The 57671-nt window shown below is 69.1% G+C and carries 48 protein-coding genes, 2 tRNA genes and 1 riboswitch (2 of these 51 cut by a window edge); of the genes, 19 read left to right on the forward strand and 31 right to left on the reverse strand.

The window, feature by feature from the left end:
- A protein-coding gene (locus tag ACWDNU_RS04540) for an RHS repeat-associated core domain-containing protein (RefSeq protein WP_449667753.1) crosses the window boundary here: on the forward strand, nucleotides 1-966 show its 3' portion. The gene continues 4242 nt to the left of window position 1, outside the view; 966 of the gene's 5208 nt are visible here — the last part of the coding sequence; its start codon lies off the left edge, out of view; the stop codon is at nucleotides 964-966.
- Between the two features lie 102 nt (nucleotides 967-1068).
- On the opposite strand, the gene recG is transcribed toward ACWDNU_RS04540, so the two are convergent.
- A complete protein-coding gene (gene recG, locus ACWDNU_RS04545; RefSeq protein WP_370939606.1) occupies nucleotides 1069-3222 on the reverse strand; it encodes an ATP-dependent DNA helicase RecG in 2154 nt (717 codons plus the stop codon).
- A 2-nt stretch (nucleotides 3223-3224) separates the two neighbouring features.
- The gene (locus ACWDNU_RS04550; protein WP_449667754.1) at nucleotides 3225-4811 is read right to left on the reverse strand and encodes a DAK2 domain-containing protein; all 1587 of its coding nucleotides are present in this window, start codon (nucleotides 4809-4811) and stop codon (nucleotides 3225-3227) included.
- Between the two features lie 134 nt (nucleotides 4812-4945).
- On the opposite strand from ACWDNU_RS04550, the gene rpmB reads away from it, so the two are divergent.
- Nucleotides 4946-5137, forward strand: coding sequence for a 50S ribosomal protein L28 (gene rpmB / locus ACWDNU_RS04555; protein WP_009074135.1), 192 nt, complete (start codon nucleotides 4946-4948; stop codon nucleotides 5135-5137).
- Nucleotides 5138-5189: 52 nt separating this feature from the next.
- Here the strand turns inward: rpmB and ACWDNU_RS04560 are convergent, their stop codons facing one another.
- The 5 genes from ACWDNU_RS04560 to ACWDNU_RS04580 all read right to left on the reverse strand — a co-directional run bounded on the left by ACWDNU_RS04560 (nucleotide 5190) and on the right by ACWDNU_RS04580 (nucleotide 8778).
- Entirely contained in the window at nucleotides 5190-5978 is a 789-nt protein-coding gene (locus ACWDNU_RS04560) for an alpha/beta fold hydrolase (protein ID WP_370939608.1), read from the reverse strand.
- Nucleotides 5979-6052: 74 nt separating this feature from the next.
- On the reverse strand, nucleotides 6053-6730 hold the full coding sequence (locus ACWDNU_RS04565; RefSeq protein WP_370939609.1) for a uracil-DNA glycosylase: 678 nt from the start codon (nucleotides 6728-6730) through the stop codon (nucleotides 6053-6055).
- A gap of 31 nt (nucleotides 6731-6761) precedes the next feature.
- A complete protein-coding gene (locus ACWDNU_RS04570) occupies nucleotides 6762-7292 on the reverse strand; it encodes a gamma carbonic anhydrase family protein (protein ID WP_370939611.1) in 531 nt (176 codons plus the stop codon).
- A gap of 17 nt (nucleotides 7293-7309) precedes the next feature.
- Nucleotides 7310-7798, reverse strand: coding sequence for a GNAT family N-acetyltransferase (locus ACWDNU_RS04575; RefSeq protein ID WP_370939612.1), 489 nt, complete (start codon nucleotides 7796-7798; stop codon nucleotides 7310-7312).
- A gap of 20 nt (nucleotides 7799-7818) precedes the next feature.
- Nucleotides 7819-8778, reverse strand: a complete 960-nt coding sequence (locus ACWDNU_RS04580; protein WP_449667755.1) for a thiamine-phosphate kinase — start codon at nucleotides 8776-8778, stop codon at nucleotides 7819-7821.
- A gap of 137 nt (nucleotides 8779-8915) precedes the next feature.
- Here ACWDNU_RS04580 and ACWDNU_RS04585 point away from each other — a divergent pair, with 137 nt between their 5' ends.
- Entirely contained in the window at nucleotides 8916-9149 is a 234-nt protein-coding gene (locus ACWDNU_RS04585) for an Lrp/AsnC ligand binding domain-containing protein (protein WP_009074118.1), read from the forward strand.
- Nucleotides 9150-9168: 19 nt separating this feature from the next.
- Nucleotides 9169-9708, forward strand: a complete 540-nt coding sequence (locus tag ACWDNU_RS04590) for a DUF3515 domain-containing protein (protein WP_449667756.1) — start codon at nucleotides 9169-9171, stop codon at nucleotides 9706-9708.
- On the opposite strand, the gene ACWDNU_RS04595 is transcribed toward ACWDNU_RS04590, so the two are convergent.
- The 4 genes from ACWDNU_RS04595 to pdxR form a co-directional block, all read right to left on the reverse strand.
- The gene (locus ACWDNU_RS04595; RefSeq protein WP_449667757.1) at nucleotides 9689-11029 is read right to left on the reverse strand and encodes an MFS transporter; all 1341 of its coding nucleotides are present in this window, start codon (nucleotides 11027-11029) and stop codon (nucleotides 9689-9691) included. The two genes, ACWDNU_RS04590 and ACWDNU_RS04595, sit on opposite strands and share 20 nt — an antisense overlap.
- Before the next feature lie 231 nt (nucleotides 11030-11260).
- Entirely contained in the window at nucleotides 11261-12358 is a 1098-nt protein-coding gene (locus ACWDNU_RS04600) for a D-alanine--D-alanine ligase family protein (RefSeq protein WP_449667758.1), read from the reverse strand.
- 6 nt (nucleotides 12359-12364) lie between these two features.
- Nucleotides 12365-13894, reverse strand: a complete 1530-nt coding sequence (locus ACWDNU_RS04605) for a serine hydrolase domain-containing protein (RefSeq protein ID WP_449667759.1) — start codon at nucleotides 13892-13894, stop codon at nucleotides 12365-12367.
- A gap of 106 nt (nucleotides 13895-14000) precedes the next feature.
- A complete protein-coding gene (pdxR, locus tag ACWDNU_RS04610) occupies nucleotides 14001-15371 on the reverse strand; it encodes a MocR-like pyridoxine biosynthesis transcription factor PdxR (protein WP_449667760.1) in 1371 nt (456 codons plus the stop codon).
- An 89-nt stretch (nucleotides 15372-15460) separates the two neighbouring features.
- Between pdxR and ACWDNU_RS04615 the strand changes: the two genes are divergently transcribed.
- On the forward strand, nucleotides 15461-16135 hold the full coding sequence (locus tag ACWDNU_RS04615; RefSeq protein ID WP_370939619.1) for a pyridoxamine 5'-phosphate oxidase family protein: 675 nt from the start codon (nucleotides 15461-15463) through the stop codon (nucleotides 16133-16135).
- Here ACWDNU_RS04615 and ACWDNU_RS04620 read toward each other — a convergent pair.
- Both ACWDNU_RS04620 and ACWDNU_RS04625 read right to left on the reverse strand, forming a co-directional pair.
- A complete protein-coding gene (locus tag ACWDNU_RS04620) occupies nucleotides 16107-17558 on the reverse strand; it encodes a sensor histidine kinase (protein WP_449667761.1) in 1452 nt (483 codons plus the stop codon). The two genes, ACWDNU_RS04615 and ACWDNU_RS04620, sit on opposite strands and share 29 nt — an antisense overlap.
- A complete protein-coding gene (locus ACWDNU_RS04625) occupies nucleotides 17555-18256 on the reverse strand; it encodes a response regulator transcription factor (RefSeq protein ID WP_370939621.1) in 702 nt (233 codons plus the stop codon). Before ACWDNU_RS04625 ends, ACWDNU_RS04620 begins: the two co-directional genes overlap by 4 nt.
- 163 nt (nucleotides 18257-18419) lie before the next feature.
- Here ACWDNU_RS04625 and ACWDNU_RS04630 point away from each other — a divergent pair, with 163 nt between their 5' ends.
- Genes ACWDNU_RS04630 through ACWDNU_RS04640 form a run of 3 tightly spaced genes read left to right on the forward strand, consistent with a single transcriptional unit; the run spans nucleotide 18420 to nucleotide 20608 of the window.
- Nucleotides 18420-18794 carry a VOC family protein gene (locus ACWDNU_RS04630; RefSeq protein WP_370939622.1) on the forward strand — a complete coding sequence of 125 codons (375 nt, stop codon included), beginning with the start codon at nucleotides 18420-18422 and terminating at the stop codon, nucleotides 18792-18794.
- On the forward strand, nucleotides 18791-19612 hold the full coding sequence (locus ACWDNU_RS04635; protein WP_449667762.1) for a class I SAM-dependent methyltransferase: 822 nt from the start codon (nucleotides 18791-18793) through the stop codon (nucleotides 19610-19612). Before ACWDNU_RS04630 ends, ACWDNU_RS04635 begins: the two co-directional genes overlap by 4 nt.
- 9 nt (nucleotides 19613-19621) lie before the next feature.
- Entirely contained in the window at nucleotides 19622-20608 is a 987-nt protein-coding gene (locus ACWDNU_RS04640; RefSeq protein ID WP_449667763.1) for an asparaginase, read from the forward strand.
- Here the strand turns inward: ACWDNU_RS04640 and ACWDNU_RS04645 are convergent, their stop codons facing one another.
- The 3 genes from ACWDNU_RS04645 to ACWDNU_RS04655 form a co-directional block, all read right to left on the reverse strand.
- Entirely contained in the window at nucleotides 20609-21088 is a 480-nt protein-coding gene (locus ACWDNU_RS04645) for a cysteine dioxygenase (protein ID WP_449667764.1), read from the reverse strand. It lies immediately after the preceding gene.
- Nucleotides 21089-21318: 230 nt separating this feature from the next.
- Nucleotides 21319-22344 (reverse strand): NAD(P)H-dependent glycerol-3-phosphate dehydrogenase, encoded by a 1026-nt coding sequence (locus ACWDNU_RS04650; protein ID WP_370939626.1) that lies wholly within the window; start codon nucleotides 22342-22344, stop codon nucleotides 21319-21321.
- The gene (locus ACWDNU_RS04655) at nucleotides 22344-23081 is read right to left on the reverse strand and encodes a lysophospholipid acyltransferase family protein (RefSeq protein WP_449667765.1); all 738 of its coding nucleotides are present in this window, start codon (nucleotides 23079-23081) and stop codon (nucleotides 22344-22346) included. Before ACWDNU_RS04655 ends, ACWDNU_RS04650 begins: the two co-directional genes overlap by 1 nt.
- A gap of 116 nt (nucleotides 23082-23197) precedes the next feature.
- On the opposite strand from ACWDNU_RS04655, the gene cofC reads away from it, so the two are divergent.
- From cofC to ACWDNU_RS04670, 3 genes are read left to right on the forward strand one after another with little or no spacing between them, the layout of a single operon-like run.
- Nucleotides 23198-23830 carry a 2-phospho-L-lactate guanylyltransferase gene (cofC, locus tag ACWDNU_RS04660; protein ID WP_449667766.1) on the forward strand — a complete coding sequence of 211 codons (633 nt, stop codon included), beginning with the start codon at nucleotides 23198-23200 and terminating at the stop codon, nucleotides 23828-23830.
- Nucleotides 23831-23885: 55 nt separating this feature from the next.
- On the forward strand, nucleotides 23886-26312 hold the full coding sequence (locus ACWDNU_RS04665) for an RNA degradosome polyphosphate kinase (RefSeq protein ID WP_370939629.1): 2427 nt from the start codon (nucleotides 23886-23888) through the stop codon (nucleotides 26310-26312).
- Nucleotides 26309-27256, forward strand: a complete 948-nt coding sequence (locus tag ACWDNU_RS04670; RefSeq protein WP_370939630.1) for an NUDIX hydrolase — start codon at nucleotides 26309-26311, stop codon at nucleotides 27254-27256. Before ACWDNU_RS04665 ends, ACWDNU_RS04670 begins: the two co-directional genes overlap by 4 nt.
- An 836-nt stretch (nucleotides 27257-28092) precedes the next feature.
- Here the strand turns inward: ACWDNU_RS04670 and ACWDNU_RS04675 are convergent.
- The 3 genes from ACWDNU_RS04675 to leuC form a co-directional block, all read right to left on the reverse strand.
- Nucleotides 28093-28737 carry an HU family DNA-binding protein gene (locus ACWDNU_RS04675; protein WP_370939631.1) on the reverse strand — a complete coding sequence of 215 codons (645 nt, stop codon included), beginning with the start codon at nucleotides 28735-28737 and terminating at the stop codon, nucleotides 28093-28095.
- Nucleotides 28738-28980: 243 nt separating this feature from the next.
- Nucleotides 28981-29583, reverse strand: a complete 603-nt coding sequence (gene leuD, locus ACWDNU_RS04680; RefSeq protein WP_370939632.1) for a 3-isopropylmalate dehydratase small subunit — start codon at nucleotides 29581-29583, stop codon at nucleotides 28981-28983.
- A gap of 23 nt (nucleotides 29584-29606) precedes the next feature.
- Entirely contained in the window at nucleotides 29607-31031 is a 1425-nt protein-coding gene (gene leuC, locus ACWDNU_RS04685; protein ID WP_370939633.1) for a 3-isopropylmalate dehydratase large subunit, read from the reverse strand.
- 145 nt (nucleotides 31032-31176) lie between these two features.
- On the opposite strand from leuC, the gene ACWDNU_RS04690 reads away from it, so the two are divergent.
- The 6 genes from ACWDNU_RS04690 (at nucleotide 31177) to ACWDNU_RS04715 (ending at nucleotide 38157) form a co-directional block, all read left to right on the forward strand.
- Nucleotides 31177-31878 (forward strand): IclR family transcriptional regulator, encoded by a 702-nt coding sequence (locus ACWDNU_RS04690; RefSeq protein ID WP_009074079.1) that lies wholly within the window; start codon nucleotides 31177-31179, stop codon nucleotides 31876-31878.
- 1191 nt (nucleotides 31879-33069) lie between these two features.
- Entirely contained in the window at nucleotides 33070-33693 is a 624-nt protein-coding gene (locus ACWDNU_RS04695; RefSeq protein ID WP_116206583.1) for an HU family DNA-binding protein, read from the forward strand.
- 770 nt (nucleotides 33694-34463) lie between these two features.
- Entirely contained in the window at nucleotides 34464-35690 is a 1227-nt protein-coding gene (locus ACWDNU_RS04700; RefSeq protein WP_449667767.1) for a quaternary amine ABC transporter ATP-binding protein, read from the forward strand.
- Nucleotides 35683-36567, forward strand: coding sequence for an ABC transporter permease (locus tag ACWDNU_RS04705; RefSeq protein WP_354739274.1), 885 nt, complete (start codon nucleotides 35683-35685; stop codon nucleotides 36565-36567). The genes ACWDNU_RS04700 and ACWDNU_RS04705 overlap by 8 nt, the downstream gene beginning before the upstream one ends.
- A gap of 33 nt (nucleotides 36568-36600) precedes the next feature.
- Nucleotides 36601-37509: a glycine betaine ABC transporter substrate-binding protein gene (locus ACWDNU_RS04710; protein WP_370939635.1), complete on the forward strand. Its 909-nt coding sequence runs from the start codon at nucleotides 36601-36603 to the stop codon at nucleotides 37507-37509.
- Between the two features lie 156 nt (nucleotides 37510-37665).
- Nucleotides 37666-38157 (forward strand): MarR family winged helix-turn-helix transcriptional regulator, encoded by a 492-nt coding sequence (locus ACWDNU_RS04715; protein ID WP_370939636.1) that lies wholly within the window; start codon nucleotides 37666-37668, stop codon nucleotides 38155-38157.
- Here ACWDNU_RS04715 and ACWDNU_RS04720 read toward each other — a convergent pair.
- Nucleotides 38154-38636 (reverse strand): TetR family transcriptional regulator, encoded by a 483-nt coding sequence (locus ACWDNU_RS04720; protein ID WP_449667768.1) that lies wholly within the window; start codon nucleotides 38634-38636, stop codon nucleotides 38154-38156. The genes ACWDNU_RS04715 and ACWDNU_RS04720 overlap by 4 nt on opposite strands.
- Before the next feature lie 76 nt (nucleotides 38637-38712).
- Here ACWDNU_RS04720 and ACWDNU_RS04725 point away from each other — a divergent pair, with 76 nt between their 5' ends.
- Entirely contained in the window at nucleotides 38713-39762 is a 1050-nt protein-coding gene (locus ACWDNU_RS04725; RefSeq protein ID WP_449667769.1) for an FAD-dependent monooxygenase, read from the forward strand.
- 761 nt (nucleotides 39763-40523) lie between these two features.
- Here ACWDNU_RS04725 and ACWDNU_RS04730 read toward each other — a convergent pair.
- The 3 genes from ACWDNU_RS04730 to ACWDNU_RS04740 all read right to left on the reverse strand — a co-directional run bounded on the left by ACWDNU_RS04730 (nucleotide 40524) and on the right by ACWDNU_RS04740 (nucleotide 41644).
- Nucleotides 40524-40596 (reverse strand) — tRNA-Glu (locus ACWDNU_RS04730).
- A 90-nt stretch (nucleotides 40597-40686) separates the two neighbouring features.
- Nucleotides 40687-40758 (reverse strand) — tRNA-Gln (locus tag ACWDNU_RS04735).
- A gap of 49 nt (nucleotides 40759-40807) precedes the next feature.
- A complete protein-coding gene (locus ACWDNU_RS04740; protein ID WP_449667770.1) occupies nucleotides 40808-41644 on the reverse strand; it encodes an HAD family hydrolase in 837 nt (278 codons plus the stop codon).
- Between the two features lie 837 nt (nucleotides 41645-42481).
- Between ACWDNU_RS04740 and ACWDNU_RS04745 the strand changes: the two genes are divergently transcribed.
- The gene (locus ACWDNU_RS04745; protein ID WP_449667771.1) at nucleotides 42482-43720 is read left to right on the forward strand and encodes an FAD-dependent oxidoreductase; all 1239 of its coding nucleotides are present in this window, start codon (nucleotides 42482-42484) and stop codon (nucleotides 43718-43720) included.
- 1019 nt (nucleotides 43721-44739) lie between these two features.
- On the opposite strand, the gene ACWDNU_RS04750 is transcribed toward ACWDNU_RS04745, so the two are convergent.
- From ACWDNU_RS04750 to serA, 8 genes are all read right to left on the reverse strand, one after another.
- A complete protein-coding gene (locus ACWDNU_RS04750; protein WP_449667772.1) occupies nucleotides 44740-45510 on the reverse strand; it encodes a fumarylacetoacetate hydrolase family protein in 771 nt (256 codons plus the stop codon).
- Between the two features lie 278 nt (nucleotides 45511-45788).
- Nucleotides 45789-47459 (reverse strand): citramalate synthase, encoded by a 1671-nt coding sequence (gene cimA, locus ACWDNU_RS04755; RefSeq protein WP_449667773.1) that lies wholly within the window; start codon nucleotides 47457-47459, stop codon nucleotides 45789-45791.
- A 210-nt stretch (nucleotides 47460-47669) separates the two neighbouring features.
- Nucleotides 47670-48674, reverse strand: coding sequence for an ABC transporter substrate-binding protein (locus tag ACWDNU_RS04760; protein WP_370939643.1), 1005 nt, complete (start codon nucleotides 48672-48674; stop codon nucleotides 47670-47672).
- On the reverse strand, nucleotides 48667-49455 hold the full coding sequence (locus ACWDNU_RS04765) for an ABC transporter ATP-binding protein (RefSeq protein ID WP_449667774.1): 789 nt from the start codon (nucleotides 49453-49455) through the stop codon (nucleotides 48667-48669). The genes ACWDNU_RS04760 and ACWDNU_RS04765 overlap by 8 nt, the downstream gene beginning before the upstream one ends.
- Nucleotides 49456-50475 (reverse strand): FecCD family ABC transporter permease, encoded by a 1020-nt coding sequence (locus tag ACWDNU_RS04770; protein WP_449667775.1) that lies wholly within the window; start codon nucleotides 50473-50475, stop codon nucleotides 49456-49458.
- 678 nt (nucleotides 50476-51153) lie between these two features.
- A riboswitch (cobalamin riboswitch) is annotated at nucleotides 51154-51282 on the reverse strand.
- An 8-nt stretch (nucleotides 51283-51290) separates the two neighbouring features.
- Nucleotides 51291-52331, reverse strand: coding sequence for a 3-isopropylmalate dehydrogenase (locus tag ACWDNU_RS04775; protein ID WP_037811756.1), 1041 nt, complete (start codon nucleotides 52329-52331; stop codon nucleotides 51291-51293).
- Nucleotides 52332-52593: 262 nt separating this feature from the next.
- Nucleotides 52594-55926 carry a S8 family peptidase gene (locus tag ACWDNU_RS04780; protein WP_449667776.1) on the reverse strand — a complete coding sequence of 1111 codons (3333 nt, stop codon included), beginning with the start codon at nucleotides 55924-55926 and terminating at the stop codon, nucleotides 52594-52596.
- A gap of 253 nt (nucleotides 55927-56179) precedes the next feature.
- Nucleotides 56180-57671, reverse strand: partial view of a phosphoglycerate dehydrogenase gene (gene serA, locus ACWDNU_RS04785; RefSeq protein WP_449667777.1) — the 3' portion only. Its footprint extends 107 nt past the window's final position; only the last 1492 of its 1599 coding nucleotides appear in the window; its start codon lies beyond the right edge, outside the window; the stop codon is at nucleotides 56180-56182.

Here is a 57671-nt window from a genome sequence, read left to right on the forward strand (position 1 = left end):
CGGATGCGTTCCCCCGGCGGACGGGTCTACCAGGAGGGGCCGCCCACCATCGCGGCGGGCGCGCGCAGGCGCGAGCACTACGGCTACAAGAACCTGTCGCACCAGCACTCCAAGATGCGGCCGCTGTTCGAGCGGAACGCGGTTTCGCCGCCGCCGAAGTTCCGCAAGCGCGGCGACGACACGAAGTGGTACATGGACCCGAAGCGGCGCTACCGGACGCACGACTACCTGGGCAATCCCACCGGCATCGTCCGGGGCCACAGCAATGTCGTGATGGGCCACAACCCGTCCGCCGGAACCCACTTCAACCAGACGGGCATCCACCAGACGCCCGACCAGAACTTCGCGCACAACTCCGACGTCCGGATCTTCAAGCACCTCGAACCGAAGAAAGCCTCCGCCGCGAGCGGATCCCAGGAACCCAGGTTCGACGCCCCGACCCCGAAGCGCGGCAACCGGGTCTACTGGGACCCGAACCACCCCGGCTACGTCGGCAACCCGGACGCCGACTGGAACCTGGTGAAACCCAAGCCGAGCAGGCCCTCCGGCGGATACGGCGGCGGGTCCAGCTCCGGCGGCGGGTACAGCGGCAGCTACGGCAGCGGCGGGCATAGCAGCGGCGGGTATAGCAGCCACGGCGGCGGTTACAGCGGTGGGTACAGCAGCCACGGCGGCGGGTACGGCTCCGGCGGCTACAGCAGTCACAGCGGCGGGTACGGCTCCGGCGGGTACAGCAGCCACAGCGGCGGATACAGCGGCAGCTACGGCGGCGGTTCGAGCAGCCACGGCGGAGGGTACAGCGGCGGGTACAGCGGCGGCGGCAGCCACGGCGGCGGATACAGCGGTAGTTACGGCAGCGGCGGATACAGCGGTGGGTACAGCGGCGGCGGCAGTTACGGCGGCGGACGCAGCGGCAGCGGCAGGAACCACGGCTACGACTCCGACGACGACATCTACGACGCCTGACGCCGCAAAACTCCCAGCGGCCACTCAGCAAGAAAGGCGTGGCCCGGAAAATCCCCGGGCCACGCCTCCCGCCAAAGCCACCCCAGCCGACCGACGCGTGGCTCAGCTCTTCTCGAGGTACTCCGCGCGTTCCAGGTCCACCACGTCGGCCACCATCTGCGCCAGCCCCGGCAGCGAGGCCAGCTCCGGATCGGCCGTCACGATCTCCTGAGCCTGCTCCCGCGCCTCGGTGATCACGTCCTCGTCGCGCAGCAGCGACAACAGCTTCAGCCCAGACCGCTTGCCCGACTGAGCCGCACCGAGAATGTCGCCCTCACGGCGCAGCTCCAAGTCCAACCGGGACAGTTCGAAACCGTCCGTTGTGGACTCGACGGCGGCCAGCCGTTCGCGGGTGGAAGTCCCGTCCAGGGTTTCCGTGACCAGCAAGCACAATCCGGGCACGCTTCCCCGCCCGACACGGCCGCGCAGCTGGTGCAGCTGGCTCACGCCGAAGCGGTCGGCGTCGAGGATGACCATCGCCGTCGCGTTGGGGACGTTGACGCCGACCTCGACCACGGTCGTCGCGACCAGGACCTCGACCTTCCCCGCGCCGAACGCCTGCATGACGGCGTCCTTCTCGTCCGTCGGCATCCGGCCGTGCAGGGCGGCGATCTTCAAGCCCTTCAACGCGCCGTTGGCGAGATCCGGCGCGACGTCCAGCACCGCGAGCGGCGGCCGTTTGTCGCTCTTGTCCGATGGCGGCTCGTCGCCGATCCGCGGGCACACGACGTACGCCTGATGTCCCTTGCCGACTTCCTCGCTGACCCGCTGCCACACCCGGTCGAACCACGCGGGCTTCTCCGCGACCGGCACGACCGTCGTCTTGATCGGCGACCGGCCGACCGGCATTTCGCGCAGCGCCGAGATTTCCAGGTCGCCGTAGACGGTCATGGCGACCGTGCGCGGGATCGGCGTCGCGGTCATGACCAGCACGTGCGGGCTCGTCGAATCGGCGCCGCGCGAGCGCAACGCGTCCCGTTGCTCGACACCGAAGCGGTGCTGTTCGTCCACGACCACGAGCCCGAGGTCGGCGAACTGCACCGTGTCCTGGATCAGCGCGTGCGTGCCGACGACGATGCCCGCCTCGCCGCTTACTGTCTCCAGCAACGCTTTCTTGCGTTCCTTCGCGCCCATCGACCCGGTGAGCAGCGTGATCCGGGTGGCGTTCTCGGCCGCGCCAAGTTCGCCCGCCATGCCGATGTCGCCGAGCATTTCGCGCAGCGAACGCGCGTGCTGCGCGGCCAAAACCTCGGTGGGAGCGAGCATCGCCGCCTGCCGTCCGGAATCGACGGCCTGCAGCATCGCCCGCAGCGCGACCACCGTCTTGCCGGAACCGACTTCGCCCTGCAGCAGCCGGTTCATCGGGTGCTCGGACGCCATGTCGGCGGCGATCTCGTCCCCGATCGCACGCTGGCCCGCGGTGAGATCGAAGGGCAGCCGCTTGTCGAACGCGTCGAGAAGGCCGCCGTCGATGTGCGGGCTCGCCTTCGCCGGACGTGACACCGCGGAATGCCGTCGCTGCGCGAAAATCAGCTGCACGGCCATCGCTTCGTCCCACTTGAGCCGGTGCCGCGACGACTCCAAGTGCGCCCAGTCCTCCGGCCGGTGGATGCCGCGCAGCGCCCGCTCCAGCCCGGGCAGCCCGTGCCGCTTGAGCAGTTCGTCGGGCATCGGGTCCTCGCCGACCTCCAGCACGTCCAGCACCTGCCGCACGCATTTGGCGATCGACCAGGTCGGCATGCCTTGCGCCGCCGGGTAAACCGGGATGATCTCGGCGAGGAAGTTGTCGACCGCCTCGGCCTCGCGTTCGGCGTCGAGCAGCTCGTACTCCGGGTTGGCCAGCTGCAGCGTGTCCCGGAACGCGGTGACCTTGCCCGCGAACAGCCCGGTCTTGCCCGGCGCCAGGTCCTTCTCGCGCCACGCCTGGTTGAAGAACGCGCACGCGAGCCGCCGCTTGCCGTCGGTGATCACCATGTCGAGGATGGTGCCGTTGCGGGATTTCATCCGGCGCTTGCTGATCTTCTCGATCCGCGCCAGCACGGTCGCGTGCTCGCCGAGCTCCAGCCCGGCGATGTCGGTCAGCTCGCCGCGTTCGGCGTAGCGGCGCGGATAGTGGCGCAGCAGATCGGAAACCGTCTCGATGTCCAGAGCGGTCGAGAGCGCTTTCGCCGTTTTCGCGCCCAGCAGCAGCGGGAGCTTGTCGCGAAGCCCGGCCATGATTATTCGACCCCCATCAGCAGCACAGCGTCGCTTTGACCGCCGGCGTAACTCGTCAACTCCACCTCAGGGTGCTCCAGCCGCAGTTGCTCGGCGAGCTCCGCGGCCACCCTCGGCGGTGCGTCCGCCCCGCTCAGGACGGTGACCAGCTCGCCGCCGAGCGCCAGCATCCGGTTGAGCACGCTGACCGCGGCCGCGACGAGATTCGTCGCCGACGCCGGGGCGGGTTCGATCAGCACCACCTCGTCGTCGACCAGACCGATCACGTCGCCGGACTGGGCCCGGCCCACCCAGGTTAGCGACTCTTCGCGGGCGATCCGCAGCTCGCCACGCCTGGTCGCGCCCGCCGCCTCGGCCATCGCGACGACGTCGTCGTTCACCCGGCGCTCACCGTCGTGCACCGCGAGCGCCGCCAGCACCTGCACCGGCGACGAGCACGGGATCACCACGACGTCGCGTTCGCCCGCCATCGGATGCCCGGCGGCGGTGTCGGCGGCCGCGGTGAGGTCCGGCCCGCCCGGCAGCACGCTCAGGTGCTGTCCGGCGGCCTCGTTGAAGAGCCCGATCATGTCCTCGACGCTGGGCAGCTCGCCGTCCGGCACTGCCAGCACGGCGACGCCCTCGGCCCGCAGCAGCTCGGCGAGCCCGCCGCCGCGCACCACCGCGACCACCGACCGGTCGATCCCGCCGCCCGGTTCGATCGGCGTCGGCGTGTTCAGCGGCTCGACCCGGATCTTCCGCGGCCTGCCCAGCTGCAGCCCGGCTTCGATGGCCGCGCCGATGTCCGCGCAATGGACGTGCACCGCGTGGCTGCCCGAACCGTCGCCGGCCACCGTGACACTGTCGCCGAACCCGCTCAGTTCCTTCCGCAACGCCGGCAGCCGGGCCTCGTCGACCTCGTCCAGCAAGTACATGACCTCCCACGCGTACGGCACCTGCTCCGGCAGCGAAGCGACCGCCCGCAGGTCGTGCCCGGGTTCCTCGGTTTCGCCGGTGATCACGCCCGCCAGCGCGTCGAGCACGGCGACCAGCCCGCGACCCCCAGCGTCCACGACTCCTGCCTTGGCCAGCGCGGGAAGCTGCTTGGGCGTCTCCTCCAGCGCCGCCGCGGCCACGGTGACCACCTCGCGCGCGACCTCGGGCAGCGTCCGCGTCGTCCCTCGGACGGAGGCGGCCACGGCGTGCAGGACAGTCAGCATCGTCCCGGCGACCGGCCTGCTGACCGCGCCCGTGGCGACCTGGTCCGCATGCCCGAGCGCGGCGGCGAGACCGGCGCCGTCGAGGTCTCCGCCGTCCGCCGCCCAGTCGGCGATCCCGCGTACGACCTGGGACAGGATCACGCCCGAGTTGCCCCGCGCGTGCGCCACGGCCCCGCGCGCCAGGACAGCCAGTGCCTCAGCGGCGTCGGCCGGTTCCGCGCTGGTGAGCGCCTCGTGCGCGCCGGTCATCGTGTACAGCAGGTTGGAGCCGGTATCGGAGTCCGCGACCGGGTAGACGTTGATGCCGTCGATGGCCGTGCGCAGCCTGTCCAAGCTGCGCACAGAAGCCGCCGCCCAGCCCGACACCGCCGCCGCGTCCAGCACCCGCACCCCGTAACCTCCTAGCCGGTCCCCGCGAGGGTAACGACCCCGCGGCAAGGGCCCCGAGACCACTCGTTACTATGGTCGAGTTGCCTGGCAAGTTCAGGCGCGCATTCTTTGTCCCATATCCAGAGGAGTTCGACGTGGCTGCCGTGTGCGACGTCTGTGGCAAGGGACCCGGCTTCGGCAAGTCGGTCTCGCACTCCCACCGGCGTACCAACCGCCGGTGGAACCCGAACATCCAGGTTGTGCACGCGAAGGTCGGCGTGTCCCAGCGCAAGCGCCTGAACGCCTGCACCTCGTGCATCAAGGCCGGCAAGGTCGTGCGAGGCTGATTTCAGCAGCTTTGGGAAAGGGGCGAGTGCTTCGGCACTCGCCCCTTTTTCGTCACCTCAGGAAGTCCGCCAGAACCTTCCGCAGGGACTCCGGCGCGTTCAGTACTCCGTGATCCTGCCCCGGGATCTCCTCGTACCGCCCGTGCGCGACGGCAGCCGCGACAGCCTTGGCGGACGACGTCATCCACGCCTCCCCCGCGCCGCCCGACAGCGACAGCACCGGCACCGTGATCGCGGCCAGCCGATCGGTCGGCAGGTGGTTGCCGCGGCCGCAGACGGTCAGGTCGTAGGGCAGCGTGTGCGCCAGGCCGACGAACCAGCCCCACACCGGCGCGGACTTCATCGAGTCCACGATCTCCGCAGGAGTCCCGGTGCCCTCGACCAGGAACAGCTCGACCGCGCCGTCCCGGTCACCGTCCGCGAGCGCGGCACTCACCCGGTCGACCAGGTCTTCGGCGGGGCGCGGGCGGTCGTCGCCGATGAACGGCGGTTCGTACACCGCGACCTTCGTGATCGGCAGGCCGCGCGCCGCCGCTTCCAGGGCCAGGATCGCGCCGGACGAGTGGCCGAACACCGCGGCCGACCCGCCGACGGCCTCGATCAGCACCTCGAGGTCGTCGATCTCGCGCTCGACCGCGTAGACCGGGGCGTCGCCGCTGTCGCCGCGGCCTCTCCGGTCGTAGGCGATCGCGGTGAATCCCGCGTCGGCGAGCACCGCCGCCAGTGCGGCGACGGTCGTCCGGTCGTTCACCGCGCCGCCGACCAGCAGCACCGGCGAACCCGAGCCGTAGGTGTCGAAGGCGATCGGGGTGCCGTCGGCGGACGTGACGGTGGCGGTCATGGCGTTCCTCCAGGAGTTTCAGTCGCTGCTTACCCTGGTGGTCGGAACCGGACGCCGGAACTGGACACGCCGCGTCAGGGAAGTTTCCAGTCGAGCGGTTGCGCGCCCTGCTGGGTCAGCAGCTGGTTCGCCCGGCTGAACGGACGCGACCCGAAGAAGCCGTTGCGCGCCGAGAGCGGGCTCGGGTGCGCCGATTCGATGCAGGGCACGTCGCCGAGCATCGGCCGCAGGTTCCGCGCGTTGCGGCCCCACAGGATCGCCACCAGCGGTCCGCCGCGCGCGGCGAGCGCCTTGATCGCCTGCTCGGTGACCTGCTCCCAGCCCTTGCCCTGGTGCGAGTTGGACTTGTGCGGCTGCACGGTGAGCGACCGGTTCAGCAGCAGCACGCCCTGCTCCGCCCACGGGGTCAGGTCGCCGTTCGAGGGCGTCGGATGGCCCAGGTCCTCGCAGTACTCCTGGTAGATGTTGATCAGGCTCTTCGGGATCGGCCGCACGTCCGGGGCCACCGAGAAGCTCAGGCCGACCGCGTGCCCTGGCGTCGGGTACGGGTCCTGTCCGACGATCAGCACCCGGACGTCGTCGAACGGCTGCTTGAACGCGCGCAGCACGTGCTCGCCCGCGGGAAGATAGGTGCGGCCCGCGGCGATCTCGGCGCGGAGGAATTCCCCCATCGCGGCTACCTGCGGGGCCACTGGTTCAAGGGCCTTCGCCCAGCCGGCTTCGACGATTTCGTCCAGCGGTCGTCCAGTCACGGCCCGCGAGCCTAGCGGCACGTGCCCGAGGTCACTGTGGCGGGTCCAGCCTGCGCAACTCGGCGCGGAACCGGGCTCCGCGCCGGACATAGGAATCCACCACCGAAGCGATCTGGTCTTCGGAAAACGACTTGTTCGGCCGCGTTTTCGCCGGAACTCCCAGCGCGATCTCGCCGGTGCCGACCGTCGAATCGTAGGACAGCACCGCGCCCGCGCCGACCATCCCGCCGTCCTCGATCACGCTTCCGTTCAGCACCACCGAACCCGACGCGATCAGGCAGCCGGTGCCGATCTTCGCGCCCTCGATGTGCACCGCGTGCCCGACCGCCGACGACGGGCCGATGATCGTCGGATGCCGCGCGGTGCAGTGGATGACGCAGCCGTCCTGCACGTTCGACCGTTCGCCGATCTCGATGTACCCGTGGTCGCCGCGCAGCACCGTCTGCGGCCAGACCGACGCGCGCGGTCCGATCCGGACATCGCCGATCACCGTGGCGTCGGGATGGACATAGGCGTCCGGGTGGATGGTCGGGACCAGGTCGCCGAGCGCGTAGATGGCCAAAGCCGCCTCCGAATCGTTCAGTGTTCTCGGTCGCGGTCGAGATCCTTGCCGTAATACCGGCTTTCGGGCATATCGCCGTAATAACCGAAAGCCGGGATCTCGACGTAACCCGACGAACGGTAGAGGGCGATCGCCTCCGGCTGCTCGGTGCCCGTCTCCAGCACGACGCGGCGGCGTCCGGCGGCGACGGCGGTGCGTTCCAGTTCGGCGAGCATCTCGCGGGCGAACCCGCGGCCCCGCGCGGATTCGACCACGTACATCCGCTTGATCTCGACGTCGCCGGGCCGGAACGTCGGCGCGGGACCGTCGTGCGCGCGCCACGCGCCGGACGCCACCGGCGAGTTGTCCAGGTACCCGACCAGAAACAGGCCCCGCGGCGGCGCGAACTCCGCGGGGTCCATCGGGGTCTCGTCCTCGGAGCCGTAGCGGCGCACGTACTCCAGCTGCACCTCGGCCATCAGCTTGGCGGCGTCGGGATGGTCGAAGGCGACGACACGGATGTCCACGCGATCAGCCTAATGAAGGATCACTGCTGCCAGTGCTCCCAGCCGCCCTGCTGGTCGAACTCCTTGCCGTCCACCGTGACCCCGGAGCCGGGCATGGTGACCACGCCGATCTTGCGCCAGCCGTCGGGAAGGTCGTCGAACGGCGGGAACGTCGCGACCAGCGCGTGGTCCTCGCCGCCGGTCAGCACCCACTGCAGCGGGTCCGCGCCCAGCGCGCTGCCGACTTCCTGCAGCCGCGTCGACACCTCGAGCAACGCGGTCTGCACGTCGAGCCCCACTTCGGAGGCCGCGGCCAGATGCGCGAGATCGGCGAGCAGGCCGTCGGAGACGTCCATCATCGCCGTCGCGCCGGCGAGCGCGGCCTGCGGACCGGCCGCGTACGGCGGTTCCGGGCAGCGCTGCGCGTTCACCACGCCGACCGGCGACCGGAATCCGCGCCGCAGCACCGCGAGCCCGGCCGCGGCCCAGCCAAGCCGTCCGCACACCGCGAGCACGTCGCCGGGGCGCGCGCCGGAGCGGGTCACCGGTTCGCGGTCTTCGAGGTCGCCCAATGCGGTGACGCTGATCACGAGCTGGTCCGCGCTCACGAGATCGCCGCCGGACACCCCGATGCCCGCCGTCTTCGCCTCGGCCCACATCCCGTCCATGATCTCGGTCACGACTTGCGCCGGGGTGTCGGCCGGGCACGCGAGCCCGACGACCACCGACGTCGGTTTCGCGCCCATCGCCGCGACGTCGGACAGGTTCACCGCGACCGCCTTGCGCCCGACCTGCTCCGGGCTCGACCAGTCGAGCCGGAAATGCACGCCGTGCACCAGCACGTCGGTCGTCACGACCACGCGGCCGTCCGGCGCGGCGAGAACCGCCGCGTCGTCGCCGGGGCCCAGCAATGTCGACGCGGGCTGCTCGCGTCCTTCGGTGACCCGCCGGATCAGGCCGAACTCGCCTGTCGCGGCCACCGAGTGCTCGTCCGGTGACACCGGTCACCTCCTGTTTCCCTCGCCTGTGTCGGATCGGCCACCGACTATCGGATCCCCTAGGTTTTTCCCAGGGCTGGCGCTACGTTTCCTACACCGTTCCTACCTCGACTAGCTCGCCATCGACGAAAGGGCACGCCGTGGTCCACGCATACATCCTCATCCAGACCGAGGTCGGCAAGGCGGCCGCGGTGGCTGCGGAGATCGCCGGGGTCCCGGGCGTGACCAGCTCCGAGGACGTCACCGGCCCGTACGACGTGATCGTGCGCGCCGCCGCGGACACAGTGGACCAGCTCGGCCAGCTCGTCGTCGCCCGCGTGCAGAACGTGGAAGGGATCACGCGCACGCTGACCTGCCCGGTCGTCCACCTCTGACGCGTGGTCCACTGATGCGGTGGCAGACACCGACACCGGGGCTCCGCCGAAGGTCGTCCTCGTCACCGCGTCGTTGCTCGTGGCCGCTTTGGCGGTCGCGGTCGCGGTCGTCGCGCTGACGAAGAGCTCTTCCGGACAGCCCGACCCGAACCAGCCGCTCGCCCTCGTTTCCGTTCCCGCGCCGCAGGCCGGGTCGCCGGACTGCGCGAAGCTGATCGCCGGGGTCCCGGCCACGCTCACGTCGAACGGCAAGGAACTGTCGCCGCGCACGCTCGCCGAGCCCGCGCCGAAGGCCACCGTCGCGTGGGGCGAACCGGATCCGGTCGTGCTGCGCTGCGGCCTCGAACGCCCGCCGGACCTCACCCAGACTTCGCCGCTGCGCGTGGTCAACAAGGTGCAGTGGCTGCAGGTCGAGCAGGGCGACTCGGCCACCTGGTACGCGGTCGACCGGCCGGTCTACCTGGCGCTGACCGTACCGAAGAGCGCGGGAACGGGTCCGCTGCAGACCATTTCGGACGCCATCGCGGCGAAGCTGCCGGTCAAGCCCTTGAAGTTCTAGCCGCGATCGTTTCCAGCGATTCGCCGGTGGTACGCGGCCCGAGCACCGCGACGTCGATCATCAGCAGCACCATCGCGCCCGCGACCACGGCGAACATCGTCGTCGCGCCCGCCGAATGCAGGATCGGCAGCAGCACGAACGGCATCGCGGCCGTCGCGAGCCGGGACAGCGCGTAGGCCGAACCGGCGGCGGTTCCGCGCAGCGACGTCGGGAACAGTTCGCCCTGGTAGGTGTGGAAGGCGTTGGAGAAGACGTTGCTGACGGCGGTGTAGCAGAAGCCGAACACCGCGATCAGCACGCCGGAGGTCGCGTAGCCGAAGGCCAGCCCGAATACCGCCATCGCCGCCGCGCTCGCGACGATCAGCCACTTGCGTTCCAGCCGTTCGATGATCGGGATGGACAGCGCGGAGCCGATCGGATAGCCGAGGAAGGTGAGCGCGGCGAAGGTCAGCGAGCTGACGAGGCCGAAGCCCTTGGCCGCCAGCACAATCGGCACCAGTGAGCCGAAACCGTAGTAGCCGAACGACTGCAGCAGCTGGAACACGTACAGCATCGCCGTGCGCCGGAACCACGGCGGACGCAGCAATGCCGACGCACGCACCGGTTCGGGCGCGGGCGGTTCCGGCTCCGGTTCGGGCAACGGCTGTGGCGCGCTCGCTTCGAGCCTGCGCACGATCTCGTCCGCTTCGCCGATTCTGCCTTGTGCAGCAAGCCAACGCGGTGATTCCGGCAGGGTGAACCGCAGTGCCCACACGATCGCCGCACCCAGCGCGCCGATGATGAACAGCCAGCGCCAGCCGTCGATGCCAAGCGGCGCGTGGCCGACGAGCGCGCGGGCAAGAAATCCGGCAGCGGGGACACCGCAGAAACCGATCGTGTAAGCCCAGGCTGTCGCACGACCGCGGGCGCGAGCGGGCAGCAGGTCGGCGAGGTAAGCGTCGGCGACCGGCAGTTCCGCGCCGATGCCGATCCCGGCGATGAAACGGCAGACCACCAGCATCCACACGTCGGTGCTGAACGCGCCGAGCAGCGTGAACACCGAGTACAGACCCAGGGTAAGCAGGAAAGCGCGCCGTCTGCCGAGCCGGTCGGCGAGCCGGCCGAGGAACACCGCGCCCACGAACGCGCCGACGAACGCCGACGCCAGGACGTACTTCAGCGTCGTCGGGGTGACGCCGAATTCCTTGGTGAGGACGGTGCTGATGGTGGCGGCGAGGAACAGGTCGTAGAGGTCGAAGAAGGTGGCGATGCCGACCACTGCCACGAAGTACCGGTGCCGCCGGGTGACCGGAAGCCGGTCGAGGCGGGAGGCGATCTGCAACGCGCTGTTTTCCTTACGATGGGGACCTGCGGGGCTTGTCGAGGAGCATCGTAAGCACACGCGAGCGGCGCACGCGCGGCTGAGAAGCAGAGCGGTGCTGTGCCGACGCGGCGAGCAGGTTCGTTTCCGGGCAGACGGTGCCGCGCATTCCGGCCAGCCATTCATCGGCCTGCCAGCCACGCATGGGCCGGGGCCGCGAGCGCTGGCCGGGCGAAGCCGCGGATCCGATCGTCAGCGCAGGCCGGTGCCCCGGGCGAGCGCGGTGTCGATCAGCGTCGACAGCAGCGTCGGGTAATCCACCCCGGTCACCTCCCACATCTTCGGGTAGGCGGACTTCGTGGTGAAGCCGGGCATCGTGTTGACCTCGTTGATCACCAGGTCGCCCTCCTCGGTCACGAAGAAGTCGACGCGGGCCAGGCCCTGGCAGTCGAGCGCGCGGAACGCCTCGACGGCCATCGCGCGCAGCCGGTCGGTGAGCGCGTCGTCCAGTTTGGCCGGGATGTCCAGCTCGGCGTCCTCGCCGAGGTACTTGGTTTCGAAGTCGTACCAGGCGTCCTCGCCCTCGGCGAGCACCCGGATCTCGGCCGGCAGCGACGCCTCGACGCGGCCGTCCGGGAATTCCAGCACGCCGCATTCGACCTCGCGCCCGCGCACCGCCGCCTCGACGAGCACCTTCGGGTCGGTGCGCCGGGCCAGTTCGATCGCGGCGTCCAGGTCGGCCCAGTCGGCGACGCGGGAGATGCCGACCGACGAACCGGCGCGCGAGGGCTTCACGAACACCGGCAGGCCAAGGCGTTCGCGGTCCTGTTCGGCCAAAGTGGACTGTCCGCGGCGCAGCGCGGCGTAGGTGCCGACCGGCAGCCCTTCCGCGGCGAGCAGCTTCTTCGCGTATTCCTTGTCCATCGCCGCCGCGCTGGAGAGCACGCCGGGGCCGACGTACGGGAGGTCGGCGAGTTCGAGCAGGCCCTGGATGGTGCCGTCCTCGCCGAAGGCGCCGTGCAGCACCGGGAAGACGACGTCGACAGTACCGAGCACCTCGGTGGCCTGGCCTGGGTCGACCGTGCGCAGCTCGCGGCTGGTCGGATCGCCGGCGAGCACGAACGCGCGGCCGGAGGAGACCGTCGGCAGCTCGCGGCCCTGGATGCTGAGCTGCTTCGGGTCGCCGGTGCCGAGCACCCAGCCGCCGCTGCGCGTAACGCCGACCGGGAGCACCTCGAAGCGGTCCGGATCCAGGTTCGAGATCACACTGCCCGCGGACAGGCACGAGATGGTGTGCTCGCTGCTGCGGCCACCGAACACGACCGCGACCCGGATCTTTTCAGCGCTCATAGCCGGTCACCGTACCGGGTGAGCATGGCCAACAGCGCGCGCCGGGGGTGTCTGCGCTGGTCGCGAGGGTCGAGCCGCTGGTCGGCGACGCGACGAGGCCAGCACGAACCACGCCGCCCCGCGGACCACCAGGAACGCCATCCCGGCCAGCACCAGGACGGTGAAGTCCGGCAACGTCTGGAACGCCACGTCCACCGGCAACCAGCCGCCGTAGCTGAGCATGCCGACCCCGACGAACACCGCCGCGTACAGCGCGGCCGCCGCCACCAGATGTCCGATCAACGGGCGCACTGCGACTCGACCGAAACCCTTGTCCTGCAACAGGTCCGGCAGCTTCCGGGCGCGACGGATCTGTCGGCGGGTCGCCAAAACCATCGCGAGCAGCACTAGGAGAGCGACGCCGTCGATGATCCCGTAAGTCAGCAGGAAGCCGTTGCCGGTTTCCGGGGCCGGTGCGCCCGCGAGCATCGCGAGGGTGTGGTGGAACGGCGCGCCGTTGTCCAGCAGGACCGGGTTGCGCGAGGTCAGCACCACCAGGCCGACGTGGCGGTCCGGCAGGTACCCCAGGTTGGCGTGGTAACGCGTCAGGTCGCCGTCGTGCTGGACGACCGGCTGGCCGTCGAGGATGCCGGTTCCCCAGCCGAATCCGTAGTGGTCGATGCCGTCGATCGCGTGGTCTTCACCGGTCGGGACCGCCGCGCTGTGCATCAGCCGCAGGCTTTCAGCGGACAGCGGCCGGGCGCCGCGGTAGGCGCCGGTCATCTGGAAGGTCAGGTAGCGGCTGAGGTCCTCGGCGGTGGAAACCAGGTAGCCGTCCGGCCGGGCGCCGGGGAAATCCGGTGTTTCGATCGGCACGTTCAGCCCGAACAGCACCGACGAGCCCTCGATCAGGCCCTCGCGGCGGGCGTCGGCGAGGTTGGTGAAGGTGCGGGTCATACCGAGCGGGGCGAGGATGTGCGCCTTGAGGTAATCGGCGTAGCTCTGGCCGGAGACCTGCTCGATCATCAGGCCGAGCGTCGCGTAGTTCTTGTTGCAGTAGTGGAAAACCGTGCCGGGGCGGGACACCGGGACGACGTCGGCGAGTGCGCGGACACGCTGCTCCAGTGTGGTTTCCGGCTCGTAGAGGTCGACAGTCCCCGCTTCGGTCGGCAGGCCGCTGGTCTGGTTCAGCAGCTGCCGCACGGTGACCGGGTCGTTCGATCCGGCGGTGCGGAACCACGGCAGGTAGGCGGTGATCGGGGTGTCCAGGCCGACTTTGCCCGCTTCGACGAGCTGCATGACCGCCAGGGCGGTGAACGATTTGCTCAGCGAGCCAAGGAGAAACGGCGACTGCGGCGTCACGTCCGAGCCGACCGCGCCGGTCGTCACCGTGCCGTCCGCGGCAACCAGCGCGTAGGACGACGGCGGGCCTCCGGCCAGTTCTTCGCGCAAGTGCGCCACCGCAGTGTCTTGTGGCTGCGCCGACGCTGGTGCGGCGAACACCGCCAACGTCACGGCCGCGATCGCTGCCGCCGCCCACCGAATCCGCCGAGTCATCCCGCGCTCCTCCGTGCTCCGAACTGATCGGCAAAAGCCTCGCGGAGCAGCGGATCCGGCACCATGAAGCTGACCGGCGGACCGAAGGTAGGGCTGGCCCCCGTGCTCAGCGGAGAAGATCGACCAGCGTCGGCACCGCCGCCATCAACGCCTCCCGCGAGCAGCCCGCGTATCCCAGCGCGATGCCGTGCGTCGTCGGCGTCCCGGCGAAATGCCGCGCCAACCCGTCGAGCCGGATCGAATGCTTTTCCGCCGCGGCGATCAACTGCGCCTCCGCCTCGGCGCTTTCCGCCGGCACCACCAGATGCGCACCGGCGTCGTCGCCGACGAACGGGATCCCGGCGTTCGACAGCGCGGCCACCAAAACCGTCCGGCGTTCAGCCATTTCCCGGCGTAGCTTCCGCAGGTGCCGTCCCAAATCGCCGGTGCGGGCCAGTTCGACCAGCACCCGTTGCCCCGCTGGCGACGGACGGGTGCCGGTGAGATCTCGGTACGCCAGCACGGAATCCGCGACCGCGGCGGGTGCGACGAGCCAGCCCGCACCGAGCGTCGGAGTGAGGATTTTGCTGGTGGTCCCGAGGTGCACGACGACGTCCGGAGCGAGCGCGGCCAGCATCGGCAGCGGGGCGACGTCGAAGCGCAGCTCGCCGTCGTAGTCGTCCTCGATGACCAGCATGCCTTCCGCACGAGCGCGTTCCACGAGCTGCACGCGCCGGGCCGCGCTCATCCGGCTGCCCATCGGGTACTGGTGCGCGGGCGAACAGTAAACCGCGCGCGCCCCGGCGGGAATCGCGTCCGGGCGCAGGCCTTCCTCATCCACCGGCACGCCCACGACGGTGAGCCCGGCCTGCCGGAACGCTTGCACCGCACGCTGATAACCCGGTTCCTCGAAAGCAACGACCGCACCTCGGCGCAACACCGCTGCGGCAAGCTCCACGACAGCCGCGGTGGTACCGCCGGTCGCCAGCACCGAGCCCGCCGCCAGACCACGGTGGCGCAACAGATGCTCCGACACAGTTGCGCGGTACTCGGGTAGCCCGGCTCGATGCGCGCGAGTGAGCGGCTCCGGGTCGGCGGCTGCCCGCCACGCCCGCCGCCACGCCGCGCGATCGAGCCCGCCAGCCCACGGCGCGCCCGGCGTGAGGTCGAGCACCGGGGTCGACTCCGGCTCGGCGAGCAGCGAACCGGGCACCGTTACGGACGCGGCGGCGCGGGTCGGCGGAGTCGTCACGTACGTGCCAGAGCCGTGCCGTCCGGCGATCCAGCCCTCCGCGTGGAGCTGCTCGTACGCGGCGGAAGTGACCGTGCGCGAGACACCGAGCCGCTCGGCCAGCGCGCGCGTGGACGGCAGCCGGTCGCCGCCGCGGAGATGCCCGCCGGCGGCGGCTTCGCGCAGCGCGTCGGCCAGCTGCACGGCCAGCGGGGTGGCCGCGTCGCGGTCGAGACTCACCGGCAGGGCGGTGTCGGCGTAGGACACGGCGGACCTCCGATACAGCGAAGTGGACTTCTCAAGTGTAGAAGAAGTGGACATTCAACGTAGCCACTTGCCCGCCGCACACTGAACGCATGAGCAGCCTTTCGCCCACCGAACGCACCACGCTCGGCCGCAAACGCCACCGCGCCGCCAGCGAACGCGCCGCGCTGCACGCCGTGCTCGACGAGGCGCTGATCTGCCACCTCGGCGTGGTCCGCGACGGCGTCCCGCTCGTGCTGCCCACCGGATACGGCCGCGACGGCGACACCCTGTACTTGCATGGTTCCACGGGCGCGGCCAGTCTGCGAGCCGCCACCGGGGAAACCGACGTCTGCGTGACCGTCACCCTGCTCGACGGCATCGTCTACTGCCGCTCGGTGAACAACCACTCGGTCAACTACCGCAGCGCGGTGATCCTCGGCAAGGCCCGCCTGGTGACCGACCCGGACGAGAAAATGCGCGGCCTGCACGTGCTCACCGACCACCTCTCCCCCGGTTCGTGGGAGCACGCGCGGCCGGTGAACAAGAAAGAGTTCGCAGCGGTTTCGGTCATCGCGCTCGATCTGGCTGAAGCGTCGGTGAAGCTCCGCGCCGAAGGACCCGACGACGAGCCCGAGGACGTCACCGCGAACGCTGCTTGGGCCGGGGTGCTGCCGGTGCGCACGGTGTTCGGCGAACCCGAACCCTCCGCTGATCTGCCGTCGGGCTGGACCGTGCCCGAACACGTCGCCGCACGCGTCACGAAGACAACGGCAACCGCACGGTAAACACCGTCCGGCCAGGGCGGCTCTCCAGCGAAACCGTCCCGCCGTGCTCCACCACCAGCGAATGCACCACCGACAACCCCAGCCCGGTCCCGCCAGCGGCCCGGGTGCGGGAGTTGTCGACGCGATAGAACCGGTCGAAGATCCGCTGCTGATCCTCCGGCGAAATCCCCGGCCCGGCATCGGTGACGGTGGCGACCGCCATTCCGTCCGCCACCGTCACCGCCAGCTCCACCGGAGTTCCCTCCGCCGTATGCACAGCCGCGTTCGCCAGCAGGTTGTCCAAGACTTGCCGCACTCGCGCCGGATCCGCGTGCAGCACCACGGGTTCCTCCGGAATCGACACCGTCAGCGGATACCCCGGACGACCGGCCCGGAACGCGTCCGCGGCCGCCGCGGCGACCTCGGTGAGATCCATTCGCCGCGGACGCACCGGCGGTTCGACATCGCGCGCGTCAAGACGGGCGAGCAGCAGCAAATCGTCCACCAGCACGCTCATCCGCGCGGTCTCGGCCCGGATCTTCTCCAGATGCGCCTCGCGTTCCTCCGGCTCATTCGCCGCGGCGTAACGGAAAAGGTCGGCATAGCCGCGGATCGACGTCAACGGCGTCCGCAATTCATGCGAAGCATCAGCGACAAACCGGCGCAGTCGATCGTTCGCCTCGGTGCGCGCCGCCAGCGACGACTCGATGTGGCTCAGCATCAAGTTGAACGCCGTCCGCAACTCTTCGACCTCCGCACCGCCGCCAGTGCCGGACGCGCGCACCGGCAAGTCCGCGGTCGCGGTGAGGTCGTGCGAAGCGATGTCGTGCGCGGTACCGGCCATGTCCGACAACGGCCGCAATCCGCGTCGCAGCACCACTCGCCCGGCGACGACGAGAATCGCCAGCGCGATCAGGAACGCGATCACTTCGATCAACATCAACTGCTGCACGGTGTTGTCGAGGTCGGCCTGCGGCGCGGCACTCAGCAGCACGGTGCCGGTCCCGTTCTGCGAAGTCTCCACCGGACACGCCCGGACGCGGTAAGAACCCTGGCCCGGCAAGGCAATCGTGCGGAACTGGTCGCCGCCGGTCGCTTCTTCGGCGACCTGTGCCAGCGGCCGGACGTCGTTCGGCAGCGTGCTGCCCGGCTGCGGGACGGCATGCCCGTCCCGGACGTCGAAAACCGCCGAATACCAGGAGTAGACGACTTCCGGATTGTCCTTCGACTCGCGCAGATGCGGCACCTGCGCGACCTGGCTGGTCTTGAGCTGCTCGTCGAGCCGCCGGTTGAGGTAGTCGTGCATCAGCTCGACGGTCAGCGCGCCGACGATCGCGAACACCACCAGCGACAGCGCGCCCAGCCCGAACGCCAGCCGCGTGCCCAGTCTCGAGGCGCGCCAAGCCCGGTACCACCGGCGAGCCCAGCGCCCGATCCGGTTCACCGCTCCGCCTGTCGCACGGAGTACCCGACGCCGCGCACGGTGTGGATCAGCGGTTCGGCCTCGGTGTCGAGCTTGCGCCGCAACCGGGAGATCGCGAGTTCGACCACATTGGACCGTCCGCCGAAGTCGTACTCCCACACGTGGTCGAGAATCTGCGCCTTCGTGAGCACCGCCGGCGAGCGCCGCATCAAGTAGCGCAGCAGTTCGTACTCGGTCGGGGTCAGTTCGGCTAGCTGACCACCGCGGCGGACCTCGTGCGTCTCCTCGTCCAACGTGAGGTCGCCTACCTGCAGCACAACCGTGCGCGTGTCCGGCTTTTCGGACGTCCGCCGCAGCACCGCGCGCAGCCGCGCCATCAGCTCCTCGACGGAGAACGGTTTGACGAGGTAGTCGTCACCCCCACGGGTGAGGCCGGCGATGCGGTCGGCGGTCGCGTCCTTCGCCGTCAGGAACACCACCGGGACCTCGTCGTGCTTCTCGCGCAGCTTGTCGAGCACGGTGAACCCGTCGAAATCCGGCAGCATGAGGTCGAGCACGACGATGTCGGGAGCGAACTCCGCGGCGCGCGCGAGCGCGTCGGCGCCGCACCCGGCTGTCACGGCCTGCCAACCCTCGTAACGGGCGACGGTCGCGACCAGGTCGGCGATGTGCGGCTCGTCGTCCACGACGAGCAGCCGCACCGGGTTCGGGTTCTCCACTCTGCCATCCTCCGCGACGTCCGCGCGGGCGCGCGAGCCGAACCCCCAGCTGACAGCCACTCGACAGGTTCGCCGCCGCGGCGAAGATCCGGAAACCTCTCGCGCGCATCGGGCATTCCGGGCAGACTCCGAACCGGCATCCGCCCCGAGCTCAAGGAATTCGATGACTTCTTACGTGGACAACATCACCGTCGACTGCGCCGACCCGTGGGAGCTGGCCCAGTTCTGGACCCAGGTGACCGGCCGCCCGGTCGGCGAGGACGACAAACCGGGCGAGGAGGAGATCGGCGTCACGCTCGACTCCGGCGTCACCCTGCTGTTCATCGCTGTTCCGGAACCCAAGACGATCAAGAACCGGCTGCACGTCTGTCTCAAGCCGGACAACGGGACCCGCGACGAAGAGGTCGAGCGGCTGCTCGAAATCGGCGCGACGCTGCACTCCGACCATCGCCGCGAGGACGGCAGCGGCTGGGTCGTCCTGCAGGACCCGGAAGGCAACGAGTTCTGCGTGCAGCGCAGCGTGGCGGAGACGGCGTGACGGATTCGTTCGAGATCAACCGCGCCAACTGGGACGACCGGGCGCCGATCCACGCGCGCTCGGCGTACTACGAGTTCGACAAGTTCAAGGCCGATCCCGCGCACCTGAGCCAGATCGTGCGCTTCGACCAGCCGCGCCTCGGCGACGTTTCCGGGCTGCGCACCGTGCACCTGCAATGCCACATCGGCACGGACACGCTGTCGCTGCACCGGCTCGGCGCCAAGGTCTCTGGTCTGGACCTTTCCCCGGCGTCGCTCGCCGAGGCGCGCAAGCTCGCCGACGCCACCGGCGCGGACATCGACTACCACGAGGCGAACGTCTACGACGCGGTGAAAGTGTTCGGCGAGAACGCGTTCGACCTGGTGTACACCGGGATCGGCGCGCTCTGCTGGCTGCCGAAGATCGCGCCGTGGGCGGAGGTCGTCGCGCGCTTGCTGCGGCCGGGCGGACGGCTGTTCCTGCGAGAAGGCCACCCGATGCTGTGGACGCTCGACGAGGAATCCGAACGCGCGTGGCCGAAGTACGACTACTTCGAGCACGACGAACCGCTCGTCTTCAGCGACGACACCACGTACGTCGACACCGACGAACCGGTGAACACGACGACCACGCACAGCTGGAACCATTCGCTCGGCGAGATCGTCACCGCGCTGCTCGACCAGGGTCTGATCCTGACCGGGCTGACCGAGCACGACACCGCGGCGTGGAACGCGCTGCCGAACGAAATGGAAGAGGCCGGCGGCGGCGAATGGCGGCTGCGCGACAACCCGCGCCGGATCGCCGCGAGCTACACCCTGCAGGCGCGAAAGCCCGCATAGAGTGCGGGCATGACTCGCATCGCCGTCGCCGCGCTGGGCGGCACCATCTCGATGGCTCCCGGACGTTCGATCGAAGACGGCGTCGTGCCGCGGCTGAGCGCCGAGGATCTGCTGGGAGACCTCGGTTCCCGGCTGCCGATGGAGGTCACCGCGGCGACGCTCGCCGGGCTGTCGAGTTCGTCGATGGACTACGCGACGCTCGCGCGGACGCGGCAGTGGGGCATCGAGCAGATCGAGGCGGGCGCGGACGGTCTCGTGGTGGTGCAGGGCACGGACACGCTGGAGGAAACGGCGTACCTGTTCGACCTCACGTGGCCGTCCGACGCGCCGGTGGTGATCACCGGCGCGATGCGGAACCCGAGCCTGCCCAGCCCGGACGGCCAGGCGAACATCCTCGCCGCGCTCACCGTCGCCGCCGATCCGCGCAGCCGCGGCCGGGGCGCACTGGTCGCGTTCAACGACGACGTGCACGCGTCGCGGTGGGTGCGGAAGACGCATTCCAGCCACGTCGAAACGTTTTCGTCGCGGCCCGCGGGTCCCCTCGGCATGGTCGCCGAGGGAGCGGTGCATTACTTCCACCCGTCGCCGCCACGCCTGCCGGTGCTGCCGGGAGCCGAGAATGTCGATCTCGTTCCGCTGCTGGAATCCGGGCTCGACGATTCGGGCGAACTGCTGTCGATGGTGCTCAAGGGCGGCGCGCGCGGCGTCGTGGTCGCTGCCAACGGCGTCGGACACGTATCGACGGGAACAGCGGACGTGATCGCCGCCGCAGAAGTACCGATCGTGGTCGCGTCCCGGACCGGCGCGGGCCCGACTTTCCGCAGCACGTACGGGTTTCACGGGTCCGAATCGAGCCTGATCCGCATGGGCGCGACGATGGCGGGCTGGCTGTGCCCGCGGAAATCGCGGATCCTGCTGCAGGTTCTGCTCGCCGCGGGCGTCGGCCGCGAGGAGATCGAACGGCAGTTCAGGCTGCGCGGCGACCTCGACCGCTGATCACACCCGGGACGGACCATCCACCGGATTCGCCTGGTACGACCGCATCTGCCGGCCGCCCTGACGGTAGACGTGCACGCTGATCGCCGGGTCCGGGCCGTCGTTGCGCACCTCGTGCACGTAGCCCGGCCCGAATACCCGCGACTGCCCGGCGCTCAAACCGTGCACCTCGGTCACCGCGCGCCCGCCCGGGGCACGCCGCGCGACGGTTTCGGTCAGCCGCCCGGACACGACGGTGAACGCGCCGGTCGCGAAGGCGTGGTCGTGCAGGTCGGTGTACTGGCCGGGAAGCCAGCTGAGCAGCCAGATCTCCTGGTCCTCAGTGCGTTCGACCAGCGCCGAGAACCGCTCGTCGGGGTCGTAGCGCAGGAGGCTGCCCCAGCGTTCCCGGTCGGCGGCCACGTCGACGGCGACGCGGACCGGGTGGCGCAGGGCGGGGTTCTCGGGACGCAGCAGGGTGTTGTCCGGAACGGCGAACATGAAAGAAAGTCCTCACGGGAAGAAGAAGGGGTGTCGAGCTGGGCCGGGCTGGGTTCACCGACAACAGCGACACGACATGCCCATGACGGGGCGGAGGTCGTCAGACCCCGGCCGCATCGTCATCTCGCACGTCAGCATGCCGCACAGAGAACCAGCCCCGGACCGCCCGGTCAACCCGTCTCACCCCCTGGACCGCGCCTGGTGAGGGCGGGTTCACACCCGGGAGGCGCTCAGCTCCACTCCGGCTTCCGCGACCGTCCGAGCAGCTCCGCGCCCGCCTGCCGCGGGTCGACGCCCTCGTGGCACACCCGGTACATCGCGTCAGTGATCGGCATGTCGACCCCGGCCCGCTGCGCCAGTTCCCGGATCGACGAGCACGACGCGACCCCCTCCGCGACCTGTCCGCCGGTCGCCGACTGTGCCTCGGCCAGCGTTTCGCCGCGGCCGAGCCGTTCGCCGAAGGTGCGGTTGCGCGACAACGGCGACGAGCACGTCGCCACCAGGTCGCCGAGCCCGGCGAGACCGGCGAAGGTCAGCGGGTCCGCGCCGAGTTTCGCGCCGAGCCGCGCCATTTCGGCGAGACCGCGCGTGATGAGCGTGGCCATCGTGTTCGCGCCCAAGCCCATCCCGGCGGCCATCCCGCAGCTGAGCGCGATCACGTTCTTGCACGCGCCGCCCAGCTCGCAGCCCACCACGTCGGTGTTGGTGTAGGGCCGGAAATACTGGTTCGACGTCGCCTGCTGCACCGCTTTCGCCCGCTCGTGATCGGCGCACGCGAGCACCGCGGCGGCAGGCTGTCCGTCGGCGATCTCGCGGGCCAGGTTCGGCCCGGACACCACCACGATCTCGCCCGGATCGACGCGAGCGAGTTCGGCGATCACCTCGCTCATCCGCTTGAGCGTGCCCAGTTCCACGCCCTTGGCCAGGCTGACCAGGATCGCCTCGGGCGGCAGCAGCGGCTGCCAGCCGGTGAGGTTCGCGCGCAGGCTCTGGCTCGGCACCCCGAGCACCACCGCCTGCGCGCCGTCCAAAGCCGCGGCCGCGTCGGCGGTCGCGGTGATCCGCTCCGGCAACGGCGTTCCCGGCAGATACGACTCGTTGGTGTGCCGCTCCCGGATCTCCTCCGCGACGCTTTCCCGGCGCGCCCACATCGTGACGTCCCGGCCCGCGTCGCCGAGCACCTTCGCGAACGCGGTGCCCCACGAACCCGCGCCGAGCACGGTGACCCGTTGCACGTCAGCGGCGAAACCCGCCATCAGGCACCGTCCTCCGGCTTCTTGGTCTCCTGCGCGGCGTCGGTGTCCGGCTTCTTCACCGGCGGTTCCTCCTGCCGGATCTCGACCAGCAGCCGGGTCACCTCGTCCATCAGCACGGCGGTGACCTCGCGCAGCATCGAGGCGCTGCGCGGGTTCCCGCCCCGGTACGCGGACAGGTCGATCGGGTCGCCGACCAGGTGCGTCACCGTCTTGCGCGGGAACGGCGTGAACTTCTTGGTGTAGCCGTTGAAGATCTTGTTCGTGCCCCAGCGCGCGATCGGGATCACCGGCACGTCGTTCTGCAGCGCCAGCCGCGCCGCGCCGCTGTAGGCCTCCTTCGGCCAGCCCAGCGGGTCCTTCGTGATGGTGCCCTCGGGGTAGATCACGATGACCTTGCCCTCCTCGAGCGCCTGGTGCGCGGCCTTGAGGCTGTCGCCGGCCGCGCTCGACCCGCGCGCCACCGGGATCTGCCCGGAGCCGGTCACGATCCGGCCGAAGATCGGCACGTCCTTGAGGCTCGCCTTGAGGAAGAACCGCGGCACCCGCTTCTGCCGGTGCACGAACACCGCGTCGACCGCCGGGTCGAGGTGCGAGATGTGGTTCATCACCAGGATCGCGGGCCCTTCCCGGGGGATTTTCTCCGCGCCGAGGTACACCCGTTTGCCGATCGCGGTCAGCGGGTAGAACGCGGCGGCGGCCAGCCCCACCCAGAATCCGCCCTTCTCACGCCGTGCCACAGTTCTCCTCCTCGGATCGCCTCTGCTCCGGGTGATCCTGCCGCCCGCGGGTTCGCGCAGTCCAGGGAGGGTGCGCTCATGCACGCGTCCGGCGGGTTTCGGGTAAAGATGGACAGGTGGACGCAGACCTGGTCATGCCGCTGAAACCGCCGCGCACGGGGAAGTCCCGGCTGCGCGGGGCGGTCGCCGCGCACCGGCACGCCGAACTGGTGCTGGCGCTGGCCTGCGACACCCTCGCCGCGGTCACGTCGGTCGCCGGGGTCCGGCGCGTGCTCGTCGTCACCGCCGATCCGGCCGTGCTGTCCGAATTGGCCGGTCTCGGCGTCGAACTGGTCGCCGAACCGGCGGGCGGCGGGCTCAACGAAGCGTTGCGGCACGGCGCGGAGCTGCTGCGCGCGGACGCGCCGGACGGAGTAGTCGGCGCGCTCCAAGCGGATCTCCCCGCGTTGCGCGCGGTGGATCTGGAGCAGGCGCTGACCGAAGCCGCGGGCCGCCGTGCGGTGGTGTTCGACCGGCAAGGCACCGGGACCACGCTGTTGCTGTCCGCTCCGGGAAAACCGCTCGACCCGCGGTTCGGCGCCGGCTCCGCGGAACTGCATCGCGCGTCCGGTGCGATTCCGCTCACCCAGGCGCTGCCTTCGCTGCGCAGCGACGTCGACACCGAAGATGATCTCCGCCACGCCGCGAAGCTCGGTCTCGGGAAGCGCACCGCGGCATTACTCCCGGCCGAACGGGCGCAATCGCGCTGACGTGTTCACTCGACCTTCATCGCGGCCTGCGCAAACCGCGGCTTCGTAGTGAACAATGGGCAGCGTGAGCACAGAAGACGGCAGCACTCCGGCCCGGCGGCGCGTGAAGAGCGGCAGCAGCGCGACCCCCTCGTCCCCGGCCCCGCGCTCCGCGGGCAGGAAGGCGACCTCGCGCGGGAACGCCGACTCCGCCGCGGCCCGTCAGGCGAAACCCAAGGCAGCTTCGGCGGAAGACAACGCCAAACCGGCCAAGCGCAAGCCCGCCGCGTCGAGCGCGCTGCGCACCACGGCGAAGAAACCCCCCGCGCCGCCCGCCGTCACCAAGGCCGCCGTGCGGCCGCGCCGGACCACGACCGAGAGCGGCGAGGAATTCCGCTCCGTTCCGTCGGCCCCGCCCGCCGTCACGTCCGCGCCCACCGCCGTCGAGTCGCTTCCCGACGACCGTTATTTCAACCGCGAGCTTTCCTGGCTCGACTTCAACGCCCGCGTGCTCGCGCTGGCCGAGGACGAATCGCAGCCGCTGCTCGAGCGCGCGAAGTTCCTCGCCATTTTCGCGTCCAATTTGGACGAGTTCTACATGGTCCGGGTCGCCGGGCTGAAACGGCGCGACGGCACCGGCCTGTCGGTGCGCAGCGCGGACGGGCTCACGCCGCGCGAACAGCTGGACTACATCGCCAAGCGCAACCAGGACCTGGTCGAGCGGCACACCGCCGCGTTCGAGGACCACCTGCGCCCGCAATTGGCCGAGCAGGACATCCGGCTCGTCGGCTGGGCCGACCTGTCCGGGGCCGACCAGCTCCGGCTGTCGAGCTACTTCTCCGAGCAGATCTTCCCGGTGCTCACCCCGCTCGCGGTAGACCCGGCACACCCGTTCCCGTACATCTCGGGGCTGTCGCTCAACCTCGCGGTCACCGTGCGGGATCCCCAAGGCGGGCTCGAACGGTTCGCGCGCGTGAAGGTGCCGAGCAACGTGCCGCGGCTGATGCGCGTGGAAACCGAACGCGGCAGCCGGACCGCCACCTTCCTTCCGCTCGAGGAACTGATCTCCGCGCACCTGAGCGATCTGTTCACCGGCATGGAGGTCACCGAGCACCACGTCTTCCGCGTCACCCGCAACGCCGACTTCGAGGTCGAGGAAGACCGCGACGAGGACCTGTTGCAGGCGCTGGAACGCGAGCTGGCGCAACGCCGGTTCGGCCCGCCGGTGCGGCTCGAAGTGGCGCAGGACATGAGCGAGCACATGCTCGAACTGCTGCTGCGCGAGCTGGAAGTCGACCCCGAGGACGTCGTCGAGGTGCCCGGGCTGCTCGACCTCACCTGCCTGTTCCAGCTGTCCGGGGTCGACCGCAAGGAACTGAAGGACCGGCCGTTCGTGCCCGCGACGCATCCGGCGTTCGGCGAACGCGAGACGCCCAAGAGCGTTTTCGCGACGCTGCGCGAGGGCGACGTCCTGGTGCACCACCCGTACGATTCGTTCTCCACGAGCGTGCAGCGGTTCATCGAACAGGCCGCGGCCGATTCGAAGGTGCTGGCGATCAAGCAGACGCTGTACCGGACGTCCGGCGATTCGCCGATCGTGGACGCGCTGATCGACGCCGCCGAGGCGGGCAAGCAGGTCGTGGCGCTGGTGGAGATCAAGGCGCGGTTCGACGAGCAGGCCAACATCACCTGGGCGCGCACGCTGGAACGCGCGGGCGTGCACGTCGTGTACGGCTTGGTGGGCCTCAAAACGCACTGCAAGGTGTCGATGGTGGTGCGGCAGGAGGGGTCGACCATCCGCCGCTACTGCCACATCGGCACCGGCAACTACAACCCGAAGACCGCGCGGCTGTACGAAGACCTCGGCCTGCTCACCGCGGACCCGAGCATCGGCGCGGACATCACGGACCTGTTCAACGTCCTCACCGGCTACTCGCGCCAGGACACCTACCGCACGATCCTCACGTCGCCGCACGGCATCCGCCGCGGCATCGTGCGCGCGATCGGCGAGGAGATCGAACTCGCGCGCGCCGGGCTCGAAGCGGGCATCCGGATCAAGTGCAACTCGCTCGTCGACGAGCAGGTGATCGACGCGCTGTACCACGCTTCGCAAGCCGGCGTTCCGGTCGACGTGGTGGTGCGCGGGATCTGCTCGCTGAAGCCGGGCGTCGAAGGCTTGAGCGAGAACATCCGCGTCCGCTCGATCCTCGGCCGGTTCCTCGAGCATTCGCGGGTGTTCCACTTCCGCGCGGGCGGCACGCACTGGATCGGCAGCGCGGACATGATGCACCGCAACCTCGACCGCCGGATCGAGGCGCTGGTGCGGGTCAAGGACCCGAGGCTGACCCGGCAACTGGACGACGTATTCGATTCGGCGCTCGACCCGCACACGCGCTGCTGGGTCCTCAGTTCCTCAGGCGAATGGCAGCCGTTCCCGGCCGCCGGTTCGCAGGTGCGCGACCACCAGCTCGAACTCGCGAAGCGGCACGGGGCCGTCGGATGAGCGTGGACGTCCGGGCCGCCGGCGCGGTGCTCTGGCGCCGCGCCGGGGACGGGTTCGAGGTCGCCCTCGTGCACCGGCCCCGCTACGACGATTGGTCGCTGCCGAAGGGAAAGGTCGACCCCGGCGAGACGATCGCGGCCACCGCGGTGCGCGAGATCGCCGAGGAGACCGGATTCCGCGCGGTGCTGGGCCGCTATGTCGCCCAGACGAGGTACGAGGTCCCCGCGAAGAACAATGGGCGGCTGCTGAACAAGAGCGTCGACTACTTCAGCGGCGAAGCCGTTTCCGGAGCCTTCGAGCCCAACGAAGAGGTCGACGAACTGCGCTGGCTGGACCCGGTCGCGGCCGAGCAGCTGCTCACGCGACCGGCGGATGTCCGGGTGCTGCGCGAGTTCTGCGCCCTCCCGCCCGCGCCGACGACCGTGTTGCTGGTGCGCCACGCCAAAGCGGGCAAACGCGAAGACTGGACCGGCGACGACGACCTCCGCCCGCTCTCTGAGGCGGGTCAACGCCAAGCCGCGGCACTGCGAGACCTGCTGCCGCTCTTCGGCCCCGACCGGGTGTTCTCCGCCCCGCGGCTGCGGTGCGTGCAGACCGTCGGCGGAGTCGCGGACGCACTCGGCGTCGAGGTCGCGCACGAGCCGCTGCTGTCGGAAGAGGGCTACTGGCCCGACCCCCTGCTGGGAATCCGCCGCCTGCTGGCGATCGCGGCCGAGGGAGGCACTCCCCTCATCAGCAGCCAGGGCGGGGTGATCCCGGACCTGGTGAGCGCTCTGGCCGACCGGGACGGCCTTGAGCTGCCCGCCGCCCGCGACGGAGTGGTGCCGAGCAAGAAGGGCTCGCTGTGGGTCCTGTCTTTCTGTCCCGGCGACGACGGACCGGTTCTGGTGGGCGCGGATTATTACCCGAGCCCCCTTCCCGCTCCGGTGCCCTCGGCAAGCTGATCTTTTCGCGGGGCCCGGCGTCGCTTCGGCGGCGCCGGGCCCTTCTCATAAGCGCGGCTGTCCGCCATTCGCCGGGCCGCGGATTCTATAGAGACCGATATTGCTGAGCGGCGCTCAGGACTTATCCCCGGTCCCGGCATAAGCGACGTCCGAGACAGCCCCTCGGGAGGGTTTAATTACCCCGGCGGGGATTTATCTCCGGCCGTCGGATTAGCCAATCCGATTGCCTTCCCGGCCCGGCTCGGCAGGCGGCCGCGACCGTCTGGAACTGTTGTCTTATCAGCAATCCGGCGGGTTCTTTTCGCGGGCTTCGCAGCTCCGACCTCGGGAAACGCTGTCTTCCCGCTGCCACAACGGCGTCGGGCCGCAACGCCGCGACCCCCTGCGGCGCAGCGAGTTCTCGATCTCCGCACACTTGCCCTGCCCGGCAATCCGGCAGCCGCAACAGCTCCGCGCCCGCCTGCCCTGCTGGCTCAGCAGCCCGCCGTCACAACCGTTTCTCCTCCAGCCCGACATCCCCGAGCCGTCGCACCCAGCCGGGCCCCCGAAACCTCGGCCCCGCAACACCTCGGTCCGCCCCTGCCCGTCCTTCGCGCAGCCAGCCCCGCGCGATCTCGCGACCCTCCAGCACAACAGCTCAGCCCGGCTCACCTCCCCGCCGGACCCCGCCCAGCCGAAACCTCAACCCCCGCAACACCTGGCCCGCCCCGCGAAACCCAGCCCCACCACACCGTTTCCACCCGTCCACCCGTCCAGCCCCACAAGCCTCCGGAAACGCGGCAGGGCCCCGACCTCACCCGAGGTCGGGGCCCTGCCGCGAAGCAACGAATACCGGGCTACTTCTTCTTGGCCGCCGAAGTCCGCTTCGCCGGGGCCTTCTTGGCCGCGGCCGTGGTCTTCTTCGCTGCCGCAGTGGTCTTGGCGGCAGGCTTGGCGGCTGCCTTCGCCCGCGTGGTGGTGGCGGCCTTCGGGGCCGCCTTGGCGCGCGTGGTGGTCGACTTCGCGGCCGTCGCACGCGTCGTCGTCTTCGCCGCGGCGGCCTTGGCGGGAGCCTTGGCCGCGGTGGCGCGGGTGCGCGTGGCAGCGGGCTTCGCCGCCGTGGCACGGGTGCTGCGCGTGGCGGTCGTCGACGCGGCGCGAGTGGTGGTGGCGCGCGCGGTGGTGCCGGTGGCCCGCTTCGCCGCCGTGGCCTTCGGCAGCTTCTTCGAACCGGAAATCACGTCCTTGAACGTGGTGCCCGCGCGGAACGCCGGAACGTTCGTCTTCTTCACTCGCACGGTTTCGCCGGTGCGCGGGTTCCGCGCGGTGCGGGCGGCCCGAGCGCGCTTCTCGAACACCCCGAAGCCGGTGATGTTCACCTTCTCGCCCTTGTTGACCGTCCGGATGATGATGTCGACGAGACCGTCGACGGCCTCCGAAGCAACCTTTTTGTCGCCCAAACGCTCCGACAGCGCCTCGATCAGCTGGGCCTTGTTGGCCATTCCAGTCCCTCCAAGAAGAACTCTTCGTCCACGGCCAGGTCGGCCGGCTAACGCACACGGTATTACCAAGACAGCACAAATTCCAAACGGCACGCGAAATTTTCCCTTGCGGCGGGAACGGTTCCGCCCTCCCGAAGGACCCGTTTCCGGTCTTGGGAGGTGCCGTTTGGCGTGGGCGAAGCGGGGGCCCGCCGGGGGCGGATTCCCTTTCCGAGCAGGGAATCCGCACCCCGGCGGCGCGGGTCAGGAGGTCGCGGCGGGAAGCGTCGCGGGCTTCCACGAAGGCCGCTGGGACTCGAACGCGTCGATGTCCCCCGCGTGGCGCAGAGTCAGCGCGATGTCGTCGAGTCCTTCGAGCAGTCGCCAGCGGACGTAGTCGTCGATCTGGAACGGCGCGGTGAAGTCCTTGGCCCGCACGGTCTTGGCTTCGAGGTCCACCGACACCTCGGTGCCGGGCTCGTTCTCCAGCAGCTTCCAGAGCAGTTCGACATCCGACTGCTCGCACTGCGCGGCGACGAGGCCGCCCTTGCCGGAGTTGCCGCGGAAGATGTCGGCGAACCGGGACGAGATGACGACCCGGAAGCCGTAGTCCATCAACGCCCACACGGCGTGCTCGCGCGACGAACCGGTCCCGAAGTCCGGTCCGGCGACGAGCACGGAGCCGTTCTTGAACGGTTCCTGATTGAGGATGAAGTCGTCCTGGGCTCGCCAGGCGGCGAACAGCCCGTCCTCGAATCCGGTGCGGGTCACGCGCTTGAGGTAGACGGCCGGGATGATCTGGTCAGTGTCCACGTTGGACCGGCGCAGCGGGACCCCGATCCCGGTGTGCTGGGTGAACGGTTCCATGGTGGGAGCTCCTCTCCGGGAAGTCAGGCGGGCAGGTCGGCGGGCGAGGACAGCGTCCCGCGCACGGCGGTGGCGGCGGCCACGAGCGGCGAGACGAGGTGCGTGCGCCCGCCCTTGCCCTGCCGTCCCTCGAAGTTGCGGTTGGAGGTGGACGCGCTGCGCTCGCCGGGGGCGAGCTGGTCCGGGTTCATCCCGAGACACATGGAGCAGCCCGCCTGCCGCCATTCGGCTCCCGCCTCGGAGAAGATCTTGTCCAGGCCTTCCTCCTCGGCGGTCTTGCGCACCCGCATCGAACCGGGCACCACGAGCATCCGGACCGAATCGGCCACCTTCCGCCCGCGCAGCACCTCCGCCGCGGCGCGCAGGTCCTCGATCCGGCCGTTGGTGCAGGAGCCGAGAAAGACCGTGTCCACGGCGATCTCGCGCAGCGGGGTGCCCGGCTTCAGATCCATATAGGACAGCGCCTTCTCGGCGGCGAAGCGCGCGTTCTCGTCGGGGATCGCGGCCGGGTCCGGCACGGAATCGCCCAGCGGCAGGCCCTGTCCGGGGTTGGTGCCCCACGTCACGAACGGCGTCAGCTGGTCCGCGTCGAGGTGGACTTCGGCGTCGAATTCCGCGCCCTCGTCGGTGCGCAGTTCGCGCCAGGCGGCGACGGCGGCGTCCCAGTCCTCGCCCTTCGGCGCGTGCGGACGGCCCTTGAGGTAGGCGAAGGTCGTTTCGTCCGGCGCGATCATGCCGGCGCGCGCGCCCGCCTCGATCGACATGTTGCAGATGGTCATCCGGGCTTCCATCGACAGCTCTTCGATGGCCTTGCCGCGGTACTCCAGGACGTAGCCCTGACCGCCGCCGGTGCCGATTTTGGCGATCACCGCGAGGATCACGTCCTTCGCCGTGACACCCGGCTGCAGCGAGCCGTCGACGTTGATCGCCATCGTCTTGAACGGCCGCAGCGGCAGCGTCTGGGTGGCGAGCACGTGCTCGACCTCGGAAGTGCCGATGCCGAACGCCATCGCGCCGAACGCGCCGTGCGTCGAGGTGTGACTGTCGCCGCACACCACGGTGGTTCCGGGCTGGGTCAGCCCGAGCTGCGGTCCGATCACGTGCACGATGCCCTGTTCGGCGTCGCCCATCGGGTGCAGCCGGACGCCGAACTCCTTGCAGTTGCGGCGAAGCGTGTCGACCTGGGTGCGGGACACCGGGTCGGCGATCGGGAGGTCGATGTCCACCGTGGGGACGTTGTGGTCCTCGGTGGCGATGGTGAGGTCGGGGCGGCGCACCGGCCGCCCGGCCAGCCGCAGTCCGTCGAACGCCTGCGGGCTGGTCACTTCGTGCACCAGGTGGAGGTCGATGTAGAGCAGATCCGGTTCGGCGCCTTCGCCTCGGCGCACGAGGTGGCTGTCCCACACCTTCTCCGCCAGCGTACGAGCCTTGCCGGTGGGGCTGGTCATCTCCGGCTCCTTCCTCGGGATCGGCCGGGAGCACGGAACCCGGACGGTGCCGGTGAGGAGGGGGCAGCCGCGGCTGTCCGCGGCTCCGGGTTTCGTTTTTCCCAGATTCTGGACTTCCCACAGTGCGGGAAGATAGTATCGCGTCGTGGGACAGCATAGCGGTATCGGAGTACTGGACAAAGCCGTGGCCGTGCTGCAGGCCGTCGCCGAGGACCCGTGCGGGCTGGCGGAACTCTGCACGCGCACCGGGCTTCCTCGCGCGACCGCGCACCGGCTCGCGGTCGGGCTCGAAGTGCATCGCCTGCTGCGGCGAGGGCCGGACGGGCGCTGGCGGCCGGGCACCGCGCTCGCCGAACTCGCGGGCGGCTCGACCGACCCGTTGCTCGACGCGGCGAGTTCGGTGCTGCCGAAGCTTCGCGACATCACCGGCGAAAGCGTTCAGCTTTACCGGCGCGACGGCGTGCAGCGCGTGTGCGTTTCGACCGCGGAACCGCCGAGCGGTTTGCGCGACACGGTTCCGATCGGTTCGCGCCTGCCGATGACGGCGGGCTCGGGCGCGAAGGTCCTTGCCGCGTGGTCGGATCCGCACACGCAGCGGACGATCCTCGCCGACGCGGTTTACGGCGAACGCACTCTGCTCGAAGTGCGCCGCCGCGGGTGGGCCCAAAGCGTCGCCGAACGCGAGCCGGGCGTCGCGAGCGTTTCGGCCCCGGTGCGCGATTCCTCCGGCACGGTCGTGGCGGCGGTGTCGGTCTCCGGGCCGATCGAACGTATAGGGCGCAAGCCCGGCGCGCGGTGGGCCGCGGATCTCCTCGCCGCCGCCGACGCTCTCCAGGAACGCCTCTGACGCCCCGCTCCCACCACGCGCCAACCCCAGGCCGCCTCCCCGCCGCTCCGGCGGGAGGCGGCCTTTTTCGTACCGCCGATCTTCACCCGACGCGGCTTCCGGCGAACGCACGCCGCTCCAAGCACACCGCGCCTGGGCCTAAAGCGTCGCCGAACAAGAACCGGGCACCGCGAACGTTCCGCCTCCCCCGTTGCGAGATCCCTTCGGCACAGCGGTCGTGCCGGTCTCCGAACCGATCGAACACATCGGCCGCAAACCCGGCGCGCGATCAGCAGCCAGCCGACTCGCCCGGGAAGCCCCTGCCGCCCCGCTTCAATCCCCAGCCGCCTCTCCGCCCAGTGCGCCGCCGAACGAGCACCCGGAGCCGCGAACGTTCCGTCCCGGTGCGCGATTCCCCCGGCAGAGTCACCGCCGCGGCCTTGGTCTCCGGACCAAACGAACGCATCAGACCCAAACCCGGCGCGGGATCAGCAGCCCGGCTCTGCACTCCGAGAACTCCTCTGCCGCCAAGCCCAACCCCTCGGCCTCCTCTCCACCGCACCCGCGGGAGACGACCTTTTCGCGCACCGGCAACCCTCCCCGACGCGGCACACGCCGAACGCACTCCGCGCGAAACACACCGCGGCTCGACCCCGAACCGCCGCCGAACCCGGCACCGCGAACGTTTCCGCCCCCCGTGCGCGATTCCCCCGGCGCAGTCGCCGCGCGGCCTTGGCCCCGGACCCGATCGAACGGATGAGACCCAAACCCGGCACCCGATCGGCAGCGGACCGCCTCGCCGACGACCCGCTCGAGGAACCCCTGACGCCGCGCACCAACCCAGAGCGCCTCCCGCCACGCCCGTGGGGGACAGCGTTTTTCGCGCGGTTTTCGATCGTCCTCAGTAGACCGTCCGGCCGCTTCGGGGGTCGTCGCGGCGGCCGCGCGCGACCCCGCCGGAGAACCTCAAGAAGAGACAAAACCGCAGGACAGCGGGTGTCTACATGCGACTTTGCCGATGCCGCAAGCACTCTCGCGGGTCTTCCGGCCAGTGAAAGAATCCGGAGCCGCGAGCCTTCGGAGGGCCGTCGGCAATCCGGACGCGGCAACGAAAAAGGCAGGTCCCGATTGGACTTGCGAAGTCTATGGGTGATAATGACTGCGTTCGGCCTGTATGGCCGTATAAAACAAGTTCTGGTTGGAGGAACTGGAATGGCCAACAAGGCCCAGCTGATCGAAGCTCTGTCGGAGCGCATCGGCGACAAGAAGGCAGCCGCGGAAGCCGTCGACGGTCTCGTCGACATCATCATCCGCACCGTCCACAAGGGCGAAAAGGTCACCATCACCGGCTTCGGCGTCTTCGAGAAGCGCGCGCGTGCCGCCCGCACCGCTCGCAACCCGCGCACCGGCGAAGCCGTGCGGGTCAAGAAGACCAACGTTCCGGCGTTCCGCGCGGGCACCACGTTCAAGGACGTCATCTCCGGCTCGAAGAAGCTGCCGAAGGCGACTGCCGTGAAGCGTGCGACCGCCAGCACCGCGAAGGCGACCGCCACCCGCGCCACGGCGACGACCACCACTCGCGCCAAGGCCGCCGCCGCCAAGCCGGCCGCGACCCGCACCCGCGCCACCGCGGCCAAGGCTCCCGCCAAGGCCACCGCCGCGAAGGCCACCACCACCCGCGCCAAGGCGACCGCCACCAAGGCCACCGCGGCCAAGGCGGCTCCGAAGGCCACCACCACGCGGGCGAAGGCCGCTGCCAAGCCGGCCGCCAAGAAGACCACGGCGACCGCGAAGAAGGCTCCGGCCAAGCGCACCTCGGCTGCGAAGAAGAAGTAACTCCGGCTTTCCGGAACCTGAAGACAAGCCCCGCCCGGCTTCTCCCCGGGCGGGGCTTGTCGCATCTCTGCCCGTTTTTCCCGCCCCGGAGGCACTGTCCGGCAGCCGGGGTCGCCCGACTCGGCCGCCCGCACGCGTGAGCGCCGCCGATTTCGAAGCGGCAGAAGAGCGTTGCGGCGACCGCTCTCAAGATCCGTTGGCACGCTTGCCCGTCCGGATCCCGAGTACGATGAGCGGGCCTGGAGCCCCCTCCGCCGTCCCGGCCGCGGGCATTGTCCCCGCCGGACCACATCCGCGCAGCGCGAAGGAAATCGAGGGAAGGCCGCGGCGTTTTCCTGATCACACCGGCCATCTCGCGCGCGTCTCCGATCGATCACCTGTTCCCCCAAGCAACTGCGAACGTCCGCGCGAAGCGGTCTTCGGGGTTTCCTTGCTGTGCCCGGTTCGCCACCTTGCGTGGCCGTCAGGTGTCGGCGATCACCCAGGCCACGCACGGTCCACAACAGACTTTCGGGTTGTTATGCGAACGTGACAACCACACACTGTGGCCACGCGTAATCCAGTCGGGCGAACAGACGAATCCGGACTGGTTTCGCCAGCGCACACCGGCTTTTCCCGATCGCCGCACCGGTGTCTCTGCGGCGGGCGCGCCGCGTCGGCGAAAGTGGGTGCCGGGCCACGAAAACCGGCCGTCATCGGTGAACCGGTCGCGCGATCGGCTCCGATCAGTGTTGGTCTATGCAATCATGTCGCCCGGCAAAGGACCCCGAATGCGAGAACATGAGACGACTGTGCCGATAGTTCGTGTGGAGAAGCTGTACAAAGTGTTCGGCCGCCGGGCGGAAGAGGCGGTCGGCAAGCTGGAGAACGGCGCCGATCGCGCCGAATTGGAGCTGCCCGGCGTGACCGCGGCGGTGATCGACGCCTCCTTCACCGTGGAGCGCGGCGAAATTTTCGTGGTGATGGGGCTGTCCGGTTCGGGCAAGTCGACCCTGCTGCGCACGTTGAACGGATTGCTCCCGGCCACTTCCGGCCGGGTCCTGGTCGACGACATCGACCTCACCGACAAGTCCGCCGCGCAGGTGCGCGAACTGCGCCAGCGGCGGATGAGCATGGTGTTCCAGCACTTCGCGCTGTTCCCGCACCGGACGGTCGCGGAGAACGTCGCCTACGGGCTGAGCGTGCAGAACGCGCCGCGCGAGCGGCAGCGCGAACGCACCGCCGAAGCGCTGGAGATGGTCGGGCTCACCGGATGGGAGGACCGGTTGCCCGGTCAGCTTTCCGGCGGGATGCGCCAGCGCGTCGGCCTCGCCCGCGCGCTGGCCGCGGACACCGAGATCCTGCTGATGGACGAGGCGTTCAGCGCGCTGGACCCGTTGATCCGCAAGGAGATGCAGGACCAGCTCCTGATGCTGCAGCGGCAGCTGGGCAAGACGATCGTGTTCATCACGCACGACCTCAACGAGGCCATGCGCCTCGGCGACCGGATCGCGATGATGCGCGACGGCCGGATCGTGCAGGTGTCGACCGCGCAGGAAATGCTCACCGAACCGGCCGACGACTACGTCGCGAAGTTCGTGCGCGACGTCGACCGCACCCGGGTGCTCACCGCGTCCGCCGTGATGAAGCCCGCGGAAATCTCGTTCACCCCGGCGACAACGCCCGCCGAAGCGCTGGAAACGATGCGCCGGAACGAACTCGCCGGCGTGCTGGTGACCGAGGACGGCAAGTTCGCCGGCGCGGTCGACCGGCGCTCGGTGAGCGAAGCCGCCGACCAGGGCACGGAAACGATCGCCGGAATCGTCGACCGTTCCGCCGCCCGCACCGGCCCGGAAACGCAGATGGCCGACCTGTTCGGCCACGCCGCGTCCGCGCCCGCGCCGCTCGCGGTGGTCGACGCCGACGGCGCGCTGCTCGGCATGGTGACCCGCGAGGCGCTGCTGAACGCGCTGAGCACAGGAGAAAACGACGACCAGGAGGTGAACGCCCGTGTCTGACAACGTCCTCGTCGGCGACCTGCCGCAGATTCCCGTCGGCACCTGGTTCAAGGCGATCATCGACTGGCTGCAGGGCAACATCGGCCCGTTCTTCGATTTCGTCGACAAGATCGTCAACGGCGCGGTCACCGGGCTCGCCTCGGGGCTGACCTGGCTGCCGTGGCCGGTGCTGGTCGTGGTGTTCGCCGGGCTCGGCTGGTGGCTGCGCGGCTGGAAGTTCGGCCTCGGCTCGGCGATCGGGTTCGCGCTCATCGACAGCCTGCGCGAATTCCCGTCCGCGATGCAGACGCTGTCGCAGGTGCTGATTTCCGGCGTGGTCGCGGTGGCGATCGCGGTGCCGGTCGGGATCGCGGCCGCGCGCAACGAAACGGTGAGCCGGATCGTGAAGCCGGTACTGGACTTCATGCAGACGCTGCCCGCGTTCGTCTACCTGATCCCGGTCATTTTCTTCTTCTCGATCGGCCCGGTGCCGGGCGTGGTGGCGACCGTCGTGTTCTCGCTGCCGCCGGGCGTGCGGCTGACCGAACTCGGCATCCGCCAGGTCGACCCGGAAATGGTCGAGGCGGGCGAGGCGTTCGGCTCTCCGCCGGGGCGGATCCTGCGGGAGATCCAGATCCCGCTCGCGATGCCGTCGATCATGGCCGGCATCAACCAGATCATCATGCTGTCGCTGTCGATGGTCGTGATCTCCGGCATGGTCGGCGCGCCCGGGCTCGGCGCCGAGGTGTACGCGGCGGTCACGAGCCTGAAGCTGGACCTGGGTTTCAACGCCGGTCTCGGCGTTGTCGTGCTGGCCATCTATCTCGACCGGCTCACTTCCTCGCTGGGGGCGCGCTCCGCGGTGGGCCGCGCCCTTCGCCGGGCCGACGCGGCCTGATCCACCTCCACCGCAACGAGAAAGGACGAACGAGTGCGCACTTCGAAACGGCTCAGCCGGATCTTCGCCGTGGGCGCCGCCGTGACGGCCCTGGTCGGCCTCACCGCGGCGTGCGGCGGCCGGGAGTCCCAGTCGGGCAACAGCCAGGAAGCCAAGAGCGTCACCATCGGCTACATCAACTGGGACGAGGACGTCGCCCTCACCAACCTGTACCAGGCGGTGCTGGAGGAGAAGGGCTACAAGGTCAAGACACAGATGCTCGACGTCGGCCCGATCTACGCGGGCCTCGCGAAGGGCGACGTCGACCTGTTCCTCGACTCGTGGCTGCCCGCGACGCACAAGCAGTACTGGGACCAGTACAAGGACAAGCTCGAAGACCTCGGCGTCTGGTACGACAACGCGACCCTCAACCTCGCGGTGCCGGACTACGTGAACGACGTCAACAGCATCGCCGACCTCAAGGACAAGGCGAGCATGTTCGGCGGCAAGATCACCGGCATCGAGGCGAGCGCGGGCGAGACCGGCATCGTGCAGAAGGACGCGATCCCGCAGTACGGCCTCGACGGCGCGATGACCCTGCAGAACTCGTCGACCACCGCGATGCTGGCCGCGCTCGACAGCTCGATCAAGGCGAAGAAGCCGATCGTCGTGACGCTGTGGCACCCGCACTGGGCGTACTCGCGCTACCAGCTCAAGGATCTCAAGGACCCGAAGGGCGCCATGGGCAAGGGCGAGCAGATCCACGCGCTGGGCCGCAAGGGCTTCGACAAGGACTTCCCGGCGCTCGCCGGCGTGGCCAAGAAGCTGAAGATGTCGGACGCGGACCTCGGTTCGCTCGAGGACGCGATCCAGAAGGCACCGAAGGGCCAGGAAAAGACCGCCGCGAAGCAGTGGGCGGATCAGCACAAGCAGTTCGTGGACCAGGCTTTCGCCGGTCTCTGAGCCAGCTCCGGACGACCCCGCCTCCCGTTCTCCGGGACGGCGGGGTCGTTTCTTTTTCAACCGCGCGGGGCAGTTGATGAGGCCCTATTCGCCCTGATTCGTTGCCCAGCACGGTTATCGAGCGGAATCCGCCGCAGGATACGGCACACTGGTCGCATGTCTCGCGCGCCGATTCCTGCCCGCACCGACGACGTCGACGCGGTCACCGAAGCCGTGCTCACCGCGTCCCGCCTGCTAGTCGCCGTGTCCGCGCGGTCGATCGCCTCGGCCGGCGACCTCATCACCGTGCCGCAATTCCGGCTGCTGGTGGTGCTGCATTCCCGCGGTCCGCTGAAACAGGCCGCGCTCGCCGAGCATCTCAGCGTCACGCCTTCCACCGCGAGCCGGATGATCGACCGCCTGGTCGCGGTCGCGCTGGTCGCCCGATTGGGCAATCCGTCGTCCCGGCGCGAGGTCGTCATCGAACTCACCCAGGAGGGCGACCGAATCGTCCGCGTCGTCACCCATCGACGGCGTCGCGAAATCGCCGCCATCGTGGAGAAAATGCCCGAATCCGCCCGCCGCGGCCTGGTCGACGCCCTGACCGCGTTCGCCGAGGCCGGCGGCGAACCCCCGGCCGGAAATCCCGCCGACGCGGTCTGGGTCTAAATTTCCGCCGCCACCGCACGAATCCCGTCGGCCACCTCTTTCGCCGACGGTGCTTCCTCCGGGTCAAGCAGCCACTGCACCATCAGCCCGATCACCAGCGCGCTCTGCACCGCCCCGCCTTTGCGAGCCTCCCGCAGCCCCTGCACGAGATGCTCGCGCACATCCGGCGACCGCTCCGCCTGCACCAGCGCTTCCAGCTGAGCCACCCACAACGCCCGATGCTCACTGAAGCTGCCGATCATCCGCTTCAACCCTTGCTCGGACATGTCGAACGACGAATCCGCCACCTCGCCGCCGAGCTCGTCAACGGCGGCCACGAGCGCCTGCGTCAACAACGCGTCCCGCGACCCGAAGTGATACCCGATAGCCGCGTGGCTGACCCCCGCCGCGGCGGCGATGTCGCGCACCGTCGTGTTGCCCCAGCCCCGCTCGACCAAGCACCGCTTCGCCCCGGCCAGCAGATCCTCGCGATTGCCCATGGGCGCAGCCTAGCTTGCCCGCTTGGTTTGACCAAATGGTTTGACCAAATGGACAAACCTGGTCTACGTTCACCTCATGAACGTCCTCATCTCCGGCGCCGGCGTGGCCGGCACGACCCTCGCCGAACTCCTCACCCGCTCCGGCCACCACGTGACGCTCGTCGAACGCGCCCCCACCCTCCGGCACACCGGCTACGCCGTGGATTTCCGCGGCGCCGCCTTCGATGTCCTGTCCGAACTGGGCATCCTCGACGCGGTCCGCCGCCACGACACGAAAATGACCGGAACCGCCATCCTCGACCGCGACGGCACCCAGGTAGACCAGCTCCCCGCCGAAGCTTTCGCCGGTGAGCTGGAGGTCCCGAAACACGTCCTGAACGAGCTGCTGTACAAACTGACTGTCGATCATGTCGAGTACCGCTTCGGCACCTCGATCACGTCGCTGACGCAAACTGAGGCCGCAGTAACCGCCGAACTCACCGACGGCTCCGCGGAGCCCTACGACCTGGTCTTCGGCGCCGACGGCGTGTACTCGAAAGTCCGCCAACTGGCCTTCGCCCCGCACTCAGCGGCGCTGCACCACCTAGGCCTCTCCGGGGCGGGCTTCACCATGCCCAACTTCCTGGCCCTGGACCACAGCGGACTCCTCCGTGCCTTCAATGGCACTGCGGTGTACCTGTTCAACTCAGCGGATCCGGACCGTCTCACCGTGAGCCTGTCCTTCGGAACTCCTTCGGGAGCCCTAGACCGCCTCCCCAGAGCCGACCAGGAAGCCGCGACGCGCACCGCTTTCGCCGGTGACACCTGGCACACCCCTCGGTTGCTGGAGGCGATGTCGGAAGCTTCGGACTTCTACTTCAGCTCGAATGCGCAGGTGCATTTGGACAGCTGGTCGACCGGCCGAATCGCCCTGCTGGGAGACGCCGGATACTGCGCCGCACCCGCGGCAGGCATGGGCACTTCCCAAGCCCTGCTCGGCGCGCGCTCGCTGGCCCGTCATCTGGCGATCGCGGATCACGCGGAGGCTTTCGCCCGGTACGAAGCCGAACTCCGCCCATATGTCACGGAAAACCAGACCAACGGCCGCTCCGCAGCCGCGATGTTCGGCGGCGCACAGGAGAATTGAGCCGGACTTCCCTGCGCGCCGGTGGCTTCCCTGCGCGCGGCCGGCGGCTTCCTTGCCCACAGGCCCGCCGCTCCTACGGCCTTCGCTCGCCTTCAACTCTCGGCTTTTGCTGGCCCACAGCGCTTTGCGCCCGCCGTCCCCAGCCATCGCTGGCCTACAGCGCTTGCGCCAGCCGCCCCCAGTCATCGCTTGCCTATAGCGCTTTGCGCCCGCCGCCCCGGTCATCGCTGGCCCACAGCGCTTTCCGCCAGCCTCCCCCAGCCATCGCTTGCCTATAGCGCTTTGTGCCAGCCGCCCGCCCACGGTTCCCCTTGCCGCGCGGGCCGCAGTCTCGGCCCGCAGCCGCCCCGCACGAGCGCACAACTCCCCTCATCCCCCAAAGCCCCCGCCCCGCGCTGGCACGAAATTCCGACCTCCCCAAGCCCGCCACGCAGCTCCCGCTCACGGCACTTGCCCTCAGCGCTCGCGGGCAACTCGCCTCTGCCAGCCCAGCCCCAAAGCACCCTTGCCCGCCCGCAGCATCAAGCCGGCTTTGCCAGCCCGTAGTCCCCCAGCCGCCGAGCGCCCACCGCCCCGCCGCAACCCCGCCCACGCCCAGGCCCACTCCCCGGTGGCCCGCACACCGCAACCTGCGTCACACAGCGAGACCCCGCGGGGCACCCGACCTCATCCCCACGAGCCCCGCCCGCCCCACCAACCCCGGTATTTCCCCATAAACACAACAAAACCCGGTTGATCAAAAAGATCAACCGGGCTGGCTGTACCCCCGATGGGATTCGAACCCACGCTACCGGCGTGAGAGGCCGGCGTCCTAGGCCGCTAGACGACGGGGGCTTAGGAACTTCCCCGTTTCCGGGGCTTTTCTTGCGAGAGAGAACTTACCAGAAGCGATTTCGCACTTCCGAGAGGGGGTCCTCTCTGCAGCTGGGGTACCAGGACTCGAACCTAGACTAACTGGACCAGAACCAGTCGTGCTGCCAATTACACCATACCCCAGTGAGGTACTTTCCCGGTTGCCCAGGTCAGTGCCGCACGAGAAGAAATACTAGAACATCCCGCCGCGGACCGTCGCAGCGGGGGTCCCCGCCGTCCTCGGGGCGGGCACGCCGACGGTCGCGTACTCCGAAACCAGCAGCTCAGGAAGCTCGTCGAGGCCCGTCACCGTGTGTACTCCCTCGGGCGCGCGCTCGCCGGTGCGACTGGTCCCGTCGCGATCGAGCCACACCGCGCCGAGCCCGGCGCCGAACGCGCCGATGGCGTCGGTGTCGAGCTTGTCCCCGACGTGCACCGTGCGTTCCGGCGGGCAGTCCAGCGCCAAGCACACCGAGTGGAACATCACCGGATCGGGTTTCGCGACCCCGACCTCGCCCGCGATCGCGACATGGTCGAAAAACGGCGCGAGCCCGAGTTCCGCGATTTTCTGCCGCTGATGAACCCCTGAGGCGTTCGTCACGGCAGCGAGCTGCAGCCCAGCAGCACGCAGCCATTCAAGACAGGGAAGAACATCATCGAATAACCGCCAGGACCGCGCCAAAATCTCCCGCCGGCGCGCCTCGAACGCGCTCACTTGCGCGGAGTCCCCGAAGATCCCCAACTCGGCGAGGAAACACTCAGTGCGCCGGTGATGCATCACGTCGTAGCCGAGCTTCCCGGCGACAACGAGCGCGACGTGCTCCTCGGTGATCAAATCCCACAACGGCCAGAGGTCGTCGCGCCCGGTAAGCGCGTGCAAGGTGCGGCGGATCGCCGCGGTGCAATCGATCAACGTGTCATCGATGTCGAGGCAAACCAGGCTCAGCTCAGGAGGCGCCCACGGTTCGCGGCCGGCAGCGGCCGGCGGGGCAGTACGAGCGCGCGCAAGAGCGGCCGGGGCGAAATCCACCCCGTGAGGCTAGGGCACTCGCCGCGTTCGCAACGCGGCCAAAAAGGTGATTACCTCCGAGCCGTTGCCGCTGACCGGCTCTACTGCCGGTGCACAAAGTGTCCGCCCGGTGACGTTCACCACCGCCCCAGAGGGCCGAGCGGGTGAAAGCCGGTTACTCCGCACTCCCCCGAGAACTTACAAATTCCGAATGACCTCCACAGCCGCCCGCGCCGCCCCTCGCTGCCCTGCCGCCGGAAAACCCTGTCACCCCAACCTTTTCCGCCACAGAACCCTCCCGACTGGACCCTGCCGACCGCCAAAGCAACAACAACCACGCATAGGTTCCGCCGCCGAACTAACCGCCTGAAATCTTTTCCCGAAAAATATCGGCACTCCACTCTTTCCATCCCGGACGGCAGAGTCCCCATCGCTCTCTCGAGATCCACATACGCGAACCACACACCATTACGCGAACTCCCCACATTCTGGTCCTCGCACGACAACATCAACTCCCCTGCTGAAACTCCCCTGCTGACACCAACGAGCCGCACTTCCCACTTCCGCAATCCCTCTCCGCTCATCCGCGGTGCCCTCCCCCCACTTCCGTCTCACGACGTCGCCGCCCACGCCCCACCCACCGCGCCCGACTGCCACCACCACATCCCTCCTCCTGAGGGCTCCCGGCCACATCCCCGCTGAAGCCTTCGCCAGCCCCGCCTCGACCACGACACCCCAACGCGCCTTCCGGCCCTCAGCGACCACGAACACACCCCATCGGCCGACTTGACGCCCCGTCCGCCCAGGTGCATCCTCAAGTTATTCAACAAACGATGAATAAGAGGGGAGCTGAGAAAGATGACTGAACAGACGGGATGCGTCATCGTCGGCGGCGGACCGGCCGGCATGGTGGCGGGCTTGCTCCTGGCCCGAGCAGGCGTCGAAGTGACAGTGCTGGAGAAGCACGCGGACTTCCTCCGCGATTTCCGCGGCGACACGGTCCATCCGTCCACCCTCGCGCTCCTGGACGAACTGGGCCTGGGCGAGAAGTTCGAGGCCCTGCCCCACACGAAGGTGACCACGGTCGGACTCCCGACCCCCGAGGGCGACCCGCTGACCATCGCCGACATGTCGCTGCTGAAGGTCTCCCGCCCCTACGTCGCGATGGTCCCCCAATGGGACTTCCTCGACCTGCTCTCCGAAACAGCGCAGAAGGAGCCGACCTTCACCCTGCGGCTGGAAACCGAAATGACCGGCCTCCTCCGCTCCGGCCGCCGGGTCACCGGCGTCCGCTACCGCACCGCGGACGGCACCGAAGGCGAACTGACGGCCAACCTGGTCATCGCCGCCGACGGCCGCTGGTCATTGGCCCGCCGCTCGGCCGGTCTCACCCCGCGCGAGTACTACACCCCGTTCGACGCCTGGTGGTTCCGCCTTTCCCGCAAGGCCGAAGAGCGGGAAGCCACGTTGATGCCGAGGATGAGCAAGCGCCACTTCGCGGTGCCGTTGCCACGCAAGGGTTACTACCAGATCGCCTACCTCGCGCCGAAGGGCAAAGACCTGGGCGAGGCAGGCATCGAAAGCTTCCGCCGCGACGTCATCGAGGTCTGCCCGGAATTCGCCGACCGCGTGCACGAACTGAAGTCCATGGACGACGTCAAGGTCCTCAACGTCCGCCTCAACCGCCTGAACCGCTGGCACATAGACGGCCTCCTCTGCATCGGCGACGCGGCCCACGCGATGTCACCGGTAGGCGGCGTCGGAATCAACCTGGCAGTGCAAGACGCCGTCGCCGCCGCGAGGCTGCTGGCCGACCCGCTCCTCCGAGGCAGGCCGACCGAAAAGGATCTCGCCGCCGTCCGCAGCCGTCGTCTCCTGCCGACCGTCGCCGTCCAGGGCCTGCAACGCCTTCTCCACCGCCGCGTGATGGGCCCCGTGATGACCGGCCGCGCCGACGGACCCCCGCCTCAATTGATCACACTGCTCCGGCGCTTCCCGAAACTCTCCCTCGTCCCAGCATTCCTCATCGGCGTAGGCATCCGCCGGGAATCCGCACCAGCCTTCGCCCGCCGCCCAGCAGAACCGGCACACCACTAACCCAACAACCGATTCGCCACCAACCGGCAACGCCTCTTACCTCGCGACCTGCCACCCGCCACCCACCGGCACGCACCCGCCGGTGGGCCATGGCCTAACAACAGCAACCCGTTTCGCCCTCGGCCGAGCTTTCGTCGCCGACGGCCGCTTCGCCGGATTCGTTCACCGTCGTGGCGACCGGCAACGTGCTGATCCCACCCGGCCAGAGGCCCCCACGCCACCAACCGGCAACCGCGATCCGCTCGCTCAGCAGCCGACCGCCCTCGCCACTGAACGGCAACAGCTCCTACCGCTCGGCAGCTAAGTGTCCCCCAGATGCCGTCGCCACCCACCGGCAACAGCACCAACCACCAGCCCGGCGAGCACCCGCCACCGTTTCGCCGCTAAACGGCGACAACCCCGACGACTCGCCAACTGAGCATCAACGACGCTCTCGCCACCGACCGACAGGAGCGTCCACTCGCCAGCCCCGAGCCCCAAGTCGCCATTCGCCGCTAAGCGACCGCAGCGAGCCGACCACTCGCCAACCCAAGCGCCAGCCACCATTCGCCACTCACCGGCCACAGCACTGACTGCCCACCGCCCGAGCGCTAAGTCGCTTACCGCCACTCAACGGCAACAGCGCCCATCGCTCACCAACGCGAGCACCAACTCGCTTCTCGCCACTGAACGGCAAAAGCTCCCACCGCTCGCCTACACGAGCACTAACTCACTTCTCGCCACTCAGCGACGACAGCACCTTCTGCTCACGAACGCGAGCACCAAGTCACCTCTCGCCGCTGAACGACAGCGACAACCGCTCCCAACCGGAGCGTCGAGCACCATTCGCCATTCAGCGGCAACGACACCGCCTACCCAGCACGAACCGCCAGCCCTCACCGCTCAGCGGCAACGGCCCGAGCCACCGCCCAGCCCTCCCCGATGGCCAGAAAACCAACCCCGACCAGGGATTCGCCACTAAACGGCAACACTCAAAACCACCGCCGAACCACTGTCGCCCAAAAACGGCGACAGCCAGCTCAGAGGTCCTGCACCGGGTTCGTCAGGGTCCCGAGGCCGTCGATCGTGATGGACACCGACTGCCCGTCGACGATCGGACCGACTCCCTCCGGCGTGCCGGTGAGGATCACGTCGCCGGGCAGAAGCGTCATCACCCGCGACACGAACTCCACCAACTCCGGCACCTTGTGCACGAGATCCGAAGTCCGGCCGTTCTGCTTCAGCTCGCCGTCGACCTCGCTGCGGAGCGCCAGGTCGGACGGGTCGATCGACGTGTCGATCCACGGACCGAGCGGGCAGAAGGTGTCGAACCCCTTCGCCCGGCCCCACTGGCCGTCAGACTTCTGCAAGTCGCGCGCGCTCACGTCGTTGGCGACCGTGTAACCGAGGATCGCACTGGCCGCGCGGGCCGCGGGCACGTTCTTGACCGGCTGTCCGATGACGACCGCCAGTTCGCCCTCGAAGTCGACGCGGCCGACGTCCGACGGACGCCGGATCGGAGCGTTCGGCCCGACCACCGTCGTGGACGGCTTGATGAACAGCATCGGCGCGGACGGCACCTCGTTGCCGAGCTCCGCCGCGTGCTTCGCGTAGTTCCGGCCGACGGCGATCACCTTCGACGGCAGGATCGGCGCGAGCAGCCGCACATCGGCGAGCGGCCAGCGCTTGCCGGTGAAGTTCGGCTGGCCGAACGGATGTTCCGCGATCTCGAGGACCTGGGCGTCGTCGCCGTCCCCCTCGATCGAAGCGAACGCGACACCACTGGGATGAGCAATACGAGCTAGACGCACCACGCCAGTCTACGTATACGCACCGACTGTCGCGCACCCCGAGCGTGCGCGACAGTCCCCTTCGCTCGTTTCCGCGCGAAGGGGCCCTCGCACCGGCTAACCGGCGGTGCCCGAAATGGCGCGAAAGGACCCTTCACCCAGCAAGCATCGACGGCTCGAACGACCACTCCCCCGCAGCACCAACACGAACGGTCGTCCATAGACCCAAATGTGAGCCGCAATACCCACCACACGATGGAATCCAGGCGCAGCGTCCCAACGAGACCCATCCGCAAGGCTCATCCGCCCACAGCGGCAACCCCCAGCTCAGGCACCGACTGCTCCCGCGCCGACGCAACTGTCAGGCTCTTATGGACCAACGCATCACACAACGCCAGCCAGCTCGCCTCGACGATGCTGCCGTGCACCCCCACCGTCGTCCATTCGTGTTCCCTGTCACTAGTTTCGAGCAGCACTCGCGTGACAGCGTCCGTACCTGGGTTCGACGGCAGGATCCGCACCTTGTAATCGGCCAGCTCCATGCTGTCCAACCAGGACAGATACGGCGTCAACGCCTGGCGCAGCGCCGCGTCGAGGGCGTGCACCGGGCCGTTCCCTTCCGCGGTCGCGATGACCCGCTCCCCCGCGACATGCACCTTCACCGTCGCTTCGGAAACCACCTCGCCGTCCGGCCGGTGGTCCAGCACCACCCGATACGACTCCAGTTCGAACGGCGGCGGATCCGACTTCTCGCCGGAGACCTCCTCGACCTCGCGGCGCAGCAACAGCCCCAGCGAGGCATCGGCTGCCTCGAACGACCAGCCTTCCGACTCGAGCGCCTTCACCTTCCGCACCGCGTTCGTGAGTGCGTCAGGCCGGCCGGCAAGGTCGACCCCGAGTTCACGTCCCTTGAGCTCGAGGCTGGCCCTGCCGGCCATCTCCGTGACCAGTACTCGCATGCCGTTGCCGACAGAAGACGGATCGATGTGGTTGTACAACAACGGATCCACCTTGATCGCGCTCGCGTGCAGCCCCGCCTTGTGGGCGAAAGCGGACGACCCGACGTAAGCCTGGTGGGTGTCGGGTGCGAGGTTGGCGATTTCGGCCAAGGCATGGGAGACGCGAGTGAGCTCGGCGGTGCCTCCGGTCGGGAGGACCTCCATTCCGAGCTTGGTCACGAGGTTTCCCGCTACGGCGAACAGGTCGGCATTGCCTGCCCGTTCCCCGTAGCCGTTCGCGGTGCACTGCACGTGCGTCGCGCCGGCCTGCACCGCGGCGACAGAGTTCGCCACGGCACAGGAAGTATCATCCTGACAATGGATTCCAAGCCGGAATCCGGTCTTTTCCTTGATCTCGCCTACGGTTTCGGCAAGACCCAGCGGCAGCTGGCCGCCGTTGGTATCGCACAGCACGAGAACATCCGCGCCGGCGTGCGCCGCGGCGTCGAGCACCCGCAGCGAGGTTTCGGGAGAGAAGGCATATCCGTCGAAAAAGTGTTCCGCGTCAAGGAAAACTCGGCGTCCTTCGCCGACAAGGAACGCGACCGTGTCACGCACCATCGCGCACGCCTCATCAACGTCGACCCGCAGCGCGCGCTCGATGTGCCGAAGGTCCGATTTGGCCACCAAGGTGATGACCGGCGCCTCCGAATCCAGAAGCGCCCGGACCTGCGGGTCTTTGTCGGCCGTCGTTCCCGCCTTGCGGGTGGATCCGAACGCGACGAGCGCAGCGTGTTTGAGCGGCAATTCTCCCTTTGCCGCACGGGAAAAGAACTCCGTGTCCTTCGGCAGCGCACCCGGCCATCCGCCCTCGATGAACCCGACACCCAGCTCGTCCAACAGCCGCGCAACGGCCAGTTTGTCCGTGACGGAGTAGGTGATTCCTTCGCGCTGAGCACCGTCGCGCAAAGTGGTGTCGTAGAGGTGGAAGGCATCGCCGAGCGGCGTGCCGGCGGGTTCCGTGCGGGTCACGGTGTTCTCCTTGTGGCGGGGCAGAACCTGGTCCAGGCAACAAAAAAACCTCCCGCATGGGTGCGAGAGGTTGCGCGCCGGTAGCTCTTGTGGAGCGTCTATCCGGCGCGCAAGGCAATAATGATGGAGAGGGCGGTCATGCCGGACATCATGCCACAGCTTCGCCCGGCTTCCAAGCGCCGGGCGAAGCTTCCCACCTTCTGAGAGCCGTCAGCCGGGCAGATTCGCCAGGTAGCGACCGAATTCTTCGACCGCGGCCGCATTTCGCGGCCCCTCCACCAAAGCTGCGTAAGGCAGCGCGAAGAAGCGTCCTTTCTTGACCGCTGGGATGTCGCGCAGGCCGGGACGCGAGCGGAGGAAGTTCTCCTTGTCGGCCACGCTGCCGACCTCGCCGCCGTAGTCGTTGATGAGGATGACGTCCGGCGCGCGCTGGATCACGGCTTCCCAGCTGACGCTCGTCCAGCTGTCGTTGAGGTCCGCGAAGATGTTGGCACCACCCGATTTGGTGATGATTTCGTCCGGGCCCGCGTTGCGCCCGGAGGTGAATGGCTGGTCACGGCCGTCGTCGTAGAGGAAGACCTTCGGTTTCGGCCGTCCGGCCGGCACCGCGTTCGTGACAGCGGCGACCCGTGCGCGGTACTCTTCGATCAAACGTTCTGCACGATCACTGATTCCGAACATTTTCCCCAAGTTGCGCACATCTGTGTACAACGCGTCGAGCGGCCGCATGATGCCCCGTTGCTTGCCGCTGCCGTTGCGGCACGCCTCAGTGAGCAAGTAGCTGGAGATGCCCAGCTTCCCGAGGGAATCCGGGGTGAACCCGGTTGCTTCCGAGAAGCCGTAGTTCCAGCCCGCGAACACGAGGTCCGCTCCCGCGCCCTGCACCACCTCACGGTTGATCTTCTCCGCGAGCTTGGGCACCTTGGCGAAATCGGCTTTCCAGGGCGACGATGCCACCCCGCTGGACTGTCCTTTGTCGACCACGTAGCCAGCCATTCGGTCACCCAAGCCGAGCGCGAACATCAGCTCGGTGATGCCGATGTCATTCGTCACGACCCGAGAAGGAGGTTTGGACACGGTCAACGACGAACCGCAGTTGGTCACCGTCACGGGAAATCCGGCCGGAGACGCTCCGCTGTCCCCTTCGGACACTTGAGCGCCGCATCCGGTGGCGACGAGGGCGACCGTCACGATCAACGCGACTGTCCTACGCATGACTGTCCTCCTGGGACTCGAGCCGGTCGAACAACAACTGCGGACGCCCCGTAGCGGGATGCGGCACCACGTGGCCGCGCACCCCGAACACGTCGGCAAGCAAAGCAGGCGTGAGCACCTCGGCCGGGGTTCCGCTCGCGACAAGGCGGCCGTGGTCGAGCACGTGCACCATGTCGCACGCAGCCGCGGCCAGGTTCAAGTCGTGGAGCGCGGCCAGCACCGTGGGCCCGCTGGCGCGAGCGAGCGCCAGGACCTCGAGCTGGTGCCGGATGTCGAGGTGGTTGGTCGGCTCGTCGAGCACCAGGAGCCGTGGCTGCTGGGCGAGTGCGCGCGCGATCAGCACGCGTTGCCGCTCGCCGCCGGACAAGGTGAGCACGCCTCGATCGGCCAGGTGCGCCAAGCCGACTTGATCCAGCGCGGCGGCGCACAACCGATGGTCGGCTGCGCTCATCCGGTCCAGCAGACCGTGATGCGGCATTCGCCCCATCGCCACCACTTCGGCGACGGTGAAGTCGAATTCCGCATGCGATTCCTGCGCTACGGCGGCGATCGCGCGTGCCCGCTTTCGCGGTGCCATGCCGTCCACCGGCAGGCCGTCGACGAGGACTGCGCCGGCCGACGGCTTGAGCACTTGGCAGACGGCGCGCAGAGTCGTCGACTTTCCGCTGCCGTTCGGACCGAGCAGTCCGACGAATTGGCCTCGCCGAGCTTCGAGGGTCACGTCGTCGACCAGCTTGCGACCGGCCGCGGTCACGCTGACACCGTTGAGCGAGAGGTCCATTCACGCACCCCCGAACACGTATGCGCGACGGCGCATCAAGAGCAGGAAGGCCGGTACCCCGACCGCCGCGGTAAGCACCCCGATCGGCAACTCCTCGGGTGCGGCGAGCACCCGCGCCGCAACGTCCACCCACACCAGGAAAACCGCACCGGCAAGCGGGGCGACCGCAAGCACCCGGCGATGATCGGCACCGACGACCAGCCGCACCAGATGCGGAAGGATCAGCCCGACAAATCCGATCGCTCCGCTCACCGCGACTAAAACCCCAGTCATGGCAGCGCAAACAATGAACAGGAGGACCCGCAGCTTCCCGACGTCGACGCCGAGGGTCGTTGCCGCTTCGTCGCCCATGGCGAGCGCGTTGAGCCGGCCGGCCAGCGTCAGCAACAACAACACCCCGCCGACCACCACGATCGCGGCGATCGGCAACGTGCCCCAGTTCGCGCCGGCGAGACTGCCGAGAAGCCAGAACAACGCCGATCGCGCGGCCTCGCCGTTCGGCGCTTGGAAGACAATCACCGTGGTGATCGCGAAAAACCCGTAGGACAGCGTCGTTCCGGTGAGCACCAGACGCAGCGGCGTAAGCCCTTGCCGCGTACGGGCGACGAGATAGACGATCAAGGTCGCGGCGAGCGCAGCTACAAACGCCCCGACCGACAAGGCGTAGATCCCAAGCGATGCGAAGACTCCGAACAACGTCACCGCTGTCGCCCCGACGGATGCGCCAGAGGAAATTCCCAGCACATACGGCTCAGCGAGTGCGTTGCGCACCATTGCTTGAATCGCGACGCCGACCGTCGACAACCCAGCACCGACGACCACCGCCAACAGAACGCGAGGAAGCCTAAGGTCCCAGATGATCCGGTACTGCCCGACCTCGTCCGGACCGATCGTCCCGCCGAACAACCCAGCGCGGAGAAAGGACCACGTGTGAGTGACCGGCACCGCCACCGTCCCGATCCCGACAGCGATGACGATCGACCCGAGCAACGCGACACCCAGCCCGAGGAGCAACGGCATCAACGACCGCCGCCGCTGAACGGCAACGGCCGTGACCTGGGATTCGCCGCTCAGCGGCAACGCACCTGGCTGGCTCTCGGATTCGCCGGTCCGCGGTGAAACGGGCCCTTCGCGCGCGGTTTGGTCATCCAGTGGCGAGACGACGCAAGCGCCGGAACCACTCAGTTCACGCCCAACAGAGTCGTCGGTCTGCGACTCGCCGATCGGTGGTTCGCCGCGACGAGGCACCGCGTTGCCCCGAAATGGCGAATCCCCTGCCGCTGCATTGTCTGGACGGGTTAGGTCGGGCGCGCCGCCATTGCCGCTCGATGGCGAAGTCGCCGAGCAGTTTTCGCCGTTCGGCGGCGAAACGTTCGGTGCACCGTCACCAGACGAACCCGAACCATCCAAGCCACTCTCGCCGCCCAACGGCGAAAAACAGCCGTCCCCGACAACCGCCGACGAAGCCCCGCCGGAACCAGGCGGCGAAACCCCACCCGAACCACCGTCGCCAAAAACCGGCGAGTCCCCAGCCCCGCCAACCACGGATCCAGGAGAAGCGGAACGTTCTTCAGACGAAGGCGAAGACCAAGACGAAGACACCACCGGCGACGACCCAATCGAGACATTGGGCCCGCAAAAGACGGCAGCCGCCGACGGCGGGAGTGTCGTCTCCCGCAGACCACGACGGGAGGGGACGAGGTTCGAGGAACCTCCGCCGGTATCGGGCTCGCCTTCGGCTCCCGAAAAACAGGAGCCGAAGGCCTACCGTTGCGGGTCAGCGCCGGATTTCGACCGGCTTCCGCGGCGGGGGTCCGAAAAACTCAGGACGGGGTCTAGCCGGCCTGACGGGCGTTCGACGAGACCAGCGCCGCGAGGCGGTCGCCGATCGCCTGGGTCGCGCCGGGCGACGACTGGTCGCGCGTGGCGAGATCGAAGGCCACCGAAGCCTCGATGCGCCGCGCCGCTTCCTTCTGGCCCAGGTGGTCCAGCAGGAGCGACACCGACAGCACCGCGGCAGTCGGGTCTGCTAGACCCTGGCCGGCGATGTCCGGCGCGCTGCCGTGCACCGGCTCGAACATGCTCGGGTTCCGGCGCGTGATGTCCAGGTTGCCGCTGGCCGCGAGGCCGATACCGCCGGTCACCGCGGCCGCGAGGTCGGTGATGATGTCGCCGAAGAGGTTGTCGGTGACCATCACGTCGAACCGCGACGGGTCGGTGACCAGGTGGATCGTGGCGGCGTCCACGTGCGAGTACGCGACGGTGACGTCCGGGTGCTCCAGCGAAACCTCTTCGACGATCCGCGACCACAGCGAACCGGCGTGCTCCAGCACGTTGGTCTTGTGGACGAGCGTCAAGTGCTTGCGCGGACGCTCTTCGGCGCGGTTGAACGCGTCCGCGACCACGCGCCGCACGCCGAAGGCCGTGTTGACGCTGACCTCGGTGGCGATCTCGTGCTCGGTGTCCTTGCGCAGCAGGCCGCCGTTGCCCGCGTACGGGCCTTCGGTGCCTTCGCGCACCACGACCATGTCGACGTCCCCGGCGTCGGCCAGCGGGCCGCGCACCCCGGGGTACAGCCGAGCCGGGCGCAGGTTCACGTGGTGGTCCAGTTCGAACCGCAGCCGCAGGAGCAGGCCGCGCTCGAGGATGCCGCTGGGCACCGTCGGGTCGCCGACCGCGCCGAGCAGGATCGCGTCGTGCTGGCGCAGTTCGCCCAGCACCGACTCCGGGAGCAGCTCCCCGGTGGCGTGCCACCGCGAGGCGCCGAGGTCGTAGTTCGTGATCTCCGCCGCCGGTGCTACCTCACCGAGCACCTTGAGCGCCTCGGAGACCACCTCGGGCCCGATCCCGTCCCCTGGGATCACCGCGAGCCGCATCCACACACCTCCGTAGCCCAGGCCACCGGGCGCACCGATGGCCCATTCGCACAAAAACGCCAGCAGCGGAAGGTTACCGGCCGTAGACAAGGTGCCGTAGCCGCACCACCCTTATGCCGCATCCTCCCACAGGGTGAGACACCCGTTCGGGCGAACGGAAACGGGGGCTTGCCCAGGCCGGACAGCCTTGGCAAGCCCCCGCGTCCCGCGATGCGGCCGCTTCCGCGGCTCACCTCAAGTTCCCCTCAAAGGGTGAACCGGGTCAGCCGCGCGGCACCTCCGATTCGATCCGCACGACCGAGGCGCGCTGCCCGGTCGCGTTGTGGTGCTCGATCGCCAGCAGACCCTTCGCCTTGTCCCCGGCGACGGCGTCCTTGTTGCGGTTGACCACCAAAGCCGTGCCCGGCTTGGCCACGTAGCCCAGCGCCGCGTCGCCGCCGCCCTGGACCGAGTACGCCGGCGCGAGCGCGTCGAACGAAAGCGGAGTGCTGACCTGGTCGATCAACCCGTTCGAGGTACCCGGCGCGACGTAGTACCCGGCGGTGCCGACCGTGTAGCTGATCCGGTGCGACGCCTCCTTCGGGTCGATGCCGAGCGCGGCGATGCTGACCGGCAGCACCATCACGTTCGAGTCGAACACGTTGGTGTCGACGTCGCCGAGCTGCCCGTTGATCGCCTGCAGGTCCACCGACGGATTGCCCGGCTTGGTCAGCGACACCGTGTTGACGAGCAGCACGTCCGACCCCGTCGCCTTCGTCACGAAGGTTTCGAAGTCCGGCTTGCCGTCGCCGTTGGTGTCGATGTCCACGAACGGCACCGTGTTGCTGCCGAGGTTCGCGAAATCGCTCCAGGTCGTGATCCCGAACGCCAGCGTCGCGTTCTCCGGCTCCCCCTGCGCCTTGGCGAGCGGGGCCGTCGACGCCGCGCCGATGTAGCGCAGGTCGCCGCCCTTCGCGGTGCGGTTGAGGGTGCAGTCGGACGTGACGTGCGAGTCGCATTCCGGCAGCTGCGGCGATTCGGCCTGCAGTTCGAGCACGCTGATCAGCGAGCGGTACCGCTGGGAGCCGCTGCCCTGGTCGATGCCCTTGCCGCCGAGGTTCAGCACGGCCTGGTCGGCGTTCGCGCCGAAGCGCACGCCGCCCGGGGTGGTGATCGCCGAAACCGGCTTCGGCGACGAGTACACGGCCACCCGCAGCGGAACGGTCGCGCCGTTCTTCGGGGTGAACGCGACCCGGCCCGAAGCGTCGGCCACGAACTGGCGGGCGAGCCCGGCCTGCGAAGCCGCCATGGTCGGGTCGAGAACCTTGCGCAGCGCCTTCGGGTCGGTGATCTTCAGCGTCACCTTCACCGTCGCGACGCCGCGCGGGTTCAGCTTCACCGAGCTCTTGTCCACTGTGTACTCGACACCAGGCAGGTTGTTGACCGCCTCGTAGCCCACCGAGTACTCAGCGGCCTTGACGCCCTTGTTGACCACCTTGATCGTCTTGCTCAAGGTGACCGGACCAGCCGCCTCGACCGTGCCGAACGTGACGCTGACCGCGCCCGGGTCGTCCTGCACGTACGCGAGAACCTGGTTGTCCAGAGCGGCTTTCGCGTCGATCCGGCCGGCACCGACGCGCTGCGGGCCGTAGGTGTGGCCGGCTCCGTCGGTGATGTCGTGCACCGCGGTGCCCACAACGTCGGCCTTGACCTCTTCGACGCTCCAGTCCGGATGCGCCTGGCGGACCAGCGCCGTGATGCCCGACGTGTGCGGCGCGGCCATCGACGTGCCCGAGATGACCAGACGCTCGTTGCCGCTGCCGCGGAACGCCGACGTGATCGTGTCGCCAGGCGCGGCGAGGTCCGGCTTCACCGACGGACCGCGTCCGCCGCGCGAGGTGAACGAGCTGGGAGTGTCCACGATGGACTGGTCGTAGGTCTGCAGCGTGGTCCGCCCGGCTCCGTACAGCCGCACAGTGAGCGTGCCCGCGGTCAAGCCCGCCCGCACGGCCTGGGTGGCCTTGCCGGTGAGCTGGAACATCGGAACCGCCGCGTTGCCCGCGATACCCGCGCCGAAATGCTCCACTGTGGACGAAAGCAGCACGCCCTTGGCGCCAGCGGCCTGCGCGTTGTTGGCGCGCGCCGCGGAACCGCACGGCCGGGTGGCGTCGTTGTCGTCCCACTCCAGCCAGGCGATCTTGCCCGCGACCTTTGCCTTGTCCTCAGCCGAATAGGCGGCGCAACCTGCGTTGTTGCCCGCTGAAATCGGCACCACCGGCGCGGTGAGGTCGAGGGTGTCGTAGCCGGTGTACTCCTGGCTGTACTGGCCCGGCTGCTGTCCGGCGGTCGGGATCTTGACCTCGATCGCGTCCCGCAGTTCGCCCGCGTCGCGGCTGCTGGCCACGGTGAGCGCTTCCGGCGTGTTGCCCGGCGAACCGGCGATGTCGTTGATGTCGCCGCCGTTGCCCGCCGAGATCACCGGCAGCACGTTGTTCTGCGCGAGCTTGCGCACGAACAGCGAGTCCGGGTCGTCCGGCGCGCCGAAGTCGCTGCCCAGCGACAGGTTCACGACGTCGAGGTGGTCGGTGAAGTCGCCGTCGCCGTCCGGGTCGAGCGCCCAGTCCAGCGCCTGCGACGTGACGTTCGTGGAACCCTTGCAGCCGAACACCTTGATCGCGTAGAGCAGCGCCTTCGGCGCGGTGCCCGGCCCGATCCGCATGGCGTCGAGCTTCTTCTTGTTCAGCTTCTTGTAATCGCCGGTGAACGTGCTGCCGTCGGCGTTCACGCCGTAGCCGCCGATCGTGCCCGCGACGTGCGTGCCGTGCTCGCCGCACGCGATCGGGTTGGGGTCCGGTTTCGGCGTCGGCGATCCGGTCTTGCCCGCCGAGTCGTAGTCGTCGCCGACGAGGTCGGTGCCGCCGACCACCTTGGCGCTCGGGAACAACGGAGACGGCTTCGTCCGGTCGACCGCCTTGTACGCCTCGGGCGTGCCGGGGCCGCCGAAGTCGGCGTGGGTGTAGTCGATGCCGTCGTCGATCACGCCGACGCGGATGTTGTCGCCGAACTTGCCGGTTTTCTGCCAGCTGGCAAGCGTGTTGGTGAGCTGTTCGGCGCTGGCGTTGGTGCGGTTCTTCGGCACGACCGTGCGCACAGAGACGACGTCCGGCCGTTCCGCGAGCTGGCGGATCTTGGCCGCGTCGGCGGTGACGACCGCGCCGGGCACCGCGTTGGCCGTCTGCGTGACCAGCTTCGTGCCCGCGTCCGCGGACCGCAGCTGTCCGACGACGGAGCTGACCGCCGCGGCGACGTCGGCCTTAGCCGCCTTCGCCGCCTGCTTGGCCTTCTCCTTGCCCTTGCCCTGCTCCTCCTTGAACGCGTCCACCGCGGGTTTCTTGGCCAGCTCGACGAACGCGGTGATCTGCCCCTGCGCCGCGCTCAGCCGGGGCGAAAGCTTGCCCTGGACCTTGCTCGCGTCGACCTTCGCCGGAGCGACCGGCTCGGCCAGCGGCGCGCTCTGCGCGGACGCCGCGGGAATGGCGACGGCCGCCGCCAGCACCACCGCGGAACCCACGACCACCGAACGGGCAGCCCACCCGGGCAACCGGGTTCTGCTCATGTGAGTAACCCCTTCTCGAGGCCCGGATCACGAACCTGCCCGCGCTCCCCACTCGCACCCCCGACGGTGAGCACCGGCGCCGCGCCGTGCTCTCACGGCGCGTGGTTCAGCCTCGCGGCAAGAACCTAGCTGTCCGAAACCCCTACTTTCGTGCGGAAAAAGCTCCGTTACCCGAATGTTGCCGGTCCGGGTGAACAGCAGAACGGCCCCTCTCCCGGAGTCCGGGAAAGGGGCCGCCTGCGCGAAATCTTGACTAGCTGAAGTCGACGGCGCGGATGGTGTGCGCGCCCACCGTCGCACCGATCGGCTCGAGCACGTTGGCGTCCACGTGCCGGTCGACGCGCAGCAGCATGATCGAGTCGGAACCGTCGGTGCTCTGGCTGATCTGCGCGGCCTCGATGTTGATGCCCGCCTCGCCGAGCAGCGTGCCGACGCGGCCCATCACGCCGGGACGGTCCGGGTACTCGATGACCAGCACGTCGCCCTCGGCGCGCAGGTCGAAGTGCCTGCCCTTGACCTCGACGATCTTCTCGACCTCGTCCTTGCCGGTGACCGAACCGGACACGGTGAGCGTCGCGCCGTCGCCGTGCACCGCGCGAAGGGTGACGAGGCTGCGGAACTTCGGGCTCTCCGACTCGGCGACCAGCTCGGCCTGCACGCCGAGCTCCTCGGCCAGCCGCGGCGCGTTCACGAAGGTGACCTGGTCCTCGACCACGCCCGCGAACAGCCCGCGCAGCGCCGCCAGCTTCAGCACCGCGGTGTCTTCGCTGGAGATCTCGCCCTTGACCTCGACGGTCAGCGACGTCGGGGCCTTCGAGTTCAGCGCGGTCAGCACCTGGCCGAGCTTCTGGGTGAGCGACAGGTACGGCCGCACGTGCTCGCCGACCGCGCCGCCGCCGGACACGTTCACCGCGTCCGGCACGAAGTCGCCGCGCAGCGCCAGCAGCACCGAACGCGCCACGTCCGTGCCCGCGCGGTCCTGCGCCTCAGCGGTGGACGCGCCGAGGTGCGGCGTGACGACGACGTTCGGCAGGTTGAACAGCGGGCTCTCGGTGGTCGGCTCGGTGACGAACACGTCGATGCCGGCGCCGCCGACGTGGCCGCTGCGCACGGAGTCGGCCAGCGCCTCCTCGACGATGAGACCGCCGCGGGCGGCGTTGACGATGATCACGCCGGGCTTGGTCTTCTTGAGCGCCTCGGCGTCGATGAGGCCCTTGGTCTCCGGCGTCTTCGGCAGGTGGATGGAAATCGCGTCGGCGCGTTCCAGCAACTCGTCGAGGGTGACCAGCTCGATGCCCAGCTGGGCGGCGCGCGCGGCCGAGACGTAGGGGTCGTACGCGATGAGCTTGGCCCCGAAGGCGGCGAGCCGCTGGGCGAACAGCTGGCCGATCTTGCCGAGCCCGACGACGCCGACGGTCTTGCCGTTGATCTCGACGCCGGAGAACGAGCTGCGCTTCCACTCGCCGCCGCGCAGGCTCTGGTCGGCGGCGGGAACGCGGCGGGCGACCGCGAGCAGCAGCGCGACCGCGTGCTCGGCGGCGGAGACGATGTTCGACGTCGGCGCGTTCACCACGAGCACGCCGCGCTCGGTGGCGGCCGGGACCTCGACGTTGTCCAGGCCGACGCCGGCCCGGGCGACGACCTTCAGCTGCGTGGTCGCCCCGAGCACCTCGGCGTCGACCTTGGTGGCGGATCGGACCAAGAGCGCGTCGGCGCTCTTCACCGCCTCGAGCAGAGCGGGACGG

It is taken from the genome of Amycolatopsis sp. NPDC003676, from assembly GCF_053587275.1.

Excerpts from the sequence above, each read along its gene's own strand:
- recG (WP_370939606.1), bottom strand. The coding sequence starts at position 3,222 with ATGGCCGGGCTTCGCGACAAGCTCCCGCTGCTGCTGGGCGCGAAAACG.
- ACWDNU_RS04560 (WP_370939608.1), bottom strand. The coding sequence starts at position 5,978 with ATGACCGCCACCGTCACGTCCGCCGACGGCACCCCGATCGCCTTCGAC.
- ACWDNU_RS04600 (WP_449667758.1), bottom strand. The coding sequence starts at position 12,358 with ATGAGCGCTGAAAAGATCCGGGTCGCGGTCGTGTTCGGTGGCCGCAGC.
- ACWDNU_RS04605 (WP_449667759.1), bottom strand. The coding sequence starts at position 13,894 with ATGACTCGGCGGATTCGGTGGGCGGCGGCAGCGATCGCGGCCGTGACG.
- ACWDNU_RS04615 (WP_370939619.1), top strand. The coding sequence starts at position 15,461 with ATGAGCAGCCTTTCGCCCACCGAACGCACCACGCTCGGCCGCAAACGC.
- ACWDNU_RS04630 (WP_370939622.1), top strand. The coding sequence starts at position 18,420 with ATGACTTCTTACGTGGACAACATCACCGTCGACTGCGCCGACCCGTGG.
- ACWDNU_RS04640 (WP_449667763.1), top strand. The coding sequence starts at position 19,622 with ATGACTCGCATCGCCGTCGCCGCGCTGGGCGGCACCATCTCGATGGCT.
- ACWDNU_RS04645 (WP_449667764.1), bottom strand. The coding sequence starts at position 21,088 with ATGTTCGCCGTTCCGGACAACACCCTGCTGCGTCCCGAGAACCCCGCC.
- ACWDNU_RS04650 (WP_370939626.1), bottom strand. The coding sequence starts at position 22,344 with ATGGCGGGTTTCGCCGCTGACGTGCAACGGGTCACCGTGCTCGGCGCG.
- ACWDNU_RS04665 (WP_370939629.1), top strand. The coding sequence starts at position 23,886 with ATGGGCAGCGTGAGCACAGAAGACGGCAGCACTCCGGCCCGGCGGCGC.
- ACWDNU_RS04670 (WP_370939630.1), top strand. The coding sequence starts at position 26,309 with ATGAGCGTGGACGTCCGGGCCGCCGGCGCGGTGCTCTGGCGCCGCGCC.
- ACWDNU_RS04675 (WP_370939631.1), bottom strand. The coding sequence starts at position 28,737 with ATGGCCAACAAGGCCCAGCTGATCGAGGCGCTGTCGGAGCGTTTGGGC.
- leuD (WP_370939632.1), bottom strand. The coding sequence starts at position 29,583 with ATGGAACCGTTCACCCAGCACACCGGGATCGGGGTCCCGCTGCGCCGG.
- leuC (WP_370939633.1), bottom strand. The coding sequence starts at position 31,031 with ATGACCAGCCCCACCGGCAAGGCTCGTACGCTGGCGGAGAAGGTGTGG.
- ACWDNU_RS04695 (WP_116206583.1), top strand. The coding sequence starts at position 33,070 with ATGGCCAACAAGGCCCAGCTGATCGAAGCTCTGTCGGAGCGCATCGGC.
- ACWDNU_RS04700 (WP_449667767.1), top strand. The coding sequence starts at position 34,464 with ATGCGAGAACATGAGACGACTGTGCCGATAGTTCGTGTGGAGAAGCTG.
- ACWDNU_RS04715 (WP_370939636.1), top strand. The coding sequence starts at position 37,666 with ATGTCTCGCGCGCCGATTCCTGCCCGCACCGACGACGTCGACGCGGTC.
- ACWDNU_RS04720 (WP_449667768.1), bottom strand. The coding sequence starts at position 38,636 with ATGGGCAATCGCGAGGATCTGCTGGCCGGGGCGAAGCGGTGCTTGGTC.
- ACWDNU_RS04725 (WP_449667769.1), top strand. The coding sequence starts at position 38,713 with ATGAACGTCCTCATCTCCGGCGCCGGCGTGGCCGGCACGACCCTCGCC.
- ACWDNU_RS04745 (WP_449667771.1), top strand. The coding sequence starts at position 42,482 with ATGACTGAACAGACGGGATGCGTCATCGTCGGCGGCGGACCGGCCGGC.
- ACWDNU_RS04760 (WP_370939643.1), bottom strand. The coding sequence starts at position 48,674 with ATGCGTAGGACAGTCGCGTTGATCGTGACGGTCGCCCTCGTCGCCACC.
- ACWDNU_RS04765 (WP_449667774.1), bottom strand. The coding sequence starts at position 49,455 with ATGGACCTCTCGCTCAACGGTGTCAGCGTGACCGCGGCCGGTCGCAAG.
- ACWDNU_RS04770 (WP_449667775.1), bottom strand. The coding sequence starts at position 50,475 with ATGCCGTTGCTCCTCGGGCTGGGTGTCGCGTTGCTCGGGTCGATCGTC.
- ACWDNU_RS04775 (WP_037811756.1), bottom strand. The coding sequence starts at position 52,331 with ATGCGGCTCGCGGTGATCCCAGGGGACGGGATCGGGCCCGAGGTGGTC.
- ACWDNU_RS04780 (WP_449667776.1), bottom strand. The coding sequence starts at position 55,926 with ATGAGCAGAACCCGGTTGCCCGGGTGGGCTGCCCGTTCGGTGGTCGTG.